A 57,671-nucleotide genomic window follows, 5' to 3' on the forward strand; every position below is an offset into this window, starting at 1 on the left:
ACATCGGGGGAGGTGTGTGGAGTAGGAATAATTTCTAATAATCGTAAATAGCGTGGCGGATTAAAAAAGTGTGTGCCACAGAAATGTTTTTGAAAGTCCTCACTTCTTCCTTCTGCCATCAAATGAATCGGGATTCCTGAAGTGTTGGAGCTGATCAAAGTTCCTTTAGTACGGATAGCATCCACTTTTTCGAACAAGGATTTTTTAATGTCCAAATTCTCCACAATAACTTCCATGATCCAATCTGCCGAAACGATATCTTGTAAGTTATCATCAAAGTTTCCAAGTTTGATTCGTTTAGCGAAATCATTCACGTACAAGGAAGCTGGCTTCGATTTTAACGTTTGTTGAAATGCTAAATTGACAATCCGATTTTTTACGAGTGGATGTGTCAAACTCAGGCCTTTGGCTGTTTCTTCAGCAGTTAGTTCTTTTGGCGCAATGTCCAGAAGCAATACATCTACACCAATATTGGCAAAATGACATGCAATTCGGGAACCCATGATGCCAGAACCTAAAATGGCAACTTTTTTGATCGAACGATTCATTTGAATTATGTTTTTATTAAAAACGAAAGCGCGTAAAGTTAATTAAATTTCGAAATGTTATGCAAGCATACTAATTTTTTTTGATAAAAAAATCCACCCTTCCGCTAAACCTCGACAGCGTTTTAAACGCTGTCGAGGTTAACGAAAAAATAAAAAATTATTGCTCCATATAACTGGTAATCGGTTCGCAAGCACAGACTAAGTTGCGATCACCGTAGGCCGAATCAATGCGAGATACGCTTGGCCAAAATTTATTTGCTTTCACATAAGATAATGGGAAAACGGCTTTTTCTCTGCTGTATGGGCGATTCCATTCACCTACCAACACCACACTTTGTGTATGTGGCGCATTTTTCAATACATTATTGAGCTTATCAGCTTGTCCATCTTCAATTTCTTGGATTTCCGCACGAATACTCAACAAGGCATCACAGAAACGATCTAACTCTTCTTTGTTCTCTGATTCTGTTGGCTCAATCATCAATGTTCCAGCTACTGGAAATGAAAGGGTAGGAGCATGGAAACCATAATCCATTAATCGCTTGGCAATATCCTCTGCTTCTATCCCTACACTAGCTTTGAAAGGTCTACAATCCACAATCATTTCGTGGGCACAACGTCCATGTGAACCGGTGTACAGAATAGGGAATTTAGATTCTAAACGCGCTTTAATGTAATTGGCATTTAGTATGGCTGTTTCAGTCGCACGAGTTAACCCTTCTCCACCCATCATCGCAATGTAGGCATAAGAAATGGCTAAGATACTTGCGGAACCCACAGGACCAGCAGAAACAGCACCATGACTGCTAGCCTCAACCGAGTCTGTCATCACGTGGCCGGGTAAAAACGGTACCAATTGCTTCGCTACACCAATAGGTCCCATGCCAGGTCCACCACCACCGTGAGGAATACAGAATGTCTTGTGTAAATTCAAGTGACAAACATCCGCACCAATCGTCGCAGGAGAAGTTAATCCTACTTGCGCATTCATATTGGCACCATCCATGTACACTTGACCTCCATTTTCATGGATGATTTCACAAATTTCTTTGATGGACTCTTCAAAAACTCCGTGGGTACTTGGATAAGTGACCATCAAGCAAGCTAAATCATCTTTGTGTTCAATAGCTTTAGCTTTCAATTGTTCAACATCAATATTACCATTGGCATCACATCCCGTAACAATCACTTTCATTCCCGCCATCACAGCTGATGCAGGATTGGTTCCATGAGCTGAAGAGGGGATTAAGGCTACATTACGGTGTGAATCCCCACGAGAAGCGTGGTAAGCACGAATAACCATTAATCCAGCGTATTCACCTTGAGCTCCTGAGTTTGGTTGCATGGACATGGCAGCAAATCCTGTGATTTCACATAACCAATCATTTAATTCCATGATTAATCGTTGATAACCCCGAGTTTGACTGGCTGGAGCAAATGGATGCATTTTTCCAAGTTCAGGCCATGTAACAGGAATCATTTCCGTAGTAGCATTTAATTTCATGGTACATGAACCTAATGAAATCATGGAATGCACCATGGATAAGTCTTTGGATTCCAAGGATTTTAAATAACGCAACATACCATGTTCGGAATGATAGCGATTAAAAACATCATGACTTAAAAAGGTAGATTGACGAGTTAATTTTGCAGGAATTCTCCACGTGATGCTCATCTCTTCTCCTCCAATACCTTCCATTTTAACGCGTTGGAAGAAACCTAGAATTTCAACGACATCTTCTTCTTGCGTGGTTTCATCCAAAGCAATACTTAATTTGCTATTGTCGTTTCTGAAATAGCGGAAATTACGCTCAGAAGCTTCTGCCAATTCTCTAATTTCTTCGGTTAAATCCCCTGTATTGATTGTAATTGTATCAAAATGATGCGTGTTTTCTAAAGTAAAACCTAACTTCTGTACACCCGCAGCAAGTAATTCTGTTAGACCGTAAATTTTTGTGGCTTTATTTTTCAACTCCTCTGGACCATGGTAAATAGCATAGGCTGCAGCCATGATGGAAAGGAGTACTTGCGCTGTACAAATATTGGAAGTTGCTTTTTCTCGACGAATATGTTGTTCGCGTGTTTGAAGCGCCATACGCAAAGCCCTATTTCCTTCGGAATCGATGGACACTCCAATGATGCGGCCCGGTATATTTCTTTTGTACTTTTCTTTGGTCGCAAAGAAAGCGGCATGTGGTCCACCAAATCCCATGGGTACGCCAAAACGCTGAGAACTACCCACTACTACATCGGCTCCCATTTCACCTGGAGGAGTTAGTATCGTTAGGGCTAATAAATCAGCAGCAACCACCACTTGAATTCCATTTTCTTTAGCGGATTCAATGAGTGCGGTATAGTCAAATACCTCACCATTACTGGCAGGGTATTGTAAAACGATGGCATAATATTGCGCATCTGTTACATCAATTTGTAAGTGATTACCTACCACTACATTAATTCCGAGAGGTTCAGCTCTCGTCTTAAGAACATCAATGGTTTGCGGTAAGCATAACTCAGATACAAAAATCGATTCTGCTTGATTTCTTTCTGCAGGTCTTTGTCCATGTAACATGGTCATAGCTTCTGCAGCAGCAGTTCCTTCATCCAATAGAGAGGCATTCGCCAATTCCATTCCAGTCAAATCTATGATCATGGTTTGGTAATTCAACAACATCTCTAAACGTCCTTGCGCAATTTCCGCTTGATAAGGTGTATAAGCAGTATACCAAGAAGGGTTTTCTAAGATATTCCGTAGAATAACAGAAGGTACGATGGTGTCATAATATCCTAAGCCTATATGGCTTTTGAATATTTTATTTTGTCCCATAATTTGTTTGAAATCACGTAAAAATTCAAACTCTGTTTTGGGATTTGGTAGTCGTAAACCTTGCGCTAAACGTATAGGTTGAGGAACAGTTTGTTGAATTAAAGTAGTCAGACTATCTACGCCAATGGTTTTTAACATGGCCGCGATATCAGTTGGATTAGAATTGTTGTGACGCAATGAAAAATCTTCCCTGTATTTGAAATTGGGGATCATAGGATGAAGGCGAAATTTGTGTGAAAAAACGTTGTAAAATTAAACTTTTTATGGGATTTATTTTTCAATTCTTATCTTGCGAACTTAATTTTTTCCTCAACAAAATGAAAAAGACTTACTATTCGGTTTTAGCACTTTTTTTAGTTGCAAAACTTATTCCTTTGAGCCTCTTTGCTCAATCAAATCCAGTGCCATATGCCTATACGATTAAGGCTGAAGATTTGAAAAAACATTTGACTTTTATTGCTTCTGATAGCTTGAAAGGAAGAAATACGGGTTCAGCAGAACAAAAAGTAGCTGCCAATTACATCGCCAATCATTTTAAGGCAGTTGGATTAGCTCCAGTGCAAGGCAGTTATTTTCAAAAAGTTGATTTAGTCAATCGTGCTTGGACAAATGTAACAGCCCAAATCAAAGGGAAATCCTATGGCTATTTATCTGATTTTATGGCCTATGCTTTAGCTCCAGTTGCCGCAGGCTCAAAGATTCCAACTGTTTTTGCAGGATACGGTGTACAACAAGGCGCCTTTACCGATTTTGATAAGTTGAAAGCCAAAGGATCCATGGTCGTAGTTATTGATGGTGAAGCCAAAGATCAAGCAGGAAACTATATACTTTCTGGATCTAAAGACCCTTCCCCATTCGGTAAGGCAACAGGCTGGAGAGAAAAAATGAAATTAGCTCAAGCGGCTGGTGCTACAGGTTTGATTGTCATTACGGATAAGGATGAGAAAACATTTAGTGCTCAGGTAAATCAGCGTCAGGCTATGATGAAACGTTTTGGTAACGAGCGTATGGTTTTCAAAGAAGTTACTCCAAATAAAGATGCCGAATTCCCTGTGATTTTGATTTCATCAGCTATGGCCGCTCAATTATTGGGAACGGATGTAGCGGCACTTGAAGGTTTTAAAACCAAAGTTTCAACTGAAAAAAAATCAGTAGCTAGTAAATTTAAAGCTGGAACCATTGAGTTGAGAATAGAAAATACGGAAAGCCCCGTTGACACCTACAATGTAGTGGGATTTTTAGAGGGAACGGATAAGAAATCGGAGGTAATTGTGATTACCGCCCACTATGACCACATTGGTATTTCTGCTGATGGTCGTATCAATAATGGAGCAAATGATGATGGCTCAGGTACGGTTACTGTGATGGAATTGGCTGAAGCTTTTGGTAAAGCGGCAGCGGAAGGGCATCGTCCACGTAGAAGCATCTTGTTTATGACCGTTACAGGTGAAGAGAAGGGTTTGTTAGGTTCTGAGTATTATTCGAACCACCCATTGTTTCCTTTGGCAAATACTGTTTGTGATTTGAACATTGATATGGTGGGTCGTTATGATGATGAGCATGTGGGTAAACCAGATTATATCTATGAGATTGGCTCAGATAAATTATCATCTCAGTTACGTGCGGTATTGGAAGAGCAAAACAAGAAGCACATTGGTTTAGATTTGGATTATAAATACAATGACCCTAATGATCCGAATCGTTTTTATTATCGTTCTGATCATTACAACTTCGCCAAGCATAAAATTCCAGTGGCATTTTTCTTCAATGGCGTTCATGATGATTATCACCAACCAGGTGATGATGTAGAGAAAATTGAATTTGACCAAATTCAAAAAGTAGGTCGATTAGTTTTCTACATGGCTTGGGAAATTTCTAACAGAGAACAACGCTTGCCAGTGGATTCTAACAAACCATAAATGCATAATAAATATGAAAATAGCCTCAAATATCATTTGAGGCTATTTTTTTTTGATGTGTTATCAATATGTCAATGCATGAAAAAGGTAGGTCGTATTCAAGTATTGACAAATTTTTCTTTATTTCATTAACAATGTTGGAATAATACTTTTCATCGTGTTTCTTTTTTTTCATAAAAAAAATAAAAAAAAACAGAAGAAATAAGGTTAATCCTAAGACGAATTCTGCTTCGCAGAATCGATTTTCTCTCCGCTTACGGCTTAAATCTTTGACGCTTTCGCACATTTCCAATGCGCAAGGTCAAATATCCGCCTGCCGCTTCGCTCAAGCTCCGTTCAAATCTTTCGTTGGGATTAACCTTTACAATGTAGAATAATTCATCATCTATAATCCAGAATGTATAATTTTCTGGACAAAGGCTTCATGTGTCTTCTGCGCCTGAATGATAAAATCATTCTCTTTCCAATCTCCAATCACGTTTTCCATTTCTTTTTGGTTATGGAACATGGCTTGTCGGAAAGGATCTTGGAAATCTTTGGCACGTGAACTTTCAATGCCCTTAGCAATGAATCCAGATACTTCGATAGCCTTATTTTTCCATTTCAAAATGAATGCTGAATCAACTATATTTTCTGTTTCAATGATTTGTAATGCAGCTAAGGCATTTTGGAATTTAAGGTCAGGATACTGCTCTGCCTGATCTTGGTAAAACTGATGTACTTGGCTCCAGGCATTAATTTTACCTGAACGAATATTTGATTTCAACATATCAACAGCCTTGGAAGGGAACAATTGTCCACCAAGATTTTCCCAAGAAGATATTGATTTATTAGAAGCATTCTCTAAGAGCGTAATGGCAGATATCGAGGGATTTCTTTCTTGTGCTAAGAGCCATTCTTGAAAGGCATGATACTGGATTAAATCCTTAAAAATATGGTAAGCGCGATAACTTTTGGCAATTTTACTCTTGCGTTTGGAGTTTTCAATTCCAGTTGCCCAAACATCTAAATTGACGTTTTCGTTGGCTGGGTTTTCTAACCAATTTTTACCTGCTGCTTGCGTCTTTTCTGGAAGAGCATCGCCCACCCAAGTTTCTAATAAGGTTAAGGCTTTTAATATTTCTTCGATGGTATCTGGCGCTAGGAAATCATATTCCAATAGCATGTTTTTGTTAATCCTTTGATCGCGGTTGGCAAATTTCCAGGCATTCCTTGCTAAAGCATAGAGATTATACTGGAACCAATAAGCGGCAATGATTAATAAGCCTCCCGAGGCATCGTCGTTGCCAATCAAAGAAAAAGGCAATGGGTTTTGAATTTCCGCTGGATAATTTCCCTTTGAAATAAGATTGAAACTTGCAAATTTAGAATTATGCTTTAAGCTAATGGAAAGACCTGGCCAAAAACCTCTTCCTGCTTGTAATTCCCCATCTGCACCCCGACTGTTATGGTTGGAACCCAGCGTAGCACCAGCCGCCATATTGCTTTGTCCTTTGATGATTGCCGCACAAAGAAAGGAATTGTTATGGTGCTGTTCATGAGCAGGGAAAATAAGTGCATTCAATACCTCACAGCAGGAAATGGTCGAATTACTACCTAAAAAAGAGTTAATTAATCGGGCCCCGTATTTCAACTGAGAATGGGCAGCTAAAATAAATCGGACTGCTTTAACACCGTAAAAAATCCGGCAACCCTCGTGAATGATTCCATTGACAAGTTCACAACCTTCTCCAATTTGAGTATTGGCTTCAGGGTATGAAATGATGGTCAAGTTTTTTAATTTATTGGCACCCTTAATGTAGGTGTCAGAACCCATGTTCACATCCTTGATGATCCCTGTATTTTTAATCACAGTACGGTCTCCAATTTGACCGTAATAGCCCCTTTTACTAGAAAATTCAGCTTGAGTCAATGCTTTATATTGTGCTTGAAGCACTTCATCATCCCGATCTTGGGTCCATAAATAGGCATCCGCAGGTCGCATGCCCACAAATGGAATCACTTTTCTACCGCCGTTTTCATTTCCTAGTTCTAACCAAATTCGGATACGTTCCTCTTCTCCTTCCTTCACAATACCATTTCCAAACTTGGCGGTTGGCGTAGTAGCTAATTCATTAACTTGCAAAATCATGACTTCATTTCCAATTTGATAATTGGACAATAAATTTACCCGGTCAATACTGACATTGTCGCCAATATCACTACTGATGATGGTGCTGTTATAAATACCAACAGGCATTCTCAGGTTTTTAAATTCCAGATAGACATGTTCTAAAATACCAATTCGGATGATGCCAAAAAACCGACAATTTTTAATGAGGTGCGGGTTAAATCCGGGTTTCACCTGGATATCTTTCCAGTTTTCTGCTTCGTTAAAATTAGCTTCTAAGATTTCAATTTCACGAGCAGCCAGAGGGCGGTAGTCGGAAAGATTGATATTTTTATTGCGTAGATCGAATTCACTTTCTCCCTCTTTCAAATAGGTTTTATTGACAAATTCGTAGCCTAAATGGGCTATGGGTTTCTTCTCTATTCGATTCATCTTTCGTAAAATTCAATGGGTAAAAGATCAGGGTCACTGGTGAAGGTAAAGCGTTTTCCTGTAAATTCATCGATTCGGATATCTTCACAGATAAGGCCTTTTTGTTGTAAAATATGCACCGTATCATCCAAATTAGATACTTCAAAGGCAATATGTCTTAAACCGCATGCCTCAGGTCTAGATATACGAGCAGGAGTTTCTGGAAAGGAAAATAACTCGATGAAATAGACTCCTTGAAAGCTCAGATCTAGCTTATACGAATCTCTTTCTTTTCGGTATACTTCTCGGATCTCCTCAAATCCTAAAATTTCCGTATAAAACTGTTTGGATAGTTCATAATTGGAGCAGATAATAGCCACATGATGAATGCCAATAAGGGGGATTTTTTGATTCATCATCTTTGGGGACTAGTTGCAACGGCAATTTTTGAATCAGCGGTACCATAATATAAAAACCAGCGAGATTTAAAGGGAACCAGGCCTTCCACAAAACAGACTTCATTCACTTCTCCTATTTGTTCATACACTTTATTTGGCCAAATGAAGGGCTTATTAGAGCGCTGAATCAACTGGTATGGCCTTTCTAAATGGAATAAAGCTTGGGCTGCGCTATAGGTGAATTTGGGTAATTTAGTATCATTGAAATTAGCCGCATTACTGCTATTATAAATCAATAAAATACCTGATTTTTGCATTAATGCATAGGGGCCAGGTTCCACTAAGCGACTGTCGAAATAGCCTTTTCTAGGTTGCAGTACCGATATTCTTTGTTTGTTTTCAGCATCTTCCAATACATTCCATTGAATTAGGTCTTTGGATTGAGCCATGAATAAATCGGTATCACCAAAGTACATCCAGTAGGAGCCATTTATTTTCGTGGCAATCATTTTTGAGCCTACTTGTTTGACAACGATGGCGCCAGATTTCGACCAAAGGTCAATGTATTTAGGATCTTTCAACATGGGGCCCATTTTTTTCCAATGGATTAAATCAGTCGAAGTGGCAAAGCATAAACGGGCTGTTTTTCCGTCATAAGAAGTATAGGTAATTAGATAGCTTCCTTCTTCTGTTTGAACAATACGCGGATCTTCAATTCCTCCCGGCCATTCGTATTTTTTAAATGCATCTTGTTCTGGGAAAAGAATGGGTTGAGGCATTTTTTTGAAATGAATACCATCATCACTAATGGCTAAGCCGATGCGGGAAGTACCTAAAGAATCTTGGGCTCTGTAAAGTAAATGCACTTTTCCATCTTTTATTAAAGCTGTAGGATTGAGTACATTTTTATTTTCCCAGCCAACTGTTTTGCCTTGAACGGGGCAAAAGAACTGCTGTTTTAAGTCAGGTTTTAGGATGGGATTCGCCGCATCTTGCTTGGTGAAATTAGTTATTTGCCAAGTATTTGTGCTTTTATTTTGTCCCAAAGAAATAAGGGAACAAAGATAGATGGATAGTCCAAAAATATAAGAAGGGATTTTATAGAGTAGATTCATGTAGTATGGTGAGAGTTTAAATTTACTAAAATGCCTGTTGAAACGTATATTAAAAGGTAATTTTCGGCAAATTATTACCGAATGCTTCTTGTCAAAGAAGCCTACAGGTCAGCATTGACCGTAAATTTCTAATGAATTCATGCATTTGATCAAAGGAAAATTTTAAATTGGGTTATCATACCTATAAACATAAAAATGGAAAGACGAGATTTTTTACAATCCTCCTTATTGACAGGCTTAGCCACGGGCATGCCCTCAATTCAAGATAAAATTTTGGCACCTAAATTACAGCCAAAAATTAAGTTAAGTGTTTCCAGTTATTCTTACTGGCATTTTAAGGGCGATAAATTTCCGATTGAAAAGGTGATAGATGATGCGGCAGCTTTGGGATTGGAAGGGATTGATGTCTTACACAGACAAATGGAAAGTGAAGACAATGCCTATTTGCAAAAAATCAAGAAGCATGCATTTTTAAATGGAATAGCCTTGACTTGTTTATCCATTCATCAGGGATTTGTAACTCCCGATAAAGAGGAATTAAAAAAACATGTAGATCATACGATTCATTGCATTGAATTGGCCTATAAAATGGGTATCCCTTGTTTGCGTTTAAATACGGGACGGTGGAATACCATTAAATCCTTTGATGATTTAATGAAAAATAGGGGTATAGAGCCTATTTTGCCAGGTTATACGGAAGATGATGGATATAAGTGGTGTGTGGAAGGTATTCAACGATGTTTAGCGAAGGCAGAGGAATGTGGAGTGTTGTTGGCACTTGAAAACCACTGGGGATTAGGGTCAACGCCTGAGGGAATGTTGCGAATCCATGATACGGTTAATTCTCCTTGGTTGGGTTTATTGATGGATACTGGAAATTTCTTGGAAGATCCTTATGACAAATTGGAGAAAATAGCTCCAAAAGCAAGTTTCGTTCAGGCTAAAACCTATTATGGAGGAGGCGAATGGTATTCTTTGGAATTAGACTACAAGCGAATTATCAATATCTTAAAGAAAGTAAATTACCAAGGTTATATTTCCATCGAATTTGAAGGCAGAGAAAATGCCTATTCGGGTGTTCGAAAAAGTGTTGAATTACTCCGAAAAGCATTAGGATAGTTATCAATATCTTGGACAACAAATCACTTTTTAAATCGTTCGCTCTGAGACGCGCAACGCTGTCAAGGTTCCAAACCTTGCCAGCGTTAGGCCGGAGCGAAGGTTTATTTTTTCAAAACCAAGGTGTAAGAATCCGAAATCATCTCTTTCAATGTGGCGAAAGCGATTTGACCATTGACTACAATGGTATTCCAATGCTTTTTATTCATGTGGTAACCCGGTAACACACTATCTGGGAATTCTTCTCTTAGATCAATAGCCCGATCAGGGTCACATTTAACATTAAATTTCACTGGGATTTCATCCAAGGAAAGTAGCAGAAACATTTTATTGTTGACCTTGAACACCAAGTTGTCTGGGCCAAAAGGAAGACTTTCCTCTGTATTGGGTAAACTCAGTGCGTAATCACGAATTTCTTCTAGGTTCATCAGGTGCATCTGCCAAAACCTTGGCATAAGGGAGTTGGGCCAATTTTTTTATTTGATAATAAGTGTCCAATCCTCCTGCACTTACACTTTGGGCTAGCTCCAAATCAATATGTCCATCAGGCAGAAGAATGGAATCTTGAATGGAAATATATTGGATTTTGCCGACTAATAAAACGGTTTGGTTTGATTTGATCAAATGTTCTTCTTCCCAAGTTAATCCAATTTTGACTAAACTATTCTTCACAAAAGGTCCATCAAATTCAGGGATGCACTCTTCTTCTATGCCACAGGCATCAAATTCAGATTTTCCCCAAGGATATCTAGCAGATGTCTGATGAGCCTGCGGGACCATGGAAAGTGGAATTTGATTTAGAGTAAATCGCTTATTGGCTTGAATGTTTTTATAGCTATGACTATCAGCACCAACAGGTCTAAACAAAACGCCCATCATGGCAGGATTCGCCCCAATGTGGATCACATTACTAAAAATGGCCAAATTGGATTGATGTTGTTCATTGTATGTTCCCATTAAATGAACCGCCTTAGCACCAGTTAGATGATTAATCAAGTTCGTCCGAAACGACTTATCCATCGACTCGATGTCGGCTAAATGGGCTATCATGAGTTTAATTTTTGAAAATGGAGGACGCTATTCCTTGATTGATCTTGTAATTAGAAAATTTCACTGTGATATCGCCGGTTTTAGCTACTTGTTTTTGCGTATCTACTGTTTGGGTTTTATTGATATCTACCACAACGCCTTTGGGAACTTTGAATTTTTTGACATCCACCGTAAAAATAAGTTGCTCTGGTAAACCCCATTTGGCCTCTGTACCGTAAGCATAATCCGTACTTACTGTTCCATTACTTCTCGATGTGATTTGAGATTTCAAGACCAAGTTATTGTTTTTATCTATCCACAATTTGGCCAAAATAACATCTTCGCTTTCTCCGTTGGGTAACAAAGTGATGATTTCCGTTTCCTTGTTTTTAATCAATTCTTTGCCTGTACTGATGGCGTTGAATTGATCTTGATGAGCCAACAATTGAGCTAAATCTCCAAAACCTTTTTTAGGTAAAATGGCTATGCCCTTTGATTTTAAATGAAATTGATCTTTTTGTTTAAAATACAATGTTGCATTGACAGGAAGAATCTTGATCAAAGGGATATTCGATTTGATATTCAGATCAACTGAATAATCCTTGACTAGGCTCCATTTTTGTTGAAGTGCCTGAATGGTTTTTTGCGCATCTTGTCCTATGACTTGGAAAAGCGAACAGATATAAAGACAGATGGTCAATAGAATTTTCATTAGGCGCTGATGTCTTTTTTGTTGAAGGTATACATGGAAATGCCTAAGAAGAGCAAAATATGAGCTACCAAAATAATGACAGATTTAATGATTTCCGTTTTGGGTAGTGGCTCTTCAAAAAAGTTTCTCCAAGAAGCCATGTGGGTCGTAAATAAATAGGGACGAATGGAGTCAAATACAGAAACTTCTAAGGTACCAATGATGGTGAAAAGTATGATAATGGACATGGTTGCCACAATGGGGCCAATGGAGTTTTCTGAAAAACAAGACAAACATATCGACAAAGATGCGACTGTCAATAAGGCCAAAAATGCCACCGCAAATCCGCTGAGGTACCTCCATAGGACATCGTGCTCTTGTAAAATCACTAGGCCGTCGGTATTCAAAACTATCAAATCACCTGTTCCGAAAAATATTCTTCCAAATATCAGGGCCATAATACCTAACCAAATGATGATGCAGGCCGTATAAACAGCTCCAGCAATAAACTTAGATAGTAGGAGTGTAGTCCGTGAAATGGGTTTCGTCATCACAATACGGATGGTTCCCATGGCAAATTCTCCAGAAATCAAGTCGCCGGTGACCAAGGCCACCAATAAGGGAATTTGAACCAAAAGCATTTGTAAGATGATGAAGGCTATCAGATTTCCATTAAGCAAGTTGCCTTCAAAACTTAAGGTTTGTTCAAATGAGGATGTGACAAATGATAAAATCGATAATCCATCCGATTTTAAGGCGAATAAAATGACCCCTACCAACAGCGTAATTGCCCCTATTCCCAAATAGCTTCTGGGTTTGGCAGCAATCTTGATGAATTCATTATATACGCTTTTAAATAGCATCTTGTTGGACAATTTTAATGAAATAATCTTCCAAACTGCGTTTGGACTCTAAGGAGTAAATGGCAATTTCATGTGAATTCAAGAGCTGACTGATGCTTGGCACTTGATTTCGATTCAAATGAAATTCTAATTGATTTTCTCCTTTTACTTGTATTGGAATATCAGGAAAAGCATTTTTCAGTACTTCCAATGCTTTTTGTTGCGGTTCAACCTCCAACCGAATGAAGAGGTTTTCTGTAGACATGAGTTCTTTCACGGAACCTTCTACGATGGATTTTCCTTTGTTGATGATGACCATCCGATTAGCAATCATTTCGATTTCACTTAAATCATGTGAAGAAAGCAAGATGGTTTTTTGATGTTCTTCTTTTAATCTCAAAATCAAGTTTCTGATATCTATGATGCCTTGGGGATCTAATCCGGTGGTTGGTTCATCCAAGACGATCAAATCGGGATTGTGCAATAGCGTTTGCGCTATTCCTAACCTTTGCTTCATACCATGAGAAAAACCTCCCACTTTGTCGTGTTCTCGACCATTCAATCCCACAAAATCCAACATGGCATATATTTCTTTTTTGCTGGAATAGGTTCCTGAAATTCGGGCAAAAATATCCAGATTTCGGTAAGCGCTTAGGTATTTATAAAAATCGGGTTTTTCGACTATGCTGCCCGTCCTGCGTAAAATTTCTTCACGATGGTTTTTGATAGGCAAATCAAATAAACGAATATCTCCTGAATCGGCTTTTATTAAGGATAACATGCAGCGCATGCTCGTGCTTTTTCCAGCCCCATTGGGTCCTAGAAATCCAAAAACATCACCTTTGAAGACCTGAAAGCTAACATCCTTCACCGCTTGGAAAGTGCCAAAGCTTTTGGAAAGATGTTGTATGGATATGATGGACTCAGGCATGTAGGATGGAATATGCTTTTCTAACTAGCATTCCCTTGATATTGTTTTAAGAATCAAATTCTACAACCGCCTTGATGACTGCTTGCGCAGGATCTAAAAAGGATTCAAAATGAGTAGATACATCTTGAAATTTAGTGCGATGAGTAATGAAGTCTTTGGTATGTATTAAACCTTTTTTCATACAATCCATCACCCATTCAAAATCGCTTCGTGTGGCATTTCTACTACTCATCAAAGTTCCCTCTCGCTTGTGAAATTCTGGATGGGAGAATTGAACATGGTCTAATTGTAAACCTACCAGAATGTATTTACCTCCGTGAGCCATGTACTGAAAACTAGAATCAATAGCTTTTTTATTTCCTGTGGCATCAATGATGACTTGCGGCATATCACCCTGAGTGATTTCTTGCAAACGCGCCATCACATCCTCTTGACCCACTTGAATCGTATGTGAAATTCCCACTACATTTCTACTGAATTCCAATCTGCCTTCATTCACGTCTAAAGCAATCACTTGTCCGCCCGCAATGCGCGCCATTTCCATCACTCCTAATCCAATAGGTCCAGCACCCACCACCAAGACCCAATCATTCTTTTTTATGTCTGCTCGTCGAACCCCATGGGCACCGATAGACAAAGGTTCTAATAAGGTATATTCGTCTAGGCTGAGTTGTTCGTCATAGACCAAAGCTTCAATAGGAACTTGCAAATATTCTCGCATAGCGCCATCTTCATGTACGCCTAGTACGCTAAGTGTCTGACAGCAATTGGTTTTACCTTGTCGACAAGCCACGCATTTTCCACAAGAATAGTAGGGAATGACACTAACGTTGGCTCCGATGGGAATTTTAGATCCAGAACTAATCTCCACGATTTCACCTACAAATTCATGTCCTAAGATACGAGGGTAGGAAAAAAAGGGTTGTGTCCCTTCAAAAGCATGCAAATCTGTTCCACAAATACCCACTTGTTTAATCTTAAGAATGGCCATGCCATCTTTCAATTTGGGTCTTTCAGACTCTTGGTATTTCCATTCAAATGGGGTGGTACAAACAAGTTCTTGCATAGCTTTTATCTCAATTTACGTTTTGCCCAACGCTGTTCTAACATTTTGATGAAGTAGCCGCCCACCACACTTCTAGCTTGGAAACCTACTTGTTTGCCATTAGTCGTTTCATGCCAATCGCTCAAAGGCACGCGTGATGAACTTTCTTGCATGAATTGATAGATAGGATGTACCAAAGCCTTGAATTCTTCGGGTTTGTCAGAAAGAGTGGCAGTCCACATGATCCAATCACTTTTGGTATAGGTTTTTCTACTGTCCAAAGGCAAACCGTAGGTGTTTTGCTTTTTCAAATAGTAAGCCATTTCTTTTTCGTACACATATCTCGGGAATAGATTGAGTCCTAATAATTTGTCCCAAACAAGGTTATACTTTTGACTCCAGGTATTGTTTTTGTTGAAAGTCAAGGCATAATGATCTCCTTCATCGGCCATTTCCATCCATTTTAAGGCATATTTTTTAGCAATACTTTGCATGGAGTCAGCAGTGCTTTTCAAACCCATTTGTCGGGCCATTTGAGCGTAAGATCCAATACCTACAATCGCTTTGATGGATAGATTTGCATTGCGGTCCAAATGTCCTGCAAAATCATCCGTACATAATTGATTGGCAGGATCTAAACCGTCCTTGACTAAAAAGTCCACCCAGCGGGTTAGGGTAGGCCAATGTGCTTTGGCGATTTGTGTGCTGTTTTCTTCCTTGCAAATAGCCGCAGTTAACAGAATCATATTTCCTGCTTCTTCCACCGGCATATCTTCCGGATAGGTTTGTCCATTCGCCAAAGGATAGGTACCAATGTCATGTGCCGGGAAAGGTTTTTTCCATTGGCCACTTTCGCTGTAATAAATCAAAGGCTCAACCATTCCACGCAGTAATTTAGTATTGTATATAAGACTCAAAGGGGCAGAAGGATAAGTGACATCCACCGTCCAAATTGAACCATTACTGAAGTTTTCTTTTTGAGGGAAAAGCACCTCATTTTTTTCTCCTCGAACTAATTTATGTGCCGCTAGTGATTGTCGGTAGGCAGCAACACAAAGTTCCACATATTCTTTTCCTCCGGCTTGAAGCGCTTCTTGATATAACTGTTTGTCGAAGTTTTTACATTGACTCAGAATACTCGGATATTCTTGCGCAGCTCTTAGAAGCAAATCATCCATGCTGGCAAAGTTCTTTTTCCACCAAGCTTGTAAATTTTTCTGGAAATACTGAATGGAATACAAATCATCATAAGCCAGCATGATGCTCGAATTTTGATTGGATTTAGTGGCGTTTACATCCCATGAGGCAACCAAATAATCCGTACTTCCTGATTCGCCGGAAGGTTTTTTGCCATCGGCAAGGCTCATCAATTGAGATTGAGAAAGCGTCTTTAATTGCTGCTTAGCTTGATTAGTCGCTAAATAGGCATATCCCCAGTCGATTCGAACATCGTCGCCCACTTTATTGAGTACTTTTTGTTGACTGAGCCCCGTTTTCAAATAGCGAACATTGCCTTTTTTGCCCGTACTTACTTGGACCATTTGTTCTTTTTCATTTTTAGCTATATCCGAAGACAGGCCAAAAGTGATTTTGGTTTTATGCGTTTTATTATCTGTGGATTGTATGCCAAAATTGATGTAAGAAACAGGTCTTGAAAGTAAATCAAGGTTGGATGCTAAGAGCGGAGAAAGGAAATTCACTTGTAATTTAACGGGTCCACAAGTGAACTGGTAGCTTGTCTGCGTAGCGGTGATTTGGACGGAGTTTTGTGTCGCTAGGTTCGACTGAGTGGAGCGAGTTTGTTTAGCAAAACCGGCATCTAGCCAAGAATTTCCTACGGGATTCATGCAATGAATAGCCAAGATGTTTTTGCCTTTTTTTAGCTTGCTTTTAATGATATCACTAAGTGGATAGTCTTTCAATTGCTTGGTATGGCAGTTTTCGCACGAATAAACAGGGTATCCGTTTAGGTAAACTTCCACGTCATCATCATGGCGCAGTTGAAGGATTAGTTGATCAATGTCGATGTCTTGTAAATCAAAGGCACGTCTTACCCAAATGTTTTTGGTGTTCCAAGGCGTATTCCATTTGTTATCCCAACCTTTACCAAAAGGTAGTTTGCCTTTATTCCAATAGGTATCATTGAAGTGGGAAGTCATCCAATCCTCGGCAGGTTTGGTTTCCGTGTATTGCACCTCGATTGGCTGATTATTTTCGGCATGGGCAACAATGCCTGTGGAGGGATATTGCAAGGCACCCAGGAATTGATAGGTTTTTCCGTCCACTTCCAATAGGCCCACTAAAGATTGATCCGAACCTGTCCAATGCCGCGTGACAGACTGATTCAATTGATCTGTAAAAGACCAAACACTGAAATAGGGGTCATGGGTGATGAGCGGATAGGCAGGAGCTTTATTGACTTGTGCTTGGGCAAAAAAGCCAAACAACGCTAAACTAGCGAACAGGAAAAATGATTTCATAGGAAAGGTTTACGAAATTAAAGATAGGAAGATTCCAAGCATCTACAAAAGTCTAAAAAAATATCGATCTACTGATAATCTGTTGGGAGATCCCCGTGATTTTGACTGAAAAATGCTAGGTTTGCACCTAACGCTGTCAAGGTTTTAAACCTTGACAGCGTTGGTGGAAATCCTGTGAATTCCGCTTTTGCCATGCCCTTCGGAACATGTCGAACAAGCATTTAAGCTAAAAAACGTTGGCTGAGGTTCTCGAAGCCAACGTTTAATTTTCAATGAGGTTCTCAATTTGCTGAGGCTCTCGAAGCCAACCCTTCCAAACTATTCCACCGTCACACTCTTAGCCAAATTCCTTGGCTTATCGACATCCAATCCGCGTAATACGCCGATGTAGTACGACATTAACTGGGTAGGAATGACCGTTAATAAAGGCGCTAATAATTCATCGGTTTCTGGGACTTCCATCACATGATCCGATACGCCTCGGATGGCCGTGTCGTCCGGATTGATGATGGCTATCACTTTGCCTTTGCGGGCTTTGATTTCCTGTATGTTGCTGACAATCTTATCGTAATATTTGTCTTTGGTAGCAATGAATAAAGTTGGTAAGGTCTCGTCCACTAAGGCGATAGGGCCATGTTTTACCTCTCCCGATGGATATCCCGAACATGGGATATAACTCACTTCTTTCAATTTCAAGGCGGCCTCCAAGGCTACCGGGAAATTATAGCCCCTTCCTAAAAACAAGAAGTTATTCGCTTCAGCATAAACTTGAGCGACTTCTTTTATCAATTCATGAGAGGATAAAATCACCTGAACCTTCTCTGGGATTTGAGACAATTCCACTAAATAATGCTTGTAATCCGCATCGGATAATGTTTGCTTGGCTTTACCAATTTTCAAAGCCATCATGGCCAACACGGTTAATTGGGCCGTAAAGGCTTTGGTACTAGCTACGCCAATCTCCGGTCCTGCATGAGTGTAAGCTCCTGCATGGGAAAGTCTTGCGATAGAGGAGCCTACCGCGTTCACTACGCCAAAAATAAAGGCTCCTTGTTCCTTGGCTCGTTCGATCGCCACCAAAGTATCTGCCGTTTCACCACTTTGGGAGATCGCTATAATCACATCCCCAGAATGTATGATGGGATTACGGTATCGGAACTCAGAAGCATATTCTACTTCCACAGGAATCCGACAAATCGTTTCGATCATGTATTCAGCAATTAGGCCAGCATGCCAACTAGTTCCGCAGGCCACAATGATGATGCGTTTCGCTTGGGTGAACACCGATAAATGTTGGTCTACACCCGCTAAGGTTAAACTTAAGCTAGCTACATCCAGTCGACCTCGTAAACAATCCGTTAAACTGGCTGGCTGATCAAAGATTTCTTTCAACATGAAATGATCAAAGCCTCCTTTTTCAATTTGAGCCAATTCCATATCCAATTGTTGGATATAAGGTGTTACAGGCTCATTACCTAGATTTTTTAAGATGATGTCATCTTTGGAAATAATAGCCAATTCATAATCATTGACATAAATAACACTCTTGGTATATTCAATGATGGGAGAGGCGTCTGAAGCCAAAAAGTGTTCTCCTTCTCCTACACCAATCACTAGAGGACTACCTTTTCGGGCAGCAATTAATCGGTCTGGATAACCCTCTTCCAATACAATGATGACATAGGCCCCAACCACCCTTTTCAAGGCAATGCGCATGGCCTCTTCTAAGGTTGAATTATTATTGATTTGAATGTCTTCAATGAAATTAACCAATACTTCAGTATCAGTCTCACTTTTGAAAGTATAGCCTTTTTGGATTAATTCAGCTTTTAATGAGGCATAGTTTTCGATGATGCCATTGTGCACCAAAGTGATTTTGCCACTATTGGATTGGTGTGGATGGGCATTGGCATCAGTAGGTTCTCCGTGAGTAGCCCAACGCGTATGACCAATTCCAGCATGTGCTTCTTGTAAAATAGGGGCATCCCAAGTCTCTAATTCACTGACTCTACCCTTCTTTTTGTAAGATTCAATTTGTTTGCCAAATAAGGCAATTCCCGAACTATCGTAGCCTCTATATTCTAATCTTTTTAAACCTTTTAAAATGATAGGATAGGCTGCTTGATGACCTATATATGCTACGATTCCACACATGCGATATAAAATTTATAATTGAATTATTTCTCTTTAGGCAATTGGAAGATAATTATCCGAACCGCCAAATTACCCAAATTTCATTTATTTTACCAAGTTTACTGGTATTAAATTACCGATTGGAGATTTCAATAATAGTACTTTTTTTATATGTTCGCTAAATGGCTTAGAGCAAATGCTAATGCTTTTTCAATATCTTCATTTTTCCTTAAAATGATACCATAGGATAGCCTATTTTCTTATTTAAAGGTCCAAATAAGGTATTTATTTTTTCTTTTTCTTCTTGAATAGACAATCTTCGGGTTTCGATTTAACGAAGTACGTTTTATAATTCAAGGCTTCTGGATTCATACAACCTTCCAAATTCAGGATTTCAATGTTCTTGAATTCTACCGGATGACTTTCGCTTTGTAATGAAATACTTCCTTCTTTGATAAGCTCACCAGATTTGCCAAAAATCACATCTTGCCCACTTACATTTCCACCTCCTACTTGTGGTCTCTGATACGCTAAAACCTCTTTACCATTGGAATAATGACGAATCAAAGAATCCCCTAAAACAAGCACCTCCGCCTGTACCCACTGATCCCCATGAAAGGTATCTGATTGTGAATTAATGCAATGAGGAGTAAATAACTTGCCATTCATTTCTACGTTAGTACCTGGGGTACATAAATTACAAGTAGTTCTTTTATCCTTACCGTTGCCTCCCAATAATTGTACTTCAATGGACACCGGAAAGTCTTGTTTCAAACCCATGCTTTCAGCGGTTTGCCCATGCACCATGATACCACTATTTCTGATAGCCCAACCTGGTCCTTTGATGGCCTGTTCTCCTACAAAGCGGTAATTCAAACGGATACGGTAATAGCCGAATTTTTTCTTGTAAAACAAGTGACCAAATCGTTCATCAAAATTGGGATAGGCCGCAGAATCATAGCGTACAACTAATTTTCCATCCTCCACGCGAAAGGTATTTCCGTAATTGACTCCGGCAGGAGAATTGCGGATTTTAGGTGTCCAATTATTTAGGTCCTTACCATTGAACATGGATTCCCAAGCTTCTTTGGAAGCATTTTGGGCTTGTGATTGGAAAGCAAAGATGCTTAGGAGTAATAATAATTTAATTTTCATGTTTCAATAAGGTTAAAAAATGTTTGCCTAAAATTCGGCCTTGGGTTTGTCCGGCTTCTATACCATCCATGTAATGAATTCCACCGTAAAAACGGGAAATACTAGCCTCTTGAGCAGCCGCTTCAAAAGAAGTAAAAGAACGGTCATGGATGTCATAACGTTTTTCTACAGTATCTGTATAGGCAAAATTAGGACCAAAGAAATGGGTTAAGACAATAGCCGCTGTTGTAGAAACCGTGGAATGTCCACTCGGATATTCTGGGAAAGGTGGTGTTTGTAAAAAGGGCTTCCAAGTTGGGTCGATTAATTTGCGGATGGCGGTTTCCGGTCTGATACGGTGGCTGTGGTATTTTTCTCTCCAACATAACCAAAAGGCATCCATTAAACTGGTTGCTAGGGCTGTTCTGATGGCTAAACTTTCTCCAAATTTTAATTGCTTTTTGGCACTAGCTATTCCCGCAATACCCATCCAATGGGCTCCAGGAGATATTTTTTTCATACCAATCAATAAATGGCCTTGGTCATTCAGTGCAAAGGGATTACAATCCCAAAAGGCTGCAATTTTTAGATTTTCTTCCGACTTGTTTGCCTCATAAACCGCTTTACTTAAAGCATAGAAGTTAGAGGAATTGGATTCTGAATAAGGAGCTGGTGCAGGAATTTCCTCTATCTTATTGGTGTCTAAACTAAAACTTCTTATGCGATAAAAGTAGGGTTCAACCGCCGGGAAATATCCTGGAGGCGTACTATACCAAGAGCCAGCCGTTTTCTTGGGAGTATACTTTGGGAAATTACTGAGTTTATTATAGCCATCTGCTTTGGCATAGGCTAAAATAACCTTTGCCACAGCTTGCGCTTTTTGGGTAGAACTTTCAATTACTTCATTTGATAAACCTAATTGACGACATGAATCAATATAACGCGATTCAAATTCTTTCATTCGGCCACCGGAAGGTTGCATCTTTTGAGAGACTTCCATCATGGCCAATACGGCTGTGAATTCTGGGGCTTCTAGGGATTTATCTGGTGTGAAAGAAGGATAGGCGTTGAACTGTTTTTGAAATGCATTCAAGCTTGAATCCGCTTCCGTCATGACCTGATAGCCAGCTAAACAAGCATAAGAGAAAAAGCGCATGGCCAATGGTGGATTACTGACATCATGAATCATCATTTCAGTCATTTCTTGGACCACTTTATCTATTTCGGTCCCCGAAAATTGGATTTTCTTAGACTCTGAAGTACAAGCCCAACAAGCCAAAAAGGATAGAAAGAGGATGATTTTTTTCATCATTTTGTCGCTTTGTATTGTAAGATGCCTCCTTGGTTGATTCCTATAAACAATTGTTTTCCCATTACTTGCATGGACCGAACATCTCCTTGTAACCAAAGTCCTGTTTTCTTAGGGGAAAGGGCCTCATAGCTTAAATTACCTTTGGATGTCAAGACTAAACCTGAATTGGCATCCATTTTACCAATCCGTAATTTGGCATGGTTCATATTACCAGCTAGCACGATATCCGCATCTTTTTGCCCATCTTTAGGTAGGACTGCGATGGCGTAAATAGGGGAGGATTGTGCTTCCCAAGGTAATTTGACGGATTCAAATTGACCTTTAGAATTCAGTTGAAAGAGAGAGGTTTTTAATTCAGTAGCTTTCCAAACTTGCTCTCCTTTTTGCTCTTCTTCCGTGATAATATCCGACAATTTAGCTTCAGCAAAACTTTGATAATCCGTAAATCGAGTACGCATGATACTCATTTGATCCAATAATTCATCCCTTGTCATGAAAGGTACAGACTCACCTTTGACATAAGTACATAAAATAGGATCTATGGAGCCATTTTGGTCATAATCCTTGTAATGCAGTTCCATAGCTTGCTCAGTTGACGCTTTCCATTGACTGTTTAGACCTAAATTACCTACCAATATTTCTTTCTTCCCATCCCGATTCAAATCTTCGATTCGAATGCTATTCCATAAACCTTGAGGAGAGTTTTCAAAGAATGTCGATGTGCTTTCTTCAAAGGCTTTGTTATTCAGCGTAAAGATTTTGATAGGCATGAATTCTCCCACCAAAACCAACTCTTTCTTTCCATCTTGATTTAAATCGTCCCAAGCGGCGTCGGTCACCATTCCAGCGTGTTGTATGGCGGGAAATTGTGCGCTAATATTTTTGAATTTACCAGCACCTTGATTGAGTAGGACAAAGGAGGCAGGACATTCGGGATATTTACCTGGAATCACTCGTCCACCTACGAATACATCCAGTAAGCGATCTTGGTTGATATCAATGATTTGAATACAAGATTTACTGACTCCTAGACTAGGTAATGGAACAGTTGATTTTTTGAAATTCCCTTTACCATCATTGATATACAAGCGATCAGCCAGTTTGGCATCATTTGCTTCCATCAATCCATAGCCACCACTGACAACCCATAAATCTAGATCACCATCTCCATCAACATCAAAAAACTGGGCATCACTATCCTCAAAACCATTGTCTTGACTCATGGCTGAAGGCACTCGTTTAAATTCTCCAGTGCTTTGTTGAAGGTATAATGTAGCACCTTTGCCAGCTTGATTTCCAACAAATATATCTTCCAATTTATCCCCATTGACATCACCTGTACTTTGGCATGGACCTACATAAGATAAAGGAAGAGTGATTTGGGTTTGGCGTTTAAAATCATTGAATTCCTCCTGTGCTTTCTCAAAGCTTTGTAAGGTTTTTACTTGAACAAATAGCGGGCTTTCTGAATTTTGGCTTTTAGAAGGAAGGACTTTCGCTTCGGATTCTTTTAAAGTAATTTGGCTGGCAACCACTTTTTTGATCACTTGGGATTTACCTGAATTCCAAACGATTTGAACGGAATCAATAGGTGCATTACTTCCTAAACCTACATGCAATATTGGAGACACACTTGATTGATATCCTCGGTATAAATTTTGTTCAAAATATTGGTTTTTACCACCTTGATAAACCCAGATTTTGGCCCCTAAACCAAGGGTATTTAAGCCGTCTCCTTGAAGTTTAATTTGAAGGTTTTTATTCTCTTTTTTGAGTTCGTTACTTTTATTCTCAAATATGAATGCAGGTTTATTGATGTTATTCACAATCAGCTCTAAGTCGCCATCGCCGTCCAAATCAGCATAGGCAGCGCCATTACTATTGGAGGTATTTTCCATTCCCCAGGCTTTGGTTACGGAATTGAACGTACCATTCTGCTGGTTTTTAAACATGTAATTACTGATGTTGGAAGCAGGCATTTTTTGAACTAATTCCAGCACGTTTTGTCTTTGGATGGATGCTTGATTGTTTTGAACATAATCTCCCATGTATTTAAGGAAATCCAGGTTGGTATAATCCCTTAAATACCCATTGGTGATGTACAAGTCTTTCCAGCCATCATTATCATAATCTGCGAACAGTGCACTCCAGCTCCAATCCGTATTGGAGATTCCAGCCAATTGTCCCAATTCATGAAATTTAGGTTCTTGAGTAGTAGGGTCAATGCCTTGGTTGACTTGCAACATATTTCTCATGTATTGATGGCCAAAACCCACTGCCACATTGAAATTAAATTTCTCGTAGTTATCTGGAGCCATCAAATTCTTTTGTCGCAAATTATCTTCAGGCAACATATCCAACGTGAATATGTCAGCCAGGCCATCATTGTTGATATCGGCAATGTCATTTCCCATAGAAAAATGGGAAGTATGTCCCATGCTTTTCTGAATGACGTTTTTGAATTTTTTCCCTAGTTGGTTGATGTATAAATAATCGGGAATGGTATAGTCGTTGGAAACATAAAAATCCAACCAGCCATCGGCATTGACATCCGATATACCCACCGCTAAGCCATAAGATAGGGTAGAGCTAGTAATCCCTAAGGATGAGGTAACATCGCTGAATTGACCTTTTTGTTTTTGTTGATAGAAGCGTAAACCACTGTTAAGATCTTCTTTTTTTAGCAAATCTGCAGTGCTGGCTTCATCCAATATGGGTAGTGATTTAGGATTGTGATTCACCAAAATCATGTCGAGATCTTGGTCTTTATCGTAGTCAAAGAAAACGGCCTGAGTGCTATTAGCCGGGCTATCTAGGCCATATGCGGCTGCTTCATCTTTAAACAAAGGGACGCCAGCTGCATCATTTCCTTGATTGATGAATAACTGGTTTCGTTTTTTATCTGGAGGTAAATTTCCAGAATAACAGAGGTAAATATCTAATTTATTGTCGCCATTGATGTCCACAAAGGAAACCCCTGTTTTCCATGGGCCTGGTCTGCCTGTAACGCCAGCTATTTCGGCTACTTCTTTAAATACCAAGTTCCCTTGATTCAGGTACAAATGGTTGTTTTCCATATTACTGGAAAAATACATGTCTTGTTTTCCATCTCCATTCAAATCCCCTGTCGCTACTCCGCCACCATTGTAGAAGTATTCATACATCAGGACATTGGTATTTAATCCTTCTTCAATTTTGTTTTCAAAATTGACATGACTTTGTTCTGGACTTAATAATTGGAAAAGTTGAGGTTCAGGATTGCTCTCTAAATCTGTTTTTGCCTTTTGGCAAGAAAAGCTAATGATGACAAGTAGGAGAGCAAAATAATTTTTCACGTGACAATGGATAAATAATGAAAAAAGGAAATGGTAAAGCATTTCTACTTTACCATTTCCTTACAAATATACTAGATTAATATCCAGGATTTTGAACCAACTTATTATTACGGTTCATTTCATCACGATGGATTGGCAAGAAGTACATCTTGTCTAACCAAGTTCTGTTCTCTTTACCTGGGTCCATTTCAACTACTTTATATGAATAATCAAAGCTGCTTGGATCATACTTATAAAGTGATACTGTTTTTCCTGGCTTCAAAGAACCAAACACGTTGATGATTTTCACTTTCGCACCTAAGGTGTTGGTAGCAATCATCCAACGACGGGCATCATGGTAACGATGCTCTTCAAAGGCCAATTCCACACGACGCTCGTTGCGATAACGCTCACGTAAAGCACTGCCAGATTCTGTTACGGCTGGCATACCTGAACGGAAACGAATTTTGTTCAACCAAGCACGAGCTTCAGCATCTTGACCCAATTCGATACAAGCCTCAACATAGTTTAAGACTGCTTCTGTATAACGGAAGAAAGGCCAAGGGATTTGTTGCCATGTATTTTGATCAACAATTCCAGGATTAGGGTCAGTGAACTTACGGAAATAATATCCAGTGTAGCTACCATTCCAATCCTCTACTGTACTCTTACGAGTATCTAAACCGAAGTAAGATACTTTTCCAGAGCCAGAAGAAAGTTCATATTGACCTGTTTGAATTTGGTTCATTGGATCTTTTGAAGCTACGTCAGCAGTTCTAGGCTTCCAGTTTGCACCATCATACAATAAAGTCGCATAGAAACGTGGATCACGATTATCATATGGACTAGCTGCATGGCCTGGGTTAGACCAAGAGAACTTAGAACCATCCATCATTTCGTAATCATCTACGAAGTTTTGAATAGGAGCATTTCCAGCCCAGTTGTGGTATCCATTTGGACCATTAAATAAACCGATACGACCACCATTTTCTTGTTTAGCATTGATGAAATAGCGAGCAAAGATTAATTCTTTTTCACCACCATTTTTTGCTAATGAGTTATTTTGATAGTTCGTAACAGCATCATTTTTCTCTGCTGGTGCAGATAAGTTCAATGCATTACCAAATCCAGGTAAATCCAATACAGCCTTAGCAGCATCTTTGGCTTTTGTCCAACGAGCCGCGCGGTCGCCAGAAGTATAGGCTAAGATTGCTGGAGTAGCAAATGCAGCCATAGCAGTTGACTTAGATTTCGCTGTTGTAGCATCGTATAAATCACTAGCTCCATATAAAAGGATACGTGATTTTAACGCTAAACAAGCAGCTCTACTTCCTCTTCCTGCTGCCAATGATTTACCATTCAATAAAGCTGCTGCTTCATCGCAATCTTTCACGATAAAGTTGATACATTCTTCCATGGTATTTCTTTGAGTAAGGAAGTCTGAATCCGTTAAAGCATAGGCTTTATCAACGATAGGTACACCACCATAATAGCGAACTAATTGGTGATAAAAATAAGCACGCATGAATTTAGCTTCACCTGTTAAACGCTCCACTAAGGCCGTTGGGAAGGTAGTCGCTTTTTTCAAATTAGCTAAGGCCAAGTTACATGCACGAATACGTGTGTACATGTTTTGCCAGCTAAGTGTACCATTCACCCAACCAATATCTGCTGGGTTAGAGCGTGATTCCGTGATGGTAGTAATACCACGTCCCGGGTGAGTAAAGGATGCTTCGTCCGTTAGGGAAGCAAGCATTTGCTCGTCAAATCCACCGTTTCCTAAACCTCCGTACAATTCTGTTACGAATGCCTCGGCCAAGTTAGGGTCAGTCCAAACAACCGATTCCGATAGTTGGTCCAGCGGCTTTGTATTAACAAAATCGTCATTGCAGCTGGTTAATACGGTACTAAAAAATGCTAGTGCAATGATTATGTTTCTTTTTTTCATAATGAATACGATAGTTTATGAGTTAAAAAGTAGCTGTTAAACCTACGTTTATGATTCTTGACTGTGGGTAATACTGTCCAGTAGCATTAGATGATTCTGGATCGTATACTTTCAATTTGTCAAACGTCAATAAGTTCAAACCATTCGTGTAAACACGGCAGTTTTTCAAACCTATTTTAGCTAAAGCAGAAGCTGGAATGTTGTATCCAATTTCTAAGTTTTTCAAACGAATGTAGTCAGTACTACGTAACCAATAGGTATTGTTATTTGAATAGTATTGGTCACTACGGTTAGCGATACGTGGATGCTCGCTGCTTGGATTTTCAACTGTCCAACGATTTTTGTAAATATCCAAAAGGAAGTTACCAATGTTTCCAGATTCACCAGCACTTACATATTGTTGTGCACCGGCTGCTCCTTGGAACAAAATCGTCAAATCAAATCCTTTGTACTGAGCACCTAAGTTAAATCCACCTTGGAATAAAGGCAATTGAGTGAAGTCATTACGTACTTGATCATCTGGAGTGATTTTTCCATCACCGTTGTAATCCTTGTATTTCATGTCACCCGGACGTAAGGTGTTCACGATAGCTTTGTAGTTGATGGTGTTCGCATCAATTTCCGCTTGATCTTTGAATACTCCATCATACAAGTATGCCTGATAAGTATACATTGGCTTACCTGTAGTTCTTTGCCACTCTGGTGCACCTGGAGCTTCATCCCAGAACAAGATTTTGTTCTTAGCATAACCACCATTTAAACCTACATTGAATGTCAAATCACCAATTTGGTCACGGTATCCTAAAGTAAAGTCAAATCCTTGGTTAGAAACCTCTCCAATGTTTTGTGCTGGAAGAGTTAAACCCGTAGACTGTGGTACAGAAGCATTTTTTACCCAAAGGATATCAGTTCTTTTGTTGTAGAAATAATCTAATTCAAAAGTCAATTTATTGTTGAATAAAGCTCCTTCTAAACCGATATCCGAGTTAGTTGCCACTTCCCACTTAATGTTATTATTCGGGATTTTAGTTTCAAACAAGGTCTTCGTTTCTACGTTTCCAATGATGTAAGATCTAAATCCATAAGTAGACAAATACTGGTAGGTAGCGATTTGGTCATTACCCATTTGTCCCCATGATCCTCTTAACTTCAAGTAGTTGATTACTGGCAATTCGTTTTTGATGAAATTCTCTTCAGACATCACCCATCCTGCCATAACACCAGGGAAGAAACCATAACGAGTTTCTGGAGGGAAAATATCAGAACCATCATAACGCCATAAGAATTCAGCTAAGTATTTCTCTTTATAGTTATAAGCCACACGACCGAAATAGTTCAAACGAGCTCTTTCATAAGCACCACCACCATTGTTTTTCTCTAAGTCACCACCGGCGAACATTTGATCCAAAGCAGTCGAGATGAAGAAACGGCGATACGCATTGAAGTTATCACCATTGATAGTTTCACGGTTAGTTCCTGCCAAAACAGTTAATCCATGATCATCGAATTTTCTTTCATATGTTAAAATACCACCCAATAATACGTTTAATTGAGATTCATTACCTAAAGTTAAACGAGGTTCAGCTGGTCCACGCTTACTAGCTACTAAGACTGGAGTAACTCCATCAGCTTCGAAGCCAGTTCCTTTTTCATATAATGTCCAAGGTGTCTCCCAACGTTTGGTATCTCTGAAACGCTTATCGATTGCTGCAGTTCCAGTAAATTTCAAACCTTTGATGTATGGGATTTTGATATCCAATTGACCATTGGTTTGGAAATAACTTTGCTTGTCGCGGTCATAACCCGTTTGGTTTGTTGTAATAACCACTGGGTTTTCTCCATTCTCAATATCTGGACCCGGACGACCATCTGGCCAGAATGCTGGCTGGTTTGGTTTTCCACGCATTTGCATACGGAAAATAGCACTCGCTGGTTTTGTAGGAAAGCGACGGTTTTCCTCACGTCCTAAAATACCCACTGATAAGTTGACATTTTCATTGATTTTCGCATCTAAATTCAAACGAATATCATATTGTTGATATCCAGTAGCTGAATTTTTATAGAATGCGTCTTGGTTTTGGTATCCCAAAGAAGCCAAGTATTTGATGTTCTCACTACCACCACTCATTTGTACATTGTGACGAGATTGTGGCGACCAGTTCTTTAAAGTAGCACCATACCAATCTGTGTTCGGGTGTAACCATGGATCTGATCCATCGTTGTACAACTTGATATCGTTAGGTGAATATGGAGCCTTACGTCCATTGTAAACGCCAGTTTCTTTGTATGCTTTAGTTGCATCTGCCCACTGGCTTACAGGCAATTGGTAAATATCCAAGTCATTTAACATGCCGGCATATTGCGCTGCATTCGCTAAAGCTGGAACAACAGTTGGCTGTGAAAAGCCTTGGTTAAACGAGTAAGATAATTCTGGTTTTCCAGATTTACCTTTTTTCGTTGTGATCAAAATAACACCGTTCGCTGCACGAGCACCATAGATGGCGGCAGAGGCGTCTTTCAATACGGAAACTGACTCAATGTCAGCTGGGTTAATACGGTCTAAACCACCCGCTCTGTTTGGGATACCATCAATTACGATTAAGGCATCACTGTTATTCAAGGTGTTAGCACCACGAATACGGATAGATGAACCATCATAACCAGGCTCACCACTACGGTTAACTGCAACCACACCGGCCATTCTACCAGCCAATGAGTTACTTAAGTTAACACTCGGTGACTTCTGTAGTTCATTTCCTTTAACAGAAACCACAGAGCCCGAAACGGTTGCTTTTTTCTGAACACCGTAACCTACTACCACTACTTCGGATAGACTTTTGGCATCAGGTTTTAAGCTAACATTAATGACACTCTGGTTTCCTACAGTTACTTCCTTAGGTTCGTAACTCACAAAAGAAAAGAGTAATTTACTTTGAGCGTTGGTAACGTTAATGGAATACTTACCATCAACATTGGTCGTAGTTCCTTTACTTGTTTCTTTGAGGATGATGTTGACACCGATGAGCGGTTCGCCTTTTTCATCAGTAACCGTACCAGTTACTGTAGACACTTTGCCTTGACCCATGGAAATCCATGACATCGACAACAAAAATGCCAAAAGCAAAACCGCATTACTGCTAATAAATTTTGTTTTCATACAAACGATGGTTAAATGGTTAATCGACACAATAGGTTTATTGGTCGACGTAATAATTCATGAAATATAAGCCAACTTTTTTGAAAATTTACTCCTTTGAAAAAATCGAAAAACACATATTTATCTAAAGGAAAGCTTTATTTGGCGGTAATTTATTAGAAAAATGCAATAAATAGTATCATTAGTGATGTAATCTACATTCCGATGTGTACTCCTAACTTAGCTTTTTTCAGCTACTTACGTGACTTTTGAACGCAGGTGTATATATGTTTAGATTTTTTCCTACTTCAAATTTTTCAAGAAATAGGTCAATTCTATTTTTTAATTTTTTTTAAGAATTTGGTGTAAAGTTTTTTTACATCTTGTTACGAAAAGTCTAAATTCCCCTAAATACCTCCTAATTTAACTCAAAACCACAATTGCAATCCTTCCTTCATTTTGATTTTTCTTCATGGATTAACCAAGATTTTGGGATCGTCTTCTTGTTACATTCAAGCTATTCTCAGCCCGGGATATTCACCCATGAACATCCAATTTACATTTAGCCATCGATTATCTTATTGATTTTGAATTAGATGCATTTTATTATTTAAAATAATTCTAAATAATACCATTTCTTATTTGGAATTACTCTAAATAAGAAATAGCTTTGTTTATTATTTATAATTAGTCTACATAAAATTAATACATAAAACATGCCTAAAAATAACTTAAAACTGCATTTTATCTGGCTTTTTGCCTCCTTACTTGGATTTTCTTCCTGTGAAAATAGTTCAGATGTTGTCCCAAATCTTCGATCTAAAGTAGATTATAGTCTTTTAACTCCTTCCACTCCCTACAAGCAATATTTCATCGATGCAAAAGGTGATACAACTGTTGATTTAAAATCAGGAAATACGCGATATAAGATGTTTGCTGCACTCAACTATTATTTGGGTGCCGCAGTCCGGGATAACAAGGCTTTGGATGCCAATTTAATGAAAGCAATGTATGCCAATAGTGCCAATTCATTTACCGATATAGCTAGCTTAAAGATTGTTGGAACAGATTTAAACACATCTGGTTTGGCGTTAAGAAATAGCACAGCTTCTTCTAAATCCACTTCAGAAGCAGAATTAGCCCGTACTCGTTTGGATGCTTTGTTTGTTGAAATGGCCACAGTGAGTAATTCTTTCGCTACTACTGCCTCCAAAGGAGTAGCTGGTAAACTAGGAACCTATTTAGTAGATTCTAAAGGGATTGAGACCGCTCAAATTATCCAAAAATCATTGATTGGAGCTTTGCAACTAGATTATATTGGTAACGTGTTGCTTACTACAGGTTTAACCGCAGACAATTATACCCTTGTTTCGGGTAAAAAATACACAGCTTTAGAGCATAATTGGGATGAGGCTTATGGTTTATTGACCTTAAATCCCATCTATTTAGCAGGTTCTACAGATGCCGTTCGTGGTACATCAGAATCATTTTTAGGTTCATACATCTGGGAATACAATAAGGCTAGTTATGCTAATTTTCATTCAGCTTTTTTGAAAGGTCGGGCTGCCATTGTTAATAATGATTTGACTGAATTGAAAAAGCAAGCTGCTTTCATTCGAACTGAATCTGAAAAAGCCATTGCTTCTGCCGCTGTGGGATATTTAGCCAAATGGAAGACAGGTACCACCGATGCAGCTCGTGCACATGCTATTGGTGAAGGTTTGGGTTTTATTTATTCTTTACGCTATTGTACTTCATATAATGTAGATGCCAAATTTTCAGATGATATTCTAACAGCCTTAATCAGTTCGCCTAATGGATTTTGGGATCTAACCAATGATAAAATTAACGCAGCTTCTGCTGCAATCAGTACCAAGTTTAAATTATAACTCAACACCAAGGCCGTGGATGGATTATATCCGTGGCCTTAATTCACATGCTTTGCCACATGAAAAAGTATTTATTAATAGTATTGACAGGTTTTATTTGGGCTTGTGGAAGTAATGGGACAGGTACGGAAGCCCCTACTCCGCAAGAAGATGGAAAAGACAGGAAGGCCATTTTAAGCCATCTGGCAGATCATATCATCATTCCTGCTTATGCTAATTTCAAAGTGAAATTGGATGCCATGCAGGCCAAATCTGATCAATTTGTCAATCAGCCTACGATGAATAACTTAACAGCCTTTCGTTCAGCTTGGACCGAAGCCTATATCGAATGGCAAAAAGTGGAATTATTTGATTTTGGGCCAGCAGAAAAGCAAACCATTCGCAATTTTTATAATATTTATCCAGCTAGTGAAAACGGGATTTTGGCTAATATAGCTGATCCTTCTGCTAATTTAGAAGTTCCTGCCTCCTATGCACAACAGGGCTTTCCAGCTTTGGATTTTTTAATCAATGGCGTAGCAAAAACCGATGAGGAAATTGTCGCATACTACTCCAGCTCAGCGGAAGGAGCCAAAAGACTAGCCTACATCAAACGATTAACAGGACGAATGGCATCCTTATTGGATAAAGTAATTACGGAATGGAATACTAGCTATCGTGAAACTTACATAAGTAAAACAGGTTTGGATATTTCCTCTTCTACTTCATTAATGATCAATGGATTTGTACTGCATTATGAGCGTTTTATCCGCTCGGGTAAATTTGGTATTCCTTCAGGCGCTATGTTAAATGGAGTCATTGCACCTGAGAAAGTAGAAGCTTTCTACAAAAAAGATATTTCCTTGATTCTTGTCAAAACTGCCCACCAAGCTTATGTTGATTTTTTTAACGGTAAAGCTGTAAAATCGACTTTGGAAGGTCCATCCATTAAATCCTATTTAGATGCTTTGAAAGCGAAAGACAGTGCTACTGGTAAAAGTTTAAGTGAAATTATCAATGCTCAGTTAGAAGCCACTAAAGTAAAATTGGACGTATTAAGACCCAATTTATACGAAGAAGTTAAAAGCAATAATCAAGCCATGGTGACAGTGTACAATGAAATGCAAAAAACAGTACGCTTGTTGAAAGTAGACATGACTTCGGCTATGAGCATTACCATTACATACACGGATAATGATGGGGATTAATCAATACCTAAAAAAGACTACTTCGGTTGCTCCATTGGCAGTATTCCGAATTTGTTTTGGGTTAATGTTATTGGGGAGTATGATCCGCTTTTGGAGCAAAGGCTGGATAGAAACGTTGTACATCAAACCAACTTATTTTTTTACTTTTTATGGTTTTGAATGGGTTAAACCTTGGGGTGAATACACCTATATTCTATTTTTTATTTGTGCTTTGAGTGCGTTCATGGTGGCTATTGGGCTGTTTTATCGAATAGCTACCATTAGTTTATTTTTTAGTTTCTCATATATTGAACTTATCGATAAGAGTACCTATCTCAACCATTATTATTTCATAAGTTTACTTTGTTTGATCTTGGTTTTTCTGCCCGCTCAGGTCTATTTTTCTGTAGATACATATCGCAAAAAACATATCCGGGCTCAATTCATTCCTCAGTGGAATATAGATGCCATTAAATTGATGATGGCCATTTTATATTTTTATGCTGGATTGGCCAAAGTAAATAGTGATTGGCTTTGGCATGCACAGCCATTGAGTATTTGGCTTCCAGCTAGAAATGACATGCCGATTATTGGTTTTTTATTCAATTTTACCTGGATTCCCTATCTTTTTTCTTGGTTTGGCTGCTTGTATGACTTGAGTATCCCTTTTCTACTTTGGAATAAAAAAACAAGAGTTTGGGCTTATGCTGCGGTGATAGTATTTCATGTGCTGACTGCTCTATTGTTTCCTATTGGAATGTTTCCTCACATTATGATGGTGGCAGCATTGATCTTTTTTTCTGCAGAATTTCATCAAAAAATTATTGATCGATTGAAGGCATTTCTCCAATTACCTAAGGAGAACCAAGCGATTCAATCTACTTATACATCATCTCCATTTCTACCTTGGGGCTTTGCCTTATTTTTTGGGTTCCAAATTTTATTTCCTTTTCGCTATTTGGCTTATCCTGGTGAATTGTTCTGGACGGAGGAAGGATACCGTTTTTCTTGGCGAGTGATGCTGATGGAAAAGGCAGGCTATGCACAGTTTACAGTAAAAGGTGCACCAGGCCAGCATGCTGTGGTAAATAATAATCTGCATCTAAGCACTTTGCAAGAAAAAATGATGAGTACTCAACCTGACATGATCTTACAATATGCTCATTATTTAGCCGGATTCTATGCCAAACAGGGTTTCCGTTCTCCTCAAGTGTATGTGGATTCTTATGTGGCACTGAATGGCCGATTAGGTAAACCCTTGATAAATCCCAAAACTGACTTAGCCCAAGAGCATGATTCTTTTTCTCATAAAACATGGATATTACCCTTCAATGATACGATCAAAGGTTTTTAATACAATAGTATTTTGTTTAGTTGGATTTGGGCTGATGGCTCAATACCGAATTTCAGGTAGAATATTAGCACGTAAAACAGGTCTTCCCATAGCTGGATCTCAGGTGTTTCTCAATCAAGGAAGTCCCATGACTCAGACGAATGAAAAAGGAGAATTTCAATTAAAAAATATCGGTAAAGGGTCCTACATACTTCGTACTTTGGTTCCAAATTTTCAGTCCATTCAACAAGCAGTCCTCATTCAGAATAAGGACATTTCTATGGATATATTATTGGATTCTTTGAATGTGACCTTGAATGAGGTGGTTGTCACTCAAAAACAAACGGATTTTGGATTTACTCGGATGCGTGCGGTTGAAAGTATGGGTATTTATGAGGGTAAAAAGACAGAGGTAATTTTGCCTGATCAACTGGTCGCCAATTTAGCTACAAATAATGCTCGACAAGTTTTTTCTCGTGTGGCCGGATTAAATATATGGGAAAATGATGGAGCAGGTTTGCAATTAAGCATTGGAGGAAGGGGATTAGATCCCAATCGGACCTCTAATTTTAATGTGCGACAAAATGGCTATGACATAAGTGCCGATGCCTTGGGATACCCAGAAAGCTATTATACCCCACCGATTGAAGCAGTGGGGAGGATTCAAATTGTTCGTGGGGCAGCCTCATTGCAATATGGGACCCAGTTTGGCGGCTTGATTAATTTTGTGATGAAGAAACCGGTTTTGGATAAAAAAATAGAGTTAGTAGCCAGGCAAAGTGTAGGTTCTTTCGGTTTTTACAATGCATTTACGAGTGTTAGTGGCACACAAAATAAGTTGTCGTACTATACTTTTTTTCAATACAAAAGAGCGGATGGCTGGCGAGCCAATTCCGATTTTGAAAGCTACAATTTTTATGCGGATGTCGACTATCGATTTTCTGATAAAACCAGTGTAGGGATTGATATTACGCACATGAATTATTTAGCGCATCAGCCGGGAGGATTAACAGATGCGATGTTTGCCGAGAATCCTCGTCAAACGAATCGAGAAAGAAATTGGTTTAAAGTAAATTGGAATTTATGGGCTTTACATGTTGATCATAAATTCAACGCCCAAAATGAAGTGAATCTCCGCTTGTTTGGACTTTCGGCCTACCGTAAATCGATTGGTTTTAGACCCAATCGAGTGGCAAGTGTAGATGATAATTCAGAAAGAGATTTAATCACCGGTGATTTTTCTAATTGGGGGGCGGAGGCTAGGTATTTAAAACGCTATTTTGTGGGTGAAAAATTGTTTGTCTTTTTAGCTGGATCCCGCTATTACCATGGCTTTAATCACAGTATTCAAGGATTGGGTAGTCGGGGCAAATCCGCTGATTTTGATTTCATCAACACGAAAGAAGGCATAGCCAATGATTATCGTTTTCCTAACAATAATACGTCCTTATTTTTCGAAAATATTTTTTATTTAAGTGATAAATTCTCCATTACTCCGGGTTTGCGATGGGAGTATATCCATACTCGTGCAGATGGATTTTATGGGAATATTCAATTTGATTTAGCAGGAAATATCATTTCAGCCACTAGAACAAATGAATCTCGCACGAATGAGCGATCCTTTGTTTTGGGAGGAATAGGTTTTAGTTATAAGCCTAGTTCTCATTTAGAATGGTATAGTAATGTTTCTCAAAACTATCGATCAATCACCTTTAGTGATATGCGGATTGCGAACCCTTCATCGGTTATTGATCCAGATATGAAAGATGAAAAAGGTTATTCGGTGGATTTGGGTCTAAGAACTTATGAAACAACCATCTACAATTTTGATATCAGTGCTTTTTATTTGAACTATAATAATAGGATTGGTGAAGTGCAATTTTATGATGCAAATAACCGCGTTTTAAGGAGGAGAAGTAATATTGGGCAGGCAGTAATTATGGGAATAGAATCCTATGGAGAAGTTGATCTGCTGCGCTGGGCATTGCCTGAAGAGCAGGAATCAAGTGCTGTTATTTTTGCCAATTTAGCCTTTATAAAATCGGAATATAAGGCCAGTCAAATTGCTGGAATTGTTGGGAAGCAGGTGGAGTTTGTACCTAATCTCAATTTGAAGACAGGCTTGAGGATTGGAAATAAAAAATGGAAGGCATCTTTTCAATACACGTATTTATCCGATCAGTATACAGAGGCCACAAATGCTAGAGATGGAGGAGTTTCAGCTGTAGTGGGTTTAATACCAGCCTACCACATCATGGATGCGGGTGTATCTTATCAATTTAGGCGGTTTAAGTTAGAAGCCAATATCAACAATTTGGCTAATTCTATGTATTTCACTCGTCGGGCTACTGGTTACCCAGGTCCTGGTATTTTGCCATCTGATGGTAGAAGTTTTTACCTAACCATTCAAGCGAAATTCTAACGTTGTCAAGGTTTCAAACCTTGACAACGTTGGGAAAACGTTTTTTGTTTCCACGTTATTTCATCTTTCAATTCGATTATCTATTACTTGATTTATCATTAGAAAACTTCTGTTTTAAGGATAATTTTTACCAACAAACTGATAAAATCGACCATCAAGAAAGAAGGGGAGATAATGGCATGGTTTAAATCAAATTGAACTTGATACTTTTACAAAAAATAAAACCTGCTATGAGATTTTTCCTAATTTTTGTAACAGCATGCTGCATGGGAATTTCATGTAAAAATGCCTCCGAAAATATCACGCCAACTTCGACGGCAGCTGTACCTGAAGTATATTCCAAAATTTATGGGGCCACATCCATTACCAATGATGGAACTTATATTACCATTAAAACTACGGGTGTCCCCGATCATAAAAGTGCTTATTTCGCCAGCACAAACGCATTGTATGAAGCTTTCACAGGGAAAACATTTGGCGGCAATAATTTTGCTAAAAATCCCAATTCAATCTCTGCACAATCATTTACTTTTAAAATACCTGTAAATCCACAAGTGGATGCCGCCCACAAGGCAACACCCCTCGGCCCGATTGGCGTAGCGTTGAATGGAGTTCCTTTATTTAATCAATATGCAGGGCCGAGCCAGCCTTTGACAAACGAAGTGAATGGTTTTGATCAATATTGGGGTCACCCACAGCAAACAGGATCTTACCATTACCATGTTGAGCCCTTGTATTTAACCATGGTCAAAGCAAATAAATCTGCATTGCTAGGGTTTTTATTAGATGGATTTCCAGTATATGGACCTGAAGAAGGTGGCCAAGTGGTACAAAATTCGTCTTTAGATGCCTATCATGGTCATTCACACAGTACCACGGAATACCCTAATGGGATTTATCACTATCATATCACCAGTACTGATCCTTATATCAATGGAAGTGGATTTTACGGAAGTGCGGGGACTGTTTCTCAGTAGTATCTTAGCAACATTTCTTTTAAACTGTCAACCTAAAGAAGAAATTCGTGTCAATGCCTCCCAAGTGAAAGCCGCATGGGTAGCAGGAAGGATGACTGTGTCTACTAAGGTGTTTTCAGGGGAATTATTCCAAATTTTTCCTCAATCAATTGATACAGCCAGCATAGAACATTATGTAAATGGTCTTGAAGATGGGATTTGGAGAAAGTATTATCCCTCTGGTCAGTTATATGAAATTAGAGCCTATGATCATGGTAAGAAAACAGGTACCTATGAGGCTTATTGGGAGAATGGCAAAAGAATGCGGGTTTTTGAATTCGAAAATGATGAATACCAAGGACTATGCAGAGAATGGAATGAGGGAGGTCAATTAATCAAAGAAATGCATTATGAAAAAGGACATGAGCAAGGAGCTCAAAAAATGTTTTACGATAATGGGAAAATTAGATCCAATTACTTGGTTTTGGAAGGCCGACGTTATGGGCTTTTGGGCACAAAAAACTGTCGAAATATTTCTGAGAAAGTCTTTAGTAATTAGTCTTTTTGCTTCTCTTACAGCTTGTCAAAGTGAGGATAAGGTTTCCAGCATTCCTTATTATAATAGTCCAGATTTCAGTCCTCAATTTTTAGACAAAGTAGAAGCAAAAGGCAGAATCAAACATCATATTGATCATTTTTATCTAAAAGATCATCATGGGAAGACATTCTCACAAGATCATGTCAAAGGTAAAATTCATTTGGCTCAATTTATTTTTACTCGCTGTGGAAATATATGTCCCGAGATGATTTCCCAAATGAAGATTGTTGCCAAAAAATTCAGCTCGAATCCTCAAGTAGAAATGTTATCTTATTCAGTTACACCTTGGATAGATGATGTGCCTACTTTAAAGAAATTTGCTGAGGAAAAGAAAATAGACGCACCTAATTGGCATTTATTAACTGGCTCAAAGTCAGTAATTTACAATTTGGCTCGAAAGTCTTATTTTGCAGAGGAAGAGCTAGGATATACCAAAGATAGTACCGAATTCCTTCACACAGAACATATGATTTTGGTGGATCGAGAGGGAAGAATTCGGGGAATTTATAATGGGACACTGCCATTAGAAGCAGAACAGTGTGTTAAGGATATGGAAAAGTTATTGTCCGAAAATTAAAAATCGTTTGATTTAGAGGAGTAAAGCAATCGTTTATTTGTCAATTTTTATTTCCTTTGGACAAATAAACCTATTTACATGATCGGCCAAGAATTTAGGAATGCCCTGCGCATGGGTAATCCTCTCTATGGAACACTGCTTACCTCCACTTCTCCTAAAAGTTTCGATGTCGTATTGAGCTTGCACCTAGACTTTGTCTTTTTATGTGCAGAGCATGTGTCTTATAATCCCGAAACCTTGAGTTGGATGTGTCGTGCTTTTAAAGCAGCAGATATTAATCCCGTAGTTCGAATTTTAGAGCCTAGTCCTTATTTGGCAACTCAAGCTTTAGATGCTGGAGCTGGAGCCATCCTCGTACCTTATGTAGAGGATGTAGAGGAAGTTTTGGCCTTAGTTGGAGCTGTTAAATACCGTCCTTTAAAGGGTAAAAAATTAGCAAGGATACTGCATGGAGAAGAAAAACCCACAGAGGAGTTATCTCAATATCTACAAAAACACAACCGCAACAATTCCTTATTGCTCAATATTGAAAGTGAATCTGCTGTAAAAAATTTAGCCAATTTAGCTCAAATTTTGAGTTTAGATGGCCCTGGTGTGGATGGTTTTGTCATTGGTCCTCATGATTTATCAACGTCATATAATATGCCTGAAGATTATCGTTCAGCTGATTTCATGAATTTGACAATTGCCCTAATTCAACAAGCGAAAAGTTTGGGTGTTGCGGTAGGTGGGCATACAGGATATCGCGGTAGCTTAGATTTGCAAAAAGATTGGGTCAAAGCCGGGGCAAATATTATTTTACACTGCTCGGATATGCTTTTGTTTGCCGATAAATTACAGTCAGATTTGAATGAACTTCGAAAAATTCAGGGAGCAGAGCAGATTACTCAAATGAATTCAGAAAGTATTTAATAATTCCCAATTTCAATTAAAATCTAAACCTCATACCTTAAAAACATGAAAATCATCCATTTTCGAATTCTTTTCTTTGCCCTAATTTTGACCTTACATCATGGCTTATTGGCTCAAATGATTGATTTTTCAAAAGCGAGTATCATTGCATCTTCTCAAATTGCATCTCCATTTAGAGAAAAAATGATGACTGTCTTGCAAGAAGAAATTGCCCTGAAGACTAGTCTGAAACTAAGTAATAATCCAAACGAAAAATCGGCATTATTCATCTTGGCTATCCATGGTAGCGGAAATGTTAGTTCATATTCATTACCCACTTTGAGCCAAGACGCACAAGCTTCTATTCAAAAGGAAGGGTTCCGTATCATACACCAAAACATAGCTGGTAAAGACGTGCTTTGGTTGATTGGGGCTGATCAACGTGGATTATTGTTTGCTATTGGAGAGTTTTTGCGCACAGCAGATTTAAGTAAGCAAAAAATTCTATTTGATAAAAAGTATGAAAAATCAAGTGCTCCAATGTATGCCATTCGTGGCCATCAAATTGGTTACCGAAATACGGCCAATTCATGGGATGCCTGGGACTTTAATCAGTTTGAACGATATTTTAGAGAGTTAGCCTTTTTTGGGACCAATGCCATTGAAAATATACCTTTTCAAGATGGGGCAGCTAGTCCCCATATGAAAATCAATCGGGAAGAGATGCATATCAAAATGAGTCAGATGTGTCAAGCCTATGATTTGGATTACTGGGTTTGGACCCCAGCGGATGTTGACTTAGCCGATCCCAAAAAATTCCAGGAAGAACTTAAAGCCCATGTGGATTTTTACAAAAATTGCCCTCGATTGGATGGAGTCTTTTTCCCTGGAGGTGATCCGGGCGAGAACCACCCTAAATACGTTTTACCCTTCCTTAAAGCAGTGGCTGCCGAATTGAAAAAATATCATCCGAAGGCAGGCGTATGGCTTTCTTTACAAGGTTTTAATGATGAAGAAGTAAATTATTTCTATGATTATTTAGCTCAAAATAAACCGGATTGGTTTACGGGGATTGTAACAGGGCCTAGCAGTCCTGATCTGGCAGCCACCCGTTTTCGATTGGATAAAAAATACTTGCATCGCCATTATCCCGATTTAACCCATACTGTGCGTTGTCAATATCCTACGGAGAATTGGGATCAGGCCTTTGCCTTGACAGAAGGTAGAGAAGTGACTAATCCACAACCTGCCTATTATGCTAAAATACATAATCGATATGCCCCTTTTACTGATGGGTTTTTATCATATTCAGATGGGGTTCATGATGATGTCAACAAAGTGATATGGAGTCAGATGGCTTGGAATACGGAAAAAGAAGTGCGTCAGGTGATGGTGGAATATGCTCGATACTTCTTTGGGAATTCGGTAGCTGAAGCAGCTGCGGATGGTATTTTGGCATTAGAAAGAAACTGGGTAGGTGCTATTGAAGAAAATGGAGGGATAGAAACCACCTTTGCTTTTTGGCAAAATTTAGAAAAGTCGCACCCTGAATTAAAGGCTAATTGGCGATGGCAACAATTAGTAATGCGTGCCTATTATGATACCTTCATTAAAAGAAGAAAATTATATGAACAAGGTTTGGAGAAAGAAGCGAATGCGGTATTAAATCAAGCAGCCAAATTAGGTGCTGAAAATGCAATGACCTTAGCCTTGGAAAAGGTTAATCAAGCAGATCAAAAGCCTGCTGCTCCCGAGTTAAGGCAAAAGGTTGTGGATTATTGTGAAGCATTATTTCAAACTATAGGTTTACAAACAAGTGTTTCCAAATACAAGGCTAGTGGAGCTGAACGAGGAGCTATTTTGGATTTTATTGATTATCCATTGAATAACCGTTGGTGGCTACAGGATGAATTTGAAAAAATTCGTAAAATGCCCAATGAAAATGCAAAATTGGAACGTTTACAGATCATCGCCACATGGGAGAATCCGGGTAAAGGCAGTTATTATGATAATATTTCAGATCAGTTAAAAGGCCCTCGAGTGAAAACGAGAACTGAGGATGCAACGGATGTGGCTTGGTGGGATAATGGTCTAAGCAGAAGGCGCTTGTCGACCCAATTATTTCAAAATTTTCCTCAATTGGAATATGCTGATTTAGATCCTCAAGCTTCCTATACCATTCGTATTTCTGGGCAAGGTGATGCGCTACTGCGTGTTGATGGGGAAAGAGTTCGCCCTGTCATGTACAACAAAGGGGTAGAGGAGTTCAAAGAATTTCAGTTGAATCCAAAATTTATCAGTGATGGTAAAATATCCATTTCCTTTGATGAACCAGAGGAATCACATTTAAATTGGCGTCAACATTCCAAGGTATTTGATATCTGGTTATTGAAGAAGTAATCAGATAAAAAGACCCTCCAAAAGAGGGTCTTTTTCTTGTAATATGGAGTACACAATTTAAATAAATACTTGAAATTGTAAGGTGAGGCTGTTTAGTCGATCCCCTGCACGTATATCCCCTTGGTTGACTTGATAGTTCGGTCGGTTTTGGAAATCTAGGCTCAACTTTGACTTATGTCCTTGGATGAAATAATTCAAACCTGCATTGAATGTAGTGGTCGAATTATTTCCTAAACGGTCATATTGGGCAAATGTGGCTGAAACATAAGGCATAAATCGATTGGATAATTCTGCATGGCTGGAAGGAAGTAAGTATCCAATTTGGGTATATACTACGGATCCAGTACCGAACATAGGATAACTATTTCCATAGACTGGGCCTTGTCCAGCTATGGAATTGGAAGCGTTTAAGCTAGTTCCAGTGGCGGGGTTCATAGAACCGTTATAGCGTAAATAATTCGTTCCGTAATTGGTATTGAAGTAGCCCAAATAAGCGGATAAGGCTGCATGATTTTGTAATGGAATGTCTACAAAACTTTCTACTGCAAAATGCTTCATATCTTGATAAAGAGTGTCTCCTTGAGCTGATTTTTGCCACATGGCATTGGGTTGATAAGCACCTCCAATGGCTAAATTCACTATTTTTTTGGCACCTAAATGGGTGCCTGTCATATAAGGTGTCGTATGGTTTTCGTGCTCAAAGAATTGATATATCAAATAACCCTGTTGCTGTAAAGAATGCCCTTTTTGAGAAAAATTGGCATAGTTAGAACTAATAGCTGGAGGTGTTTGTCCATTGGAAGTAATGGGAAATGGATCACTTAGAATATATCGATAATCCCAATGGCCGATTTGTCCACGAGCGTAAATGCTTAGTTTTCTGGAAAACTGATCTATTTGATCTACTGTAGTTTGGGCAAACACAGGTACGTCCATGGTCATAATAGTACCAATACTGGGTTGAGAAAAGCGAGATATGCCAGAAATGATACTTAAGCCCCCTCCAATTTTCAATTGGTTGCCTGAGGATACTAGGTATTCGCCTATGGCATCATGGAAAAAAGGAGCAATTTTTCGATTGCCTGTTGCATTGTATTGTGCATTGAAATTATTCTGTCCAAATTGAAAATACATGAAGGTACGGTCGGTTATTTGTCCGTACAATTGCATTCTAGTTCTCCTCAATCCAATGTCAAAGGATTGTGTTCGAGGACTTCCATTTATACTTGTACCTGGGTTGTTTTCATTGAACCTAAACCAAGCTTGATTTAAAAAAGTAACTTGAAAAAACCTTGAACCTGATTCATTGAGCTTAAGTTTAAGTGCTTCTGTATCAGGTGTTTTTTGTGCTAATGTGCTAAAGCAGGCAAGCAAGCTTACCCATAAAATGATGTTTTTTTTCATGGCGGAAAGTTTGGTTAGAACGGATTTATTCCATTCAAATAGATAAGAAAATAAAAACGCGAGTGTTTTTTGAATGATAGATGTTAGTCTATATTCGATAATTACCATGCTGCTTGAATATAGCAATGAAATGAGATTTGATAATCGCAAAATTGTTGGAAAGCGGGATTCGAACCGGCGTTTCCGAAGCATAATAGGCAAAAACTACAGGTTGATTCGGGAGGGTAGAGGAAACAGAGTCTTGTTCATCATGGATGTCTTCTGAAATTTCTTCTTCCTCAATGGCATTGAGCTGCTGAGATTTACTGGGTAAACTTTGACTAAATTTGGATTTTACAAAGTTATGGTCCGAGTGAGCCAAAGCACTTTTACCTACGAAAGTTAAAACTAACGAAGAAAAAATAATCAGGAAAATTTTCATTTTCTTGTTTGACATGGCCCAAAATTGCATTTGGAATTTGAATAAATCAACTAATATGGCTTTTTTTTAAAATTTCACTTTGTTTTAGCAAATATGATTTTTTACAGATTATTCGTCATTTCGAATGAAAAAACTACCTGAATTCATTTCATGCGCCATTTCTTCAATGGTTTGATGGTCAAATAAATATATGAAATTCTCTCGAATAGGTTTGTATTGATCGTGCATTGGACAAGGATTTTTTTCTGAACAACGATTTAACCCTAAGACGCATTTGTCAAATAGCTCTCCTTCTCCCATAACTTCAACAATTGATTTGACAGATTTTTGTTTGGCAGACTCCGTGATAAAAAAGCCTCCATTGGGTCCTCTTACTGAGCTGATGACTTGATTATTTAGGGTTAATTTTTGTAAGATTTTAGCTGTAAAAAATTGAGGCGATTGGATCGCATCCGCAATTTCAGCTAAGCCAAGCTTTTGTTGTTCCGAACTTTTTTGAGCAATAAAAATCACAGCTCTTAAAGCATATTCCGTTGCTTTTGAAAACATAAATTCTCTTTGAAGGCTCAATTTAGTAAATAATATCCATCAATATAGGTCTTTGAAGAAGCATTTGAAAGTGTGAAAATAAATAAATATATAATAAAGGATAATATTGTCCTTTATTATATATTTGCTTTCAGATTTCACCATTAAACAAATTAACAGATGCCTACGATAAAAGAATTTACCTTGGTAGTGCCTGACCTAGAACCTAGATTAAAGCACTCCACTATTTTTGAACATTTTGATCAATTGGACGAAGGAGAATCATTTTTAATCCAAAATGATCATGATCCTAAACCTTTGTATTATCAGCTTTTAGCTGAAAGAGGGAATCAATTTACGTTTGATTATATCGAAAATGGACCTATCGAATGGTTGATTCGCATTCAAAAAACGCCTAAGCCAGCAGACTTGCTGACATTGGGAGAATTCGTGAATCAAGATTTTCGACTAGCTTCATTTTTCTCTCAAAAAGGTTTAGATTTTTGTTGTGGTGGTAAAAAGACTTTGAAACAAGCCTGTACTGAGAAGTCTTTGGACTATTTGGATATGCTATTTCAAATAGAAGAATTTAAAGCGGCCTCGCGCCAAACAAGTGTGCCCTATCAAGATTGGTCCTTGGACTTTCTAGCGGATTATATTGTTAATACGCATCACACTTATGTTAGAAAACACTTGCCCGATATTCAGTTTTTTGCTGAAAAAGTCCAGCGCGTTCACGGTGATAGGCATCCTGAATTGATTCGAGTATATCAGTTAGTGATGGAGATAGCAGAAGAATTGACGATGCATATGATGAAAGAAGAGCAAGTTTTATTTCCTTTTATTAAAGCCTTAACTCTGGCTAAGAAGACAAATGAAAAGCTCGCGCCTGTTCATTTTGGAACCGTACGTAATCCCATTCATATGATGGAAATGGAACATGAGCAAGTAGGTCACAATTTGGAGAATATTCGTACCCTGACTCAAAATTACCTTCTACCAGAAGATGCTTGTGGAACTTACACAGTTCTTTTTCAAATGTTACAAGCTTTTGAGGAGGATTTACATATTCATATTCATTTGGAAAATAATGTCCTTTTTCCGCAATCATTGGAATTGGAAAAAGAATTAACGAATTGATATGCAGCAAGGTAAGAAGTTTCTGAGTGATTTGAAATTGTATTCAGATTACTACAAATGGTTAGAACCCCAAGGTCGCTATGAGCGCTGGGAAGAGGCATGTGAAAGTATCATGGATGGTCACCGCATAACATACGGGAGCTGTTTAGATGAGTTGGAACCGTATTTGGAATCGGCATTAGAAAGTATGCAGAATCAAACAGTGTTAGCTTCTCAACGAAATCTACAATTTCGTCATGATCAAATTCAGCAACATAATACTCGAATGTATAACTGTACGTCAGGTTATATTGCTAGAAATCGAATTTTTCAGGAGATTTTCTATTTAGGATTGTCAGGATGTGGTTTTGGAGGAGGATTGCTAATTCCCTTTGTCGATAACTTAAGTCGGATACAAAAGCGGATCAAAGGAACCAAGACTTTTGTTATTGAAGATAATATTGAAGGTTGGGCAGATGCCTTAGGGGCTTTGATGTCATCTTATTTTGTTGATAAACAGCCTTTCCCTGAATTTGCGGGATATGAATTGAAATTTGATTATTCTCAAATTCGACCTAAGGGGGCCTATATCAAAGGTGGTTTTAAGGCTCCAGGTTCGGATGGCTTGAAACAGTCTTTGGAAAAAATAGAGGACTTGATAGAGAAATGGATCAGTATAGAAGGGGAGAAAATTCGTCCTATTTTGGCCTTCGATATCATTTGTCATGCTTCCGATGCCGTACTATCAGGTGGGGTTCGTCGGTCCGCCTTGAACATGATTGTTGATCCTAATGATATGGAGATGATTCATGCTAAAACAGGGAATTGGCGACAAGAAAATCCACAAAGAGGTAGGAGCAATAATTCGGTAATTTTGCTGAGAAATCAAGTGCAACAAGAGCAATTTGACTACATCGTGTCGCTTAATGATGGCGCAAATGATATTGGTTTTGTATTTGCCAATAGTTGGTTTGATATGTTTAATCCTTGTTTTGAGATAGTTAAAATCCCCATTCTTTTGCGGACTGATTTTTCTCAAATAGCCTATGAAGAGCTTAGCGATTTTATTGCGCAGCATCAAGATAAATTGGGAATTCAAGGATGTAATTTATGTGAAATCAATGCCGAAAAATGTGAAACGGAGGAGGCATTTTATCGAGCTTGTATGGATGCGTCAATCTTAGGCACCTTGCAAGCGGGCTATACTTCTTTTCCTTATTTGGGTTCCGTTACGGAACAAATTTTTCAGCGAGAGGCTTTGTTGGGAGTGAGTATAACTGGTTGGATGAATAATACATTTTTGTTCAATGCACCTATGTTGCAACGTGGAGCTCAGGTGGTGAAAGATACCAATAAGGTAGTAGCGGATATTATTGGAATAAATCCTGCGGCTAGAACTACTTGTGTCAAACCTTCTGGAAATGCATCGGTGGTTTTAGGTACTGCAAGTGGGATTCATCCTGAGCATGCTGAAAAATACTTTAGAATCATGCAGTTGAATAAGGAAAGTACCACGGCCAATTGGTTAGTAGAAAATATGCCTTTTCTTTTAGAAGAAAGTGTTTGGTCCAATACAAAAAGTGATTTTGTTGTCTTTGTTCCTATTTTGAATTCCAAAGAAGGTCTTTTTAAGAAGGATATGAAAGGAGTGAAGCATCTGGAAATGATTCAATTGGTTCAAGAAAATTGGGTGAATGCAGGAACCAATAGAGAATTATGTGCCTATCCACACATGAATCATAACACGAGTTGCACTGTCATTATGGATAATAAAGAGGAAATTATTGACTATATCTGGCAACATCGTGAAGCCTTTACAGCTGTTAGTTTTATCTCAGATTATGGCGATAAAGATTTTAATCAAGCGCCATTCACTTCTGTGTTGGAATTGGACGAATTGGTGAGTCTATATGGAAAAGGCGCCATATTTGCTTCAGGATTAATTGTTGATGGATTACATTATTTTGACAATAACCTTTGGCAAGCATGTGATCTTTTATTGGACCCTACGATGGTCTTGACAGGTACACGAGAACAAGTGTTGTTAAGAAAGTATTGGTTAAATCGAGCCAATAAATTTGCAAAGAACTATTTTAATGGTGATCTAAAACAAATGATTTATTGCGTCAAAGATGTTCATCTATTTCACAAATGGGAAACCGTAACGAGAGAATTTAGAGAGGTGAATTTTGGAGATATTTTAAATCAACCTCAATATAAAGATATTGGAGAAATGGCTTCAATGGCCTGTAGTGGAGGTTCTTGTGAGATAACTCATATTTAAATAAAAATCAAAAAAGAGGATGTTGATGTCAATATCCTCTTTTTTTATTTTTATTGATGAATTAATAAGCGCTCCATCCACCATCAACAGTTAGTATTTCCGCATTCACGAAACTAGAATCATCGCTAGCTAAGAACAGAGCAGCTTGTGCTATTTCCGAAGCTTCCCCGGCTCTCGGGTTGAGTGCTAGACCAGTCATAATGCGGTCATTTACTAAAGGTGTAATTTTAGACATGTCAATGGTCTCACTGATACTGGTATTGACGGCACCGGGTGCAATTCCATTGCACCTAATTCCTGATTTACTGTACAAATACCCCGTACTTTTAGTCAGTCCTACTAAAGCATGTTTACTAGAAGTATACACTGCCCCCGCGGCTCCTCCTTTTAGTCCACCAATGGAACAAACATTTATGATATTTCCTTTTCCTTTGGCCAAGAAAATTTGAACGGCACTTCTCATGGCCTTGAATGGTCCTTCAAAATTGATTTTCATGACTTTCTCTAACATGCTATTTTCCACCTCACCCACAGGTTGGAAATGGTCCATGATACCTGCATTATTCACCAAAATATCCAAGGTACCATAGGTGGAAACGGCTGAGTTAATGAGGTTGTCTATATCAGATTCAATACCCATATTCGCTACTACCGTTGTAATTTCTCCACCTGCCGCTTTAACATCTTTAGATAATTCATCTAAGCGAATGGGGTTTATATCTCCAGCAATGACCTTCGCTCCTTGTTGTGCAAAAAGTATGGCAATGGCCTTTCCCATACCAGCTCCAGCACCTGTAATAATGGCAACTTTATTTTCTAGCTTTTTCATGTGAATTGATTTTCTGAAAATTACCCATTTAAAGATGAAAAATTAGCCAATTTTGACAGCTATTTGATTTTTAAAGGATGATTTTGATTAGCTTTTGACTAGTGATCAACAAAACAATAGTGCGAATTGCTATTGCCATGTGATTGGAAGAAAGGGAAATTAGATTGTTTGAAGCCTTAATTAACCCCGAATGAAATTTAGAACACGGAGTAAGAATAAGAACAATCTATAAGCAATTATTATGAACTCAAAGCTAAGGAAAATAAGGAAATTTTCCCAACGCTGGCAAGGTTTGGAACCTTGACAGCGTTACAACGAATGCCATTTTATATATATTGTCCAATAACTTGATAATGAATTATTTGATACATTCGTATGTTTAATTCTACCTCAAAACCCCATTATTATGTCGACAGAAAAAAAATTATTTTCAGAGACTCAAAAGTTTAATCAATGGTGGCTTTGGGTCATTTTAGTTGGTTTTTGCGCCTACTTTTTGGTAGGGGCCTATAAGCAATTATTTCAAGGAATTGCTTTCGGAGATAATCCTATGAGTAATGAAGGGTTATGGGTTACAACTGGCATTTTTGCAGCAATTGTCATGCTATTCTTGAATTTGAAATTGGAAACATATATTGACTCAAAAGGGGTTTATGTGCGCTTTTTCCCTTTTCATTTTACTTTCAAATTTTTTGCCTTTGAAGAATTGGAAAAATCGTATGTTAGAAAATATTCTCCAATTTGGGAATATGGTGGTTGGGGGCTTCGATATGGAATGTTTGGGAAAGGTAAAGCATTCAATGTTTCAGGCAATCAAGGTTTACAATTGGAATTCAAAGATGGAAGTAAGCTATTGATTGGTACACAAAAGCCAACTGAAATAGCAGAGGTTTTGACTCATTTAGGAAAGAGTTAATGGATTATTTCACCATCGTCATTTACTAACATCATCTACCATGTTCTGTAAGTCAATCCAATCACAACTTTTGGCTTCAGGCAATTTCTTTTGTATTATTAAGCTATGAAAACTTCTATCAACAATCTAACTTCTCGATTAAGCCAACTAGTGATTGGTTTAAGCCTGATGGCCACACCTTTGTTGGCCCAACAAAATCAATCTTCTACAGTCAATGCCATAGTGAAAGAGGCAACAGAAAATTCTCAGCTTAAACGCATGGCTCATGAACTCATTGATGGGATTGGTCCTCGTTTAGTAGGCTCCACTAAAATGCTTCAAGCAAGTGATTGGGCGATTAATCAATATAAAGAATGGGGAATCGATGCTCGAAGAGAAAATTACGGAACTTGGCGCGGATGGGATCGAGGAATCTCTTCGATCGATATGGTTTCTCCTTGGATCAAATCATTAGAAGGAACTCAATTAGCTTTTAGTCCAGCTACCAAAAAACCGAAAACGGGTGAAACCATCATTTTAGCGGATGTTGCTGATTCTATTGCGTTTAAAGCTTGGCTTCCCCAAGTGAAGGGAAAATTTGTTTTGATTTCCATGCCCCAATTGACGGGAAGACCTGATTATAACTGGCAAGAATTTGCGCAGAAAGAATCCTTTGATGCAATGAAAAAGGAGCGAGAAGCTCAAACCGAGGCCTGGAGAAAACGAATCTCAAAAACGGGCTTAACTAATGCCAAATTGGCTTTAGCTTTGGAAGAAGCAGGAGCTGTAGGTATTGTTTCAAGCACCTGGTCCAATGGTTTTGGTGTAAATAAAATTTTCGCTGCTTTTACTAAAAAAATCCCAACAGTTAGCGTTGCATTAGAAGATTATGGCCTATTATACCGCCTTACTGAATCGGGGAATCAACCCAAAATAAAAGTCAATACGCAATCCAAAGAATTAGGGACCGTACCTACTTTTAATACTCATGCTGAAATTAAAGGAACGGAAAAGCCCAACGAATATGTCATGCTTTCTGCCCATTTAGACTCATGGGATGGCGCTACTGGGGCCACTGATAATGGAACTGGAACATTGGTGATGTTAGAAGCTATGCGCATTTTGAAAAAGGTTTACCCCAATCCTAAACGGACGATTTTGGTGGGACATTGGGGAAGTGAAGAGCAAGGTTTAAATGGGTCTAGAGCCTTTGTAGAAGATCACCCAGAAATTGTGGCTAATTTACAAGCATTATTTAATCAAGATAATGGAACTGGTCGAGTGGTAAATTTAGGTGGTTCTGGTTTTGCAAAAGCAAAAGATTACCTAAGTAAATGGTTGGCAGCTGCGCCAGATACTATCAAAAATCGGGTTAAAACGAATTTCCCGGGAACTCCTGGCGGAGGCGGATCCGACTTTGCCTCATTTGTTGCGGCTGGTGCTGCCGGATTTAATTTAAGCTCCTTGAGCTGGTCATACGGTATGTATACCTGGCATACCAATCGAGACACCTATGATAAAATTGTCTTTGACGATGTGAAAAGTAATGCCATCTTAACTGCCATTATGGTGTATATGGCTTGTGAAGAACCAGAGAAAATTTCAACCGAAAAAGCAGACTTGCCTGCTGGACAAAAATGGCCAAGCCAAGTGAAATCAAAGCGAACTGAAGGGACAAATTGACGAATTTTATGGGCTGGAAATCCTTGAAACAACTATAGATAAACCATACAAAACCTAATGCCATGAAAAAAATCCCGATTCTCCTATATTTACTTTTGTCTGTTTTCTTGACGCTAGCTCAGCCTACAGAAAAACATATAAAAGTTCAAGTATCAGCTGATCACCCCGATTGGTTATACAAGCCTGGAGAAAAAGTGAATTTCTCAGTATTGGTTTCTAAAAATGGCAGTCCCATTCCTCAAGTCAAAATTCGTTATGAGATCGGACCTGAGAAACAAGATCCATGGAAAAAAGAAACCCAAGTTTTGGCTAATGGATCTTTGCAGGTCGATGGAGGTACCTTATCAGCTGCAGGTTTTCTTCGTTGTGTTGTCATAGCTGAAGTAGAAGGAAAAGAGTATAGAAATCTAGCTACGGTTGGTTTTTCTCCCAATTTATTGCAAGCAACTGTGGCTAATCCGACAGATTTTGATGCATTTTGGGATAAAGCCAAACAAGATTTAGCCAAAATTCCGTTGGATGCTAAAATGACCTTGATGCCCGAAAGATGTACGGAGAAAACCAACGTATATCATGTGAATATTCAGAATTACAGGCTAGGTGCTCGCTTGTATGGCATCCTTTGTGTTCCTAAAAAATCAGGAAAATACCCTGCATTATTGCATGTTCCAGGAGCAGGAGTGAGACCTTATTCAGGAGATATTGCCAATGCTGAAAAAGGAATAATCACCCTTCAAATTGGAATACATGGAATACCTGTTAACCTGGATCCGTCTGTCTACACCGATTTGGGAGCAGGGATTTTGAATGGTTATCCAACCTATAATATGGATGATAAAGATCGTTTTTTCTACAAGCGCGTCTATATGGGATGTGTTCGAGCCAATGACTTTTTAACTTCCTTGCCTCAATTTGATGGACAGAATTTGGCAGTAACTGGCGGTAGCCAGGGTGGAGCATTGTCAATTATTACAGCCGCATTAGACAATCGGGTAAAATTTTTAGGAGCCTATTATCCAGCATTATCTGATGTGACAGGTTACCTGTATAATCGAGCAGGAGGATGGCCACATTATTTTGATAAGAACAGTCGGGCGGTCAATGAAACCAAAGCCAAACTAGAAACCATAGCCTATTATGACGTAGTTAATTTTGCTCGCCGCTTGAAGGTTCCAGGGTTTTACTCATGGGGTTTTAATGATGAAACATGCCCTCCAACTTCTATGTACGCGGCATACAATGTTATTTCAGCCCCTAAAGAGTTGTATTTGGCTTTAGACACCGGCCATTGGAATTATCCTGAGCAAGTAGAGAAAATGACGAATTGGTTAACGAGTAATTTGATTAAGTAGTTCTTATGATTTTCTTTTAACTTTGAAAGACCATGTCAATAAAAATTCTGCCACCACGACTCCTTCTTGGTTAGTACCGGTAGACTTACAAACCATTTTAGTTCCATCGTTGCTCTGAATGGCTTCTTCAATGGTTTTTAATATTGCTTCACCATCTTCGCAGGTAAACAAAATAGTTCCCGAGGCTTTCTTGATAAAGGAAGCCTCCATTTTTTCTACCAACATACTGATGGCAGGTTTTCTTTCATAAACCTGGGAGAAAGCCAACATTCCGCAACTCATTTCAGCGGCCATAGCCTCTACCGCAAAATACATGGAATTGAAAGGGTTTTGGTTGAACCAGGACTTTTTCACCCGAACCACACAAGTTTTTTCATCAAAATGTTGGATATTCAAGCCTGCCCAAAAAGCAGCGGATAAGCGCTGCAGGATAAAGAATTTGAATAAAATGGGATTTCGGATGATTCTTTGAAACTTGTGGAAAGATGGATTCATAAATTGGAATTATGCTGCTAGGGAAATAAATTTGATAAATAGCAAGGCGAGAAATCAAAGTTGATCAATCGTCAAATATAAAAATATAACTAGTACAATAAATGTAGAACGGAAGAATGCGTTTCATTTTTGTATTAATAATTCTTTTATTCTAATCACATGAAACGAGTTTTAAAAATCATCGGTTGGACTATTTTTGGTTTAGTAATTAGTCTTTTTGCACTGGGTGCATTGTTTATGTATAAAGTACAAAATGGCTTCCCCGTGTCATATGAGACGGAAAAGCCTGTATTGAAGTTAACAGCAAATCAGCCAGCGATACTTTTATTTTCAAAAACTACGGGCTTTCGACATGGTGAATCCATCGATGCTTCTAAGCCCATCATTCAATCAATGGCTAACAAAAATGGATGGGCTGTTTATGAAACAGAGGAAGGTGGTGTATTTAATGAGGAGCAATTAGCTCAATTTAAATTGGTGATATTTAATAATTCAACAGGAAGAGTCTTGAATGATGAACAACAAACTGCGCTAGAAAAATATGTAGAAAACGGAGGTTCATTGATGGGAATCCATGGGGCAGGAGATAATTCTCATCATTGGGATTGGTATGTAGCCAATTTATTAGGAACCACTTTCTCCCATCATCCCTTGAATCCTCAATTTCAAAAAGCGCAAGTTCATTTGGAGGCAAGTGTGGATTCCAGTTTACAAACGAAGCTTCCAGTGACTTGGGAAGGGAATGACGAATGGTATGTCTTTTTTGATCAACCCAAGGACGCTCAAGTAGTGTATTATATTGATGGAGAAAAGATTTTACCTAGTGGAAATATGCTATGGATGAAAGACAAAAACTTCGGCATGGGAAAACATCACCCAGTAGCTTGGCATAAAACCGCAGGAAAAGGAAAAACATTTTATACGTCTATGGGGCATTCCAAAGAAGTATGGGCGAATCCTGCTTACTCTAACTTAATTGAACAAGGTATACTTTGGTCTATTGCTCAATAGTGGGTGTTAAAAATCAAAACGGGTCAATCAAAGATTGACCCGTTTGTATATAATATCATTAACCTACAAAAATCTTATTGACCCATTTGCATACCATCTTGGTTCTGATTGTTGTTTCTCTTCATGCTGTTCATGTTAAATTGGCCAAAACGAATAGACAAAGTAAGACGAATCATTTGAGGGTTTGACAATCGATAGTATTTCTGAGAAAATCCTTCTCCGTATGAATAACGAGTATTTCCTCTTGTTCTGAAAAGGTCATTAGCTGCTAGAGTCAAGGAAGCTAAATCGTTTTTCAAGAATGTTTTCTTGATGGCTAAATCAACACCATAGAAAGGCTCAATGTATCCTTGTGAGGAGCTTTGTGCTTGTCCCATTGGACCTCCACCGCCACCACCACCTTGTCCTTGGTTTTGTGTAATCGGCATATTGGTTTTTCCTTGGTAATCCATAGAAAGTTGGATAGACCATTTTTTAGGTAATTGGAAGGTATTGTTGATTTTACCAAATACGGTCCATAAGCCATCTGTTATCTGTGCTTTTTCGATGTTAGCCGTATTAATCTTCGAATTATACATGTTGATATTCGCAGTTAAATCCCACCAGTTTTGAAGTTTGTTGGTATAGGTTCCTTCAATACCAAAATTGATGCTGGAATTGGCATTTACAAACGTGTTGATTAAATCTAATTTACCACTGATTGGGTTGATTTCTTGACTTAAAAAACGCGTAATTAAATTGTCAGTATACTTATAATAACCTGATAATAAGAAGGTAGCAGATCCTTTAGTTTTGCTGTAAGAAAGTTCACCTGAAGTAGTAAATTCTGGAACCAAGTCAGCATTTCCTCTCGTAATATTCAAACTATCACTATAGTCTACGAAAGGAATAATTTGAAAGAAGTTAGGGCGGCTAACACGTCTTGTAATGCTTAATTGCAACTGGTCTGTTGGTGTTAAATCTTTCTTTAAGAAGATAGAAGGAAACAAGCTCAATGGGAAACTGTTGCTGAATTTTTGGTTTGTATTTAATAACTTTCCATCGTAACTAGAACTTTCTGCACGTAAACCGATTTTGTAAGAAATTTTATTTGCTGATTTTCCTGAAACGGATACGTAGGCAGCATACACATTGTTTTTGTTCTCGTAATTAGTCGAAGCAGAAGGAATGGTTTTATAAACGTCTGAACCTACCGCTTTCAAGGTATTATTGTTTTCGTTTACCAATTCAAAAAGCTGAGCTCTTACTCCCATTTCAATCGTACCTTCATTTTTCAAAGGTCTTACATAATCCGTTTGGAATGTCATGAAATTATTGCTTCCTGAACCGATGTTCTTTTGAATTTGAGTACCAGTGATATTTCCATTATTCAAATAATTGGTCGTATAAGTCGCATCATTTTTATTCGTTCCCCCAAAATAGTTGAAGTCCATGCTTAGCTCTTCTCCTGCTTTTGGATAGGTATGCTTAAATCCTACTTGCAATCCACTTGGGTTAAACTCCCTTGAAGATTCAGATAAGCGGTTACTGAATGTGGTAAAATTATTTACCATACTCGTGATTTTAATATCTTCTGTTGGAGAGAATTTACCCCCACCACCAAAGAATCCAGCTAAGGTTAAGGTTGTTCTGTTTGTAGCGGCATAATCAACACTAAAACGTGGGAAAAACATGGATCCTTTGTTTTTACTGTTGATATCTTGGTAAACACTTGACTCCACTCCACCAATGTTACTATTTCTTTGACTGTTTCCTTCGGTGTTGTTTCTCATGTTCATTTTCATGCCCATCAAAGTCAAACTCCATTTGTTTTGTTGATAACTGAAATTCCCCATGAAACTGGAACCGCCAAAACGGTCAGCACTTAAGTTCAACATTCCATTATAACCATTCTTTTTATTTTTCTTTAAAATGATGTTAATGATACCAGCCATACTACCTGAAGCATCGTATTTAGCAGAAGGGTTAGTGATTACTTCCACTTTTTCAATGATATCTGCAGGGATTTGATCCATGCTTAAACTTGTAGGTCTACCATCGATAAATAAGGTAGGATTCGCATTTCTTACTTTCACATTTCCATCGATATCCACTTGTACGGATGGAATATTTCTCATGACGTCTACTGCAGTTCCTCCAGATGTCACCAAGTTTTGCCCTACGTTGAAAGATTTTTTATCAATGTCCATTTCCAACAAAGCTTTTGTTGAAGTAACCACAACGGCCTCTAATTCCTTAGAATCAGACAATAATTTGATGTTTCCTAGGTCTTTTTCAAATGCAGCCATCATTTTAGCCATGACAGCTGGATCAGGTGCTTGTCCAGGCTTTCGCGCTGAACTTGGATCCATTTTAGGCATTTCAAATTGTACAGGAGCTTCGTAGTTTTTATATCCCACAAAGCTGATTTTTAGTTTTAAACGAACATTTACGGGAATTTCTTTGAAGTTGAAATCTCCGTTTAGTTCAGCTTGTTGTGCTTTTACCAAAATATCTTTGTTTTGCTTAGTAGCTGGGTCAACTACCGTTTTTAGTAAAACAACGGATGCAAATTCTACGGGTTTTCCTTGCTCATCAACTACTTTACCGAATACGTGACCACGATTAAAGTTAGGAGCATTTCCTCCTGCACCAGCAGGTCCTTGTGCAAAACTGAAAAATGATATCAGTGCAATGATGGATGTTAAAATGGAATTTTTCATGGGTTGATTGTTAAATTTTTTATCTACTTAGAGGTATTCTTTATTTTCAATTTCTGGGTAGATCGTTATGCTTTGTTTTAAATTTTTATTTAGGGTCTAATCGGTGGTTTTCTTCTTTTTAATTGTATCGCAAAGGTACATTGGCCAATTTGGTTTTAATTTTTATTCTTCGCAGCAGGGAAATGTATAGATGAAATATGTGATTGTTGAGAAAAGAAAGTTTCATTAGAGAACGAAAATTGGATTTGTACTAATTTGTGCTTTAGATTTCAAG

The 57,671-nt window shown here is 38.5% G+C and carries 41 protein-coding genes (1 of these 41 cut by a window edge); 17 read left to right on the forward strand and 24 right to left on the reverse strand.

The features are described 5' to 3' along the window. Both G9H60_RS06005 and gcvP read right to left on the reverse strand, forming a co-directional pair. Positions 1-548, reverse strand: the beginning of a protein-coding gene (locus tag G9H60_RS06005; RefSeq protein ID WP_223143179.1) for a 3-hydroxyacyl-CoA dehydrogenase/enoyl-CoA hydratase family protein. The gene continues 1,858 nt to the left of window position 1, outside the view; 548 of the gene's 2,406 nt are visible here — the first part of the coding sequence; it begins with the start codon at positions 546-548; the stop codon falls past the left edge of the window. Positions 549-705: 157 nt separating this feature from the next. Beyond that, a complete protein-coding gene (gcvP, locus tag G9H60_RS06010; protein WP_223143180.1) occupies positions 706-3,588 on the reverse strand; it encodes an aminomethyl-transferring glycine dehydrogenase in 2,883 nt (960 codons plus the stop codon). A gap of 104 nt (positions 3,589-3,692) precedes the next feature. Here gcvP and G9H60_RS06015 point away from each other — a divergent pair, with 104 nt between their 5' ends. After that, a complete protein-coding gene (locus tag G9H60_RS06015; protein ID WP_223143181.1) occupies positions 3,693-5,294 on the forward strand; it encodes a M28 family peptidase in 1,602 nt (533 codons plus the stop codon). Positions 5,295-5,679: 385 nt separating this feature from the next. Here G9H60_RS06015 and G9H60_RS06020 read toward each other — a convergent pair whose 3' ends face one another. From G9H60_RS06020 to G9H60_RS06030, 3 genes are read right to left on the reverse strand one after another with little or no spacing between them, the layout of a single operon-like run. Further along, complete coding sequence (locus G9H60_RS06020; RefSeq protein WP_223143182.1) at positions 5,680-7,836, reverse strand: DUF4954 family protein; 2,157 nt, start codon at positions 7,834-7,836, stop codon at positions 5,680-5,682. Next, the gene (gene gloA2 / locus G9H60_RS06025; protein ID WP_262899963.1) at positions 7,833-8,234 is read right to left on the reverse strand and encodes an SMU1112c/YaeR family gloxylase I-like metalloprotein; all 402 of its coding nucleotides are present in this window, start codon (positions 8,232-8,234) and stop codon (positions 7,833-7,835) included. The genes G9H60_RS06020 and gloA2 overlap by 4 nt, the downstream gene beginning before the upstream one ends. Then, a complete protein-coding gene (locus G9H60_RS06030) occupies positions 8,231-9,328 on the reverse strand; it encodes a glycoside hydrolase family 130 protein (RefSeq protein ID WP_223143183.1) in 1,098 nt (365 codons plus the stop codon). Before G9H60_RS06030 ends, gloA2 begins: the two co-directional genes overlap by 4 nt. Positions 9,329-9,523: 195 nt before the next feature. Between G9H60_RS06030 and G9H60_RS06035 the strand changes: the two genes are divergently transcribed. Continuing rightward, positions 9,524-10,447 carry a sugar phosphate isomerase/epimerase family protein gene (locus G9H60_RS06035; RefSeq protein ID WP_223143184.1) on the forward strand — a complete coding sequence of 308 codons (924 nt, stop codon included), beginning with the start codon at positions 9,524-9,526 and terminating at the stop codon, positions 10,445-10,447. A 104-nt stretch (positions 10,448-10,551) separates the two neighbouring features. Here the strand turns inward: G9H60_RS06035 and G9H60_RS06040 are convergent, their stop codons facing one another. The 13 genes from G9H60_RS06040 to G9H60_RS06100 all read right to left on the reverse strand — a co-directional run bounded on the left by G9H60_RS06040 (position 10,552) and on the right by G9H60_RS06100 (position 30,463). Continuing rightward, positions 10,552-10,875, reverse strand: coding sequence for an MmcQ/YjbR family DNA-binding protein (locus G9H60_RS06040; protein ID WP_223143185.1), 324 nt, complete (start codon positions 10,873-10,875; stop codon positions 10,552-10,554). Further along, positions 10,853-11,497 carry a flavin reductase family protein gene (locus tag G9H60_RS06045; protein WP_223143186.1) on the reverse strand — a complete coding sequence of 215 codons (645 nt, stop codon included), beginning with the start codon at positions 11,495-11,497 and terminating at the stop codon, positions 10,853-10,855. The genes G9H60_RS06040 and G9H60_RS06045 overlap by 23 nt, the downstream gene beginning before the upstream one ends. 4 nt (positions 11,498-11,501) lie before the next feature. Continuing rightward, entirely contained in the window at positions 11,502-12,188 is a 687-nt protein-coding gene (locus G9H60_RS06050; RefSeq protein WP_223143187.1) for an outer membrane lipoprotein-sorting protein, read from the reverse strand. Next, positions 12,188-13,030 (reverse strand): ABC transporter permease, encoded by an 843-nt coding sequence (locus G9H60_RS06055; protein ID WP_223143188.1) that lies wholly within the window; start codon positions 13,028-13,030, stop codon positions 12,188-12,190. The genes G9H60_RS06050 and G9H60_RS06055 overlap by 1 nt, the downstream gene beginning before the upstream one ends. Then, positions 13,020-13,940, reverse strand: a complete 921-nt coding sequence (locus G9H60_RS06060; RefSeq protein ID WP_223143189.1) for an ABC transporter ATP-binding protein — start codon at positions 13,938-13,940, stop codon at positions 13,020-13,022. The genes G9H60_RS06055 and G9H60_RS06060 overlap by 11 nt, the downstream gene beginning before the upstream one ends. A gap of 46 nt (positions 13,941-13,986) precedes the next feature. Next, a complete protein-coding gene (locus tag G9H60_RS06065) occupies positions 13,987-15,006 on the reverse strand; it encodes a zinc-binding alcohol dehydrogenase family protein (RefSeq protein WP_223143190.1) in 1,020 nt (339 codons plus the stop codon). A gap of 5 nt (positions 15,007-15,011) precedes the next feature. After that, positions 15,012-17,465 carry a glutaminase family protein gene (locus tag G9H60_RS06070; protein ID WP_223143191.1) on the reverse strand — a complete coding sequence of 818 codons (2,454 nt, stop codon included), beginning with the start codon at positions 17,463-17,465 and terminating at the stop codon, positions 15,012-15,014. A 318-nt stretch (positions 17,466-17,783) separates the two neighbouring features. Next, entirely contained in the window at positions 17,784-19,619 is a 1,836-nt protein-coding gene (glmS, locus tag G9H60_RS06075; protein WP_223143192.1) for a glutamine--fructose-6-phosphate transaminase (isomerizing), read from the reverse strand. A 264-nt stretch (positions 19,620-19,883) separates the two neighbouring features. Then, positions 19,884-20,753, reverse strand: a complete 870-nt coding sequence (locus G9H60_RS06080; RefSeq protein WP_223143193.1) for a 3-keto-disaccharide hydrolase — start codon at positions 20,751-20,753, stop codon at positions 19,884-19,886. Further along, positions 20,743-22,041, reverse strand: coding sequence for a vanadium-dependent haloperoxidase (locus G9H60_RS06085; RefSeq protein ID WP_223143194.1), 1,299 nt, complete (start codon positions 22,039-22,041; stop codon positions 20,743-20,745). Before G9H60_RS06085 ends, G9H60_RS06080 begins: the two co-directional genes overlap by 11 nt. After that, positions 22,041-25,379: a VCBS repeat-containing protein gene (locus G9H60_RS06090; protein WP_317197221.1), complete on the reverse strand. Its 3,339-nt coding sequence runs from the start codon at positions 25,377-25,379 to the stop codon at positions 22,041-22,043. The genes G9H60_RS06085 and G9H60_RS06090 overlap by 1 nt, the downstream gene beginning before the upstream one ends. Before the next feature lie 76 nt (positions 25,380-25,455). Further along, the gene (locus G9H60_RS06095) at positions 25,456-27,306 is read right to left on the reverse strand and encodes a RagB/SusD family nutrient uptake outer membrane protein (protein WP_223143195.1); all 1,851 of its coding nucleotides are present in this window, start codon (positions 27,304-27,306) and stop codon (positions 25,456-25,458) included. Positions 27,307-27,328: 22 nt separating this feature from the next. Next, entirely contained in the window at positions 27,329-30,463 is a 3,135-nt protein-coding gene (locus G9H60_RS06100; protein ID WP_394369774.1) for a SusC/RagA family TonB-linked outer membrane protein, read from the reverse strand. Between the two features lie 695 nt (positions 30,464-31,158). On the opposite strand from G9H60_RS06100, the gene G9H60_RS06105 reads away from it, so the two are divergent. From G9H60_RS06105 to G9H60_RS06145, 9 genes are all read left to right on the forward strand, one after another. After that, positions 31,159-32,331: a DUF4856 domain-containing protein gene (locus G9H60_RS06105; RefSeq protein ID WP_223143196.1), complete on the forward strand. Its 1,173-nt coding sequence runs from the start codon at positions 31,159-31,161 to the stop codon at positions 32,329-32,331. A 59-nt stretch (positions 32,332-32,390) separates the two neighbouring features. Beyond that, positions 32,391-33,518, forward strand: a complete 1,128-nt coding sequence (locus tag G9H60_RS06110; protein ID WP_223143197.1) for an imelysin family protein — start codon at positions 32,391-32,393, stop codon at positions 33,516-33,518. Beyond that, positions 33,505-34,851 (forward strand): HTTM domain-containing protein, encoded by a 1,347-nt coding sequence (locus G9H60_RS06115; protein ID WP_223143198.1) that lies wholly within the window; start codon positions 33,505-33,507, stop codon positions 34,849-34,851. The genes G9H60_RS06110 and G9H60_RS06115 overlap by 14 nt, the downstream gene beginning before the upstream one ends. 34 nt (positions 34,852-34,885) lie before the next feature. Then, positions 34,886-37,252 carry a TonB-dependent receptor gene (locus tag G9H60_RS06120; protein ID WP_317197222.1) on the forward strand — a complete coding sequence of 789 codons (2,367 nt, stop codon included), beginning with the start codon at positions 34,886-34,888 and terminating at the stop codon, positions 37,250-37,252. A gap of 266 nt (positions 37,253-37,518) precedes the next feature. Beyond that, on the forward strand, positions 37,519-38,229 hold the full coding sequence (locus G9H60_RS06125) for a YHYH protein (RefSeq protein WP_262899964.1): 711 nt from the start codon (positions 37,519-37,521) through the stop codon (positions 38,227-38,229). Continuing rightward, a complete protein-coding gene (locus G9H60_RS06130) occupies positions 38,186-38,767 on the forward strand; it encodes a toxin-antitoxin system YwqK family antitoxin (RefSeq protein WP_223143201.1) in 582 nt (193 codons plus the stop codon). The genes G9H60_RS06125 and G9H60_RS06130 overlap by 44 nt, the downstream gene beginning before the upstream one ends. Further along, a complete protein-coding gene (locus G9H60_RS06135; RefSeq protein WP_262899965.1) occupies positions 38,664-39,383 on the forward strand; it encodes an SCO family protein in 720 nt (239 codons plus the stop codon). The genes G9H60_RS06130 and G9H60_RS06135 overlap by 104 nt, the downstream gene beginning before the upstream one ends. A 78-nt stretch (positions 39,384-39,461) precedes the next feature. Further along, positions 39,462-40,295: an HpcH/HpaI aldolase family protein gene (locus tag G9H60_RS06140; protein ID WP_223143202.1), complete on the forward strand. Its 834-nt coding sequence runs from the start codon at positions 39,462-39,464 to the stop codon at positions 40,293-40,295. Positions 40,296-40,340: 45 nt separating this feature from the next. Continuing rightward, positions 40,341-42,674, forward strand: coding sequence for a hypothetical protein (locus G9H60_RS06145; RefSeq protein ID WP_223143203.1), 2,334 nt, complete (start codon positions 40,341-40,343; stop codon positions 42,672-42,674). 57 nt (positions 42,675-42,731) lie between these two features. On the opposite strand, the gene G9H60_RS06150 is transcribed toward G9H60_RS06145, so the two are convergent. The 3 genes from G9H60_RS06150 to G9H60_RS06160 all read right to left on the reverse strand — a co-directional run bounded on the left by G9H60_RS06150 (position 42,732) and on the right by G9H60_RS06160 (position 45,048). Then, positions 42,732-44,078, reverse strand: coding sequence for a hypothetical protein (locus tag G9H60_RS06150; RefSeq protein ID WP_223143204.1), 1,347 nt, complete (start codon positions 44,076-44,078; stop codon positions 42,732-42,734). An 88-nt stretch (positions 44,079-44,166) separates the two neighbouring features. Continuing rightward, the gene (locus tag G9H60_RS06155; protein ID WP_223143205.1) at positions 44,167-44,499 is read right to left on the reverse strand and encodes a hypothetical protein; all 333 of its coding nucleotides are present in this window, start codon (positions 44,497-44,499) and stop codon (positions 44,167-44,169) included. A 108-nt stretch (positions 44,500-44,607) separates the two neighbouring features. Beyond that, positions 44,608-45,048 carry an RrF2 family transcriptional regulator gene (locus G9H60_RS06160; protein WP_223143206.1) on the reverse strand — a complete coding sequence of 147 codons (441 nt, stop codon included), beginning with the start codon at positions 45,046-45,048 and terminating at the stop codon, positions 44,608-44,610. A 159-nt stretch (positions 45,049-45,207) separates the two neighbouring features. Between G9H60_RS06160 and ric the strand changes: the two genes are divergently transcribed. Next, the gene (ric, locus tag G9H60_RS06165) at positions 45,208-46,167 is read left to right on the forward strand and encodes an iron-sulfur cluster repair di-iron protein (protein ID WP_223143207.1); all 960 of its coding nucleotides are present in this window, start codon (positions 45,208-45,210) and stop codon (positions 46,165-46,167) included. A gap of 1 nt (position 46,168) precedes the next feature. Next, positions 46,169-48,430: a glycyl radical enzyme family protein gene (locus G9H60_RS06170; protein ID WP_223143208.1), complete on the forward strand. Its 2,262-nt coding sequence runs from the start codon at positions 46,169-46,171 to the stop codon at positions 48,428-48,430. A 61-nt stretch (positions 48,431-48,491) separates the two neighbouring features. Here the strand turns inward: G9H60_RS06170 and G9H60_RS06175 are convergent, their stop codons facing one another. After that, positions 48,492-49,259 carry an SDR family oxidoreductase gene (locus G9H60_RS06175; protein WP_223143209.1) on the reverse strand — a complete coding sequence of 256 codons (768 nt, stop codon included), beginning with the start codon at positions 49,257-49,259 and terminating at the stop codon, positions 48,492-48,494. 406 nt (positions 49,260-49,665) lie between these two features. Here G9H60_RS06175 and G9H60_RS06180 point away from each other — a divergent pair, with 406 nt between their 5' ends. The 3 genes from G9H60_RS06180 to G9H60_RS06190 all read left to right on the forward strand — a co-directional run bounded on the left by G9H60_RS06180 (position 49,666) and on the right by G9H60_RS06190 (position 53,189). Beyond that, entirely contained in the window at positions 49,666-50,175 is a 510-nt protein-coding gene (locus G9H60_RS06180; protein WP_223143210.1) for a hypothetical protein, read from the forward strand. A gap of 105 nt (positions 50,176-50,280) precedes the next feature. Then, positions 50,281-51,837, forward strand: a complete 1,557-nt coding sequence (locus G9H60_RS06185) for a M20/M25/M40 family metallo-hydrolase (protein ID WP_223143211.1) — start codon at positions 50,281-50,283, stop codon at positions 51,835-51,837. A 62-nt stretch (positions 51,838-51,899) separates the two neighbouring features. Beyond that, positions 51,900-53,189: an acetylxylan esterase gene (locus G9H60_RS06190; RefSeq protein ID WP_223143212.1), complete on the forward strand. Its 1,290-nt coding sequence runs from the start codon at positions 51,900-51,902 to the stop codon at positions 53,187-53,189. Between the two features lie 3 nt (positions 53,190-53,192). On the opposite strand, the gene G9H60_RS06195 is transcribed toward G9H60_RS06190, so the two are convergent. Then, on the reverse strand, positions 53,193-53,684 hold the full coding sequence (locus G9H60_RS06195) for a PaaI family thioesterase (protein WP_223143213.1): 492 nt from the start codon (positions 53,682-53,684) through the stop codon (positions 53,193-53,195). 159 nt (positions 53,685-53,843) lie between these two features. Between G9H60_RS06195 and G9H60_RS06200 the strand changes: the two genes are divergently transcribed. After that, complete coding sequence (locus tag G9H60_RS06200) at positions 53,844-54,695, forward strand: ThuA domain-containing protein (protein ID WP_223143214.1); 852 nt, start codon at positions 53,844-53,846, stop codon at positions 54,693-54,695. A 74-nt stretch (positions 54,696-54,769) separates the two neighbouring features. Here the strand turns inward: G9H60_RS06200 and G9H60_RS06205 are convergent, their stop codons facing one another. Beyond that, positions 54,770-57,397: an outer membrane beta-barrel family protein gene (locus G9H60_RS06205; RefSeq protein ID WP_223143215.1), complete on the reverse strand. Its 2,628-nt coding sequence runs from the start codon at positions 57,395-57,397 to the stop codon at positions 54,770-54,772. Between the last annotated feature and the right edge of the window lie 274 nt (positions 57,398-57,671).

Origin of the sequence: Aquirufa aurantiipilula (assembly GCF_019923745.1) — a bacterium.
Taxonomy (GTDB): domain Bacteria; phylum Bacteroidota; class Bacteroidia; order Cytophagales; family Spirosomataceae; genus Aquirufa; species Aquirufa aurantiipilula.

Coding starts and splice junctions, on each gene's coding strand:
- G9H60_RS06105 (WP_223143196.1), top strand. CDS start 31,159: ATGCCTAAAAATAACTTAAAACTGCATTTTATCTGGCTTTTTGCCTCC.
- G9H60_RS06070 (WP_223143191.1), bottom strand. CDS start 17,465: ATGAAATCATTTTTCCTGTTCGCTAGTTTAGCGTTGTTTGGCTTTTTT.
- G9H60_RS06040 (WP_223143185.1), bottom strand. CDS start 10,875: ATGAACCTAGAAGAAATTCGTGATTACGCACTGAGTTTACCCAATACA.
- G9H60_RS06095 (WP_223143195.1), bottom strand. CDS start 27,306: ATGAAAAAAAGAAACATAATCATTGCACTAGCATTTTTTAGTACCGTA.
- G9H60_RS06155 (WP_223143205.1), bottom strand. CDS start 44,499: ATGAAAATTTTCCTGATTATTTTTTCTTCGTTAGTTTTAACTTTCGTA.
- G9H60_RS06170 (WP_223143208.1), top strand. CDS start 46,169: ATGCAGCAAGGTAAGAAGTTTCTGAGTGATTTGAAATTGTATTCAGAT.
- G9H60_RS06125 (WP_262899964.1), top strand. CDS start 37,519: ATGGGAATTTCATGTAAAAATGCCTCCGAAAATATCACGCCAACTTCG.
- G9H60_RS06180 (WP_223143210.1), top strand. CDS start 49,666: ATGTCGACAGAAAAAAAATTATTTTCAGAGACTCAAAAGTTTAATCAA.
- gcvP (WP_223143180.1), bottom strand. CDS start 3,588: ATGATCCCCAATTTCAAATACAGGGAAGATTTTTCATTGCGTCACAAC.
- G9H60_RS06115 (WP_223143198.1), top strand. CDS start 33,505: ATGATGGGGATTAATCAATACCTAAAAAAGACTACTTCGGTTGCTCCA.
- G9H60_RS06135 (WP_262899965.1), top strand. CDS start 38,664: ATGGGAAAATTAGATCCAATTACTTGGTTTTGGAAGGCCGACGTTATG.
- G9H60_RS06145 (WP_223143203.1), top strand. CDS start 40,341: ATGAAAATCATCCATTTTCGAATTCTTTTCTTTGCCCTAATTTTGACC.
- G9H60_RS06160 (WP_223143206.1), bottom strand. CDS start 45,048: ATGTTTTCAAAAGCAACGGAATATGCTTTAAGAGCTGTGATTTTTATT.
- G9H60_RS06150 (WP_223143204.1), bottom strand. CDS start 44,078: ATGAAAAAAAACATCATTTTATGGGTAAGCTTGCTTGCCTGCTTTAGC.
- G9H60_RS06085 (WP_223143194.1), bottom strand. CDS start 22,041: ATGAAAAAAATCATCCTCTTTCTATCCTTTTTGGCTTGTTGGGCTTGT.
- G9H60_RS06175 (WP_223143209.1), bottom strand. CDS start 49,259: ATGAAAAAGCTAGAAAATAAAGTTGCCATTATTACAGGTGCTGGAGCT.
- ric (WP_223143207.1), top strand. CDS start 45,208: ATGCCTACGATAAAAGAATTTACCTTGGTAGTGCCTGACCTAGAACCT.
- G9H60_RS06195 (WP_223143213.1), bottom strand. CDS start 53,684: ATGAATCCATCTTTCCACAAGTTTCAAAGAATCATCCGAAATCCCATT.
- G9H60_RS06045 (WP_223143186.1), bottom strand. CDS start 11,497: ATGATAGCCCATTTAGCCGACATCGAGTCGATGGATAAGTCGTTTCGG.
- G9H60_RS06110 (WP_223143197.1), top strand. CDS start 32,391: ATGAAAAAGTATTTATTAATAGTATTGACAGGTTTTATTTGGGCTTGT.
- G9H60_RS06120 (WP_317197222.1), top strand. CDS start 34,886: ATGGCTCAATACCGAATTTCAGGTAGAATATTAGCACGTAAAACAGGT.
- G9H60_RS06055 (WP_223143188.1), bottom strand. CDS start 13,030: ATGCTATTTAAAAGCGTATATAATGAATTCATCAAGATTGCTGCCAAA.
- G9H60_RS06015 (WP_223143181.1), top strand. CDS start 3,693: ATGAAAAAGACTTACTATTCGGTTTTAGCACTTTTTTTAGTTGCAAAA.
- G9H60_RS06030 (WP_223143183.1), bottom strand. CDS start 9,328: ATGAATCTACTCTATAAAATCCCTTCTTATATTTTTGGACTATCCATC.
- G9H60_RS06130 (WP_223143201.1), top strand. CDS start 38,186: ATGGAAGTGGATTTTACGGAAGTGCGGGGACTGTTTCTCAGTAGTATC.
- G9H60_RS06050 (WP_223143187.1), bottom strand. CDS start 12,188: ATGAAAATTCTATTGACCATCTGTCTTTATATCTGTTCGCTTTTCCAA.
- G9H60_RS06205 (WP_223143215.1), bottom strand. CDS start 57,397: ATGAAAAATTCCATTTTAACATCCATCATTGCACTGATATCATTTTTC.
- G9H60_RS06200 (WP_223143214.1), top strand. CDS start 53,844: ATGAAACGAGTTTTAAAAATCATCGGTTGGACTATTTTTGGTTTAGTA.
- G9H60_RS06100 (WP_394369774.1), bottom strand. CDS start 30,463: ATGAAAACAAAATTTATTAGCAGTAATGCGGTTTTGCTTTTGGCATTT.
- G9H60_RS06140 (WP_223143202.1), top strand. CDS start 39,462: ATGATCGGCCAAGAATTTAGGAATGCCCTGCGCATGGGTAATCCTCTC.
- G9H60_RS06190 (WP_223143212.1), top strand. CDS start 51,900: ATGAAAAAAATCCCGATTCTCCTATATTTACTTTTGTCTGTTTTCTTG.
- gloA2 (WP_262899963.1), bottom strand. CDS start 8,234: ATGATGAATCAAAAAATCCCCCTTATTGGCATTCATCATGTGGCTATT.
- glmS (WP_223143192.1), bottom strand. CDS start 19,619: ATGTGTGGAATCGTAGCATATATAGGTCATCAAGCAGCCTATCCTATC.
- G9H60_RS06060 (WP_223143189.1), bottom strand. CDS start 13,940: ATGCCTGAGTCCATCATATCCATACAACATCTTTCCAAAAGCTTTGGC.
- G9H60_RS06065 (WP_223143190.1), bottom strand. CDS start 15,006: ATGCAAGAACTTGTTTGTACCACCCCATTTGAATGGAAATACCAAGAG.
- G9H60_RS06035 (WP_223143184.1), top strand. CDS start 9,524: ATGGAAAGACGAGATTTTTTACAATCCTCCTTATTGACAGGCTTAGCC.
- G9H60_RS06185 (WP_223143211.1), top strand. CDS start 50,281: ATGAAAACTTCTATCAACAATCTAACTTCTCGATTAAGCCAACTAGTG.
- G9H60_RS06020 (WP_223143182.1), bottom strand. CDS start 7,836: ATGAATCGAATAGAGAAGAAACCCATAGCCCATTTAGGCTACGAATTT.
- G9H60_RS06080 (WP_223143193.1), bottom strand. CDS start 20,753: ATGAAAATTAAATTATTATTACTCCTAAGCATCTTTGCTTTCCAATCA.